A 56,600-nucleotide genomic window follows, 5' to 3' on the forward strand; every position below is an offset into this window, starting at 1 on the left:
TAATCGATCGAGGACTTAACTAACTTCTTTATTCGATGTCTTGTTTACTCTTATTTAGTTTTTAAGGTATAAATTAAAAAAAACCTTGCATTTTTAATTGGAAATGCATATAATAAAACTTGTCCTTGTTTTTTTAAGGATTGTCTGGTAGCAATAGCGAAGAGGTCACACCTGTTCCCATCCCGAACACAGAAGTTAAGCTCTTCAGCGCCGATGGTAGTTGGGACTTTGTCCCTGCAAGAGTAGGACGCCGCCAGGCGCACTTAAAAAGAGTTAAAATACAGTATTTGTATTTTAACTCTTTTTGTATACTCCATAATTTATTTTAGACTACTACCCACTCCAACGAATGATTATCTTTCTTTCGATACTTGACTTGCTATTTTGATGGATATTGTAAAGCAGTTTCTTGAATCAGAAATAATGAATTTAGAAATCTACAAAATAATCCATGGTTTTATCACATTAGATAATTTTCGTTACGGTGAGTATGAGGCGAATTAATTTGTTATTAGAAAAATAAACAATAATCATATTCAAATTGAAGACGGGGCGGCCACTGATAATACAGGCGTTTCCCGTGTAGAAATCTATAGTAGTCGCAAGCTCCAATAAATTTTAGAAATGTATAAAGATACGTTATAAAACCTTCTATCAACCATTCCATTTTCGACATAAAACAGCTCAATTATTTCTGTACAAATTAAAATTCGATAAAATTTTGGTATGCTCTATCAAAAAGTCGCTTTTTCTGTAGTTACATAAACCAGAAAAATTTCTTTCATTATTATTAATTGTTTTCATATAGTTAGCAGAGATTTAGAATCTATGTGGTAAGGAATAACTTCAAAAGGGCATATTAATTTTGCTTGATAACTGGTGGTACTAACATAGGAATGCGATCTTGATAGGATTCATTTTTATATGGAAGTAGAATAGAAATAGATAATAATTCACTAAAGGGGGATATTCATTGTATTCATGGGCAGATCAACTGTTAGGGGAAGACTTTTTATTAATTATTACAAGGTTGCTTGTTGCATTAGTATTATCTGGTTTAATTGGTTTTGAACGGGAAGTCAATAATCATTCCGCTGGATTCCGCACGCATATTCTTGTAGGTGTAGGTGCTTGTTTAATGATGATTTTATCCCTGTTTGGGTTCAGTACATTTAACGAAGTAAACGATAATATCCGATTTGATCCTGCACGTATACCCTCTTATGTCATCAGTGGGATTGGATTCCTTGGAGCAGGGACAATTATTGTTTATGGAGGAACGGTTCGTGGACTGACAACAGCAGCTTCTATCTGGGCTGTGGCAGGAATTGGTCTTGTGGTTGGCTCAGGAATGTATAGTGTCGCTATTTTCACAACGCTTATCATATTAATCAGTTTGATTTTCTTGAATCATATCGAAAGAATTTTTCCAAGGTCAAGGACTACTACGTTTATTGAGTTAGTTGTTGATGAAAAGATTCAAATTAACCAAGTGGTCGAGATTATCGAAAATCACCATTTTCCTATTAGAAATGTTGAAATTATAAGACAAGAAAGTAGTTTAAGGAAAGTCTATATAAAAACGAGTCGAAAAGATAAGCTGAGTTTAATTACGATTTTTGAAGAAATTTCACAGCTCCAGGGTGTAAAAAATATCTCAGAATTAAATAAATAACATTTTTTCAAAAACCTTACACAGATAATTTGTGTAAGGTTTTTGGTTTCGTTTTTGTTAAATTTGTCTAAGATATAAATATAAGTTGTTTGCATCTCCTTTATTTTGGCGTATAATAAGATTATAGTCAAAGATAGTCAAAGTCAAAAGAATAACATGCTGGGATAATTCATACAGAAAGGTGTAGGGCAGATGAGCAATATTTCGGATGTAATTGAACAGTATCTGAAAAAGGTTCTACAGGCGAAGGGTCAGAATGCGATTGAAATTAAGCGAAGTGAAATTGCGGATCAGTTTCAGTGTGTTCCCTCGCAAATAAATTATGTGATTAATACGCGTTTTACTGTAGAAAAAGGGTATATAGTAGAAAGTAAGCGTGGTGGTGGGGGCTATATTCGTATCATGCGGATAAAGTATCAGGATAAGTCTGAACTTATTGATGAAATTATCCAAATGATTGATGGTGCTGTTTCCCAGCGTTCATCCATTAATGTTTTGGAACGATTATTGGAAGAAGATATTATCACGAAGCGTGAGGCAAAGATTATGCTTAGTGCAATTGATCGTACGACGTTAGCTTTTAAACTTCCATTACGAGATGAATTACGTGCTCGTATACTTTCAAAAATGCTTTTAACGTTAAAATATTCAAGTAAGTAAAGTAGTATTTTACAAATGTTTTTTGTAAAGGGGGAATAGACATTGGAATGCCAGGAATGTCATGAACGACCAGCTACGCTCCATGTAAAGCAAGTAATTAATGACCAAGAAACAAAAGTAAGCATATGTGAGACATGTGCGAAGAAAAAGGGATATATCACATATCCAGAGGAAGGTTATTCCCTTCATGATTTACTAACTGGTTTATTTAATTTTGATAATTTCAATATGACGAACATGAGCGAAAATCAGTTAAACCAAGTAAAAGAGCTGCAATGCTCGAAATGTGGAATGACGTTTTCGAAGTTTAAGCAAGTTGGTAAGTTTGGCTGTGCCCATTGCTATGAATCTTTTGCTTCTAAGTTAGAGCCAATTTTCCGTAGGGTACATTCTGGTAATACGAAGCATTTTGGTAAAATCCCAAAACGTGCTGGTAGTGGCTTACAATTAAAGAAACAACTGAAAAACTACCGAGAAGAGTTACAACAATTAATCGAAACAGAAGCATTTGAAGAGGCTGCAAAGGTCCGAGATAAAATAAGGGCATTGGAAAAAGGAGATAAGGAGCCAGAAGCAGGTGATGAGTCTTGAGCTTAGAGCATTTTATTAAAGATGCACTCAGTCCGTGGATGTACGAACAGGGGCCAGATAACGATATTGTGATGAGTAGCAGAATTCGGTTAGCACGAAACTTTGCAACTGTTACGTATCCGATCCTTGCAGAACACGAGAAATTAGATGATATTCGTAGTTTTTTTAAGAAAGAATATGAACATCAAACGTTTCAAAGCTACAAAGATTTAGAATTTGTCTCAATTAAAGATTTGACGCCTGTAGAAAAGAGTGTGCTTGTCGAAAAGCATTTAGTTAGTCCTCATTTGGTAAAGCGTGATGAACATGCTGCTGTTATGATTTCACAAAATGAACAGGTTTCAGTTATGATAAACGAAGAGGATCACATTCGAATTCAGCTCTATTTTCCAGGGTTACAGTTAAAAAAGGCGCTGGAGGAAGCGTTCCATTTTGATGATTGGATTGAAGAGAAGGTAAATTATGCGTACGATGAAACGAAAGGATATTTAACAAGCTGTCCGACAAATGTAGGAACAGGAATGCGAGCGTCTGTTATGATGCATCTTCCAGCCTTATCGATGACGAAGCAAATTAATCGGATGATTCCTGCCATCAGTCAGCTAGGACTTGTTGTTAGAGGGATCTATGGAGAGGGCAGTGAAGCGCTTGGAAACATTTTTCAAATATCCAATCAAATTACGCTTGGAAAGTCCGAAAAAGATATTGTAGCGGACTTAGAAAGTGTTGTGAATCAGTTAATCGATCATGAACGAGTCGCACGCGGGTTTATCATGAAACGATCAGGCATAGAGCTTGAGGATCGTATCTTCCGTTCCTATGGTGTGCTGCAGTATAGTAGAATTATTGAATCAAAAGAAGCAGCAAAATGTATTTCTGACGTGCGATTGGGCATAGACTTAGGTATTATAGAAAATACATCAGGAAATATCTTAAATGAATTAATGGTTCTTACACAGCCGGGTTTTCTTCAACAATATGCGAATAGAACTTTGAATGCAAGCGAACGCGATGTATTGCGTGCATCACTCATACGCGAACGATTAAAATTGGAAAACTAGGAGGGAAATCCAGATGATGTTTGGACGATTTACAGAAAGAGCTCAGAAAGTATTAGCATTATCACAAGAAGAAGCGGTACGACTTGGCCATAAGAATATTGGTACAGAACATATTTTATTAGGTCTTGTCCGCGAAGGAGAAGGAATTGCGGCAAAAGCATTGCAGTCGCTAGGTTTAGAAGTACCAAAAATCCAAGAAGAAGTAGAAAAACTTATTGGTGTTGATAAGCAGCCAATGCAATCGATTCATTATACACCACGTGCAAAGAAGGTCGTAGAGTTATCGCAAGATGAGGCGAGAAAATTAGGGCACTCCTACGTAGGTACAGAGCATATTTTACTTGGTCTTATCCGTGAAGGTGAAGGTGTTGCTGCACGTGTATTGAATAATCTTGGTGTCAGCTTAAATAAAGCGAGACAACAGGTACTACAACTACTAGGAAGTAATGAATCACAAGCAGGTAGGCAGGGACGATCTGGGCAACAATCAAGTGCAAGTACGCCGACGTTAGACTCGTTAGCACGCGACTTAACGGTTAGTGCAAAAGAGGGTAAAATCGACCCTGTAATTGGGCGCGCGAAGGAAATTGAACGGGTTATTCAGGTGTTGAGCCGCCGTACGAAAAATAATCCGGTATTAATTGGTGAACCAGGTGTTGGTAAAACAGCTGTAGCAGAAGGTTTAGCACAGCAAATTATAGATAATGAAGTACCTGAAACACTTCGTGATAAGCGAGTGATGACATTAGATATGGGTACAGTTGTTGCAGGTACCAAATATCGTGGTGAATTTGAGGATCGCTTGAAAAAGGTGATGGAAGAGATCCGTCAGGCAGGAAATATTATTCTATTTATCGATGAACTTCATACATTAATTGGCGCTGGTGGAGCAGAGGGTGCAATTGATGCATCGAATATTTTAAAACCTTCCCTTGCTCGTGGTGAATTACAGTGTATTGGTGCAACAACACTTGATGAATATCGTAAATACATTGAAAAAGACGCTGCGTTGGAGCGTAGATTCCAGCCAATTCAAGTCGATGAACCGACATTGGAAGAAACGATTCAGATTTTACATGGTCTACGCGATCGTTATGAAGCGCATCATCGTGTAACGATAACGGACGAAGCGATTGAAGCAGCTGCAACGCTTTCTGATCGTTATATTACCGATCGCTTCCTTCCAGATAAGGCGATTGATTTAATTGACGAAGCAGGCTCTAAAGTACGCCTAAGCTCTTACACGGTTCCACCGAACTTGAAGGAGCTTGAGCAGAAGCTTGAAGATGTACGAAAAGAAAAAGACGCTGCTGTACAAAGCCAGGAATTTGAAAAGGCTGCATCTTTACGTGATTCCGAACAACGTTATCGTGAAGAACTAGAAAAAACGAAAAATGAATGGAAAGAAAAGCAAGGACAGACTGACTCAGAGGTTACTGTTGAAGATATTGCAAGTGTTGTATCTATCTGGACAGGGGTACCTGTATCGAAGCTAACAAAGGATGAGAGTGAGCGTCTATTAAACATGGAGGACATCTTGCATAATCGTGTGATTGGCCAAGGTGAGGCAGTAAATGCGATCTCTAAGGCAATTCGAAGAGCACGTGCTGGCTTAAAAGATCCGAAGCGGCCAATCGGCTCCTTTATTTTCCTAGGGCCTACAGGTGTTGGTAAAACAGAGCTTGCTCGAGCTTTAGCGGAAGTAATGTTTGCTGATGAAGATGCGATGATTCGGATTGATATGTCCGAATACATGGAAAGACATGCGACATCTCGTCTAGTTGGCTCTCCTCCAGGATATGTTGGCTATGAGGAAGGCGGTCAGCTGACAGAGAAGGTTCGTCGTAAACCATATTCTGTCGTGCTTTTAGATGAGGTTGAAAAAGCACATCCAGAAGTATTTAATATTCTGTTACAGGTGCTTGAGGATGGGCGTCTAACGGATTCCAAAGGAAGACTTGTTGACTTCCGTAATACGGTAATTATTATGACCTCCAACGTTGGTGCAAGTGAGCTCAAACGAAATAAATACGTTGGCTTTAATATCGGTGATGAAGGAAAAGAATATAGCGATATGAAGTCAAAAGTGATGGAAGAACTGAAAAAGGCATTTCGTCCGGAATTTTTAAACCGAATTGATGAAACGATAGTCTTCCATTCGTTAGAAAGAAAGCATATGAAGGATATTGTGACACTTATGCTTGAACAATTGCAACGTCGTTTGAAGGATCAAGATATTCATTTATCGTTGACCGATAAGGCAGTAGATAAAATTGCCAATGAAGGGTTCGATCCGGAATATGGTGCCCGTCCATTGCGTAGGTCCATTCAGAAGAATATTGAGGACCTTCTATCCGAAGAGTTGCTGAAAGAAACAATTGCTAAAGGGCAACAAGTAAAAATCGGTTTGAATAATAAAGGAGACTTCATCGTTCTCTCGTAAATAGTAGGAATGTAAAAAGCTAGAAGAGCAGTATCTTCTAGCTTTTCCTTCCATTTGAGAGATTGTTCAAAAAAACCTCATTACTATCCTTTGAATACCCACTTTTATTGAGAAATCGTACTAAACGACCCAGTTGTGGCATAAATAAGGAAATATGTTTCATAAATTGATAGGAAGCTGTAACCTATTTGCTCAAAAAATGTTTTACAATAGTAAGAGAAGGGGATAGTGATTTGGCTAAGCGAAAAACAAAGTATGTTTGTCAGGATTGCGGATATGAATCTGCTAAATGGATGGGCAAATGTCCAGGCTGTAATAATTGGAATACGATGGTGGAAGAAGTTGAAGCGAAAACAGTTAGAGGAAGACAAGTAAGTGGAACACAAGTCGTCAGTAAGCCAGAAAGGATTACTTCGATTGAATCGCAGAAAGAACCGCGTATTACCACGAAGATGAAGGAATTCAATCGTGTGCTCGGTGGAGGTATTGTTCTCGGATCACTTGTCTTAATTGGTGGTGACCCAGGGATTGGTAAATCTACCCTGTTATTACAAATCTCCTCGCAGCTTGCAGGAAAGCAATTGCCAGTCCTCTACGTTTCTGGTGAGGAATCGATTCGCCAAACAAAGCTACGTGCTGATCGATTAGGGGTAAAAGAAGATCTGCTCTACGTTCTTTCTGAAACTAATTTGTTTGATATTGAAAAGCAAATTGAAGAAATACGCCCTTCGTTTGTCGTAATTGACTCCATCCAAACCATTTTTAAGGAAGACGTAACGAGCGCTCCTGGTAGTGTTTCACAAGTACGAGAATGTACCGTTGATTTAATGAAGGTCGCAAAATCAAATGGCATTCCGATATTTATAGTTGGCCATGTGACGAAAGAAGGGGCGATAGCTGGTCCAAGGCTACTTGAACATATGGTTGACGCTGTCTTGTATTTTGAAGGGGAAAGACATCATACGTATCGAATTTTACGAGGTGTGAAGAATCGTTTTGGAAGTACAAATGAAATGGGTATTTTTGAAATGAAAGAAGAAGGACTTCGAGAAGTGATGAACCCTTCGGAGATTTTCCTGGAAGAGCGTTCCCAAGGATCAGCGGGCTCTACTGTTGTTGCATCGATGGAAGGGACAAGACCTGTACTCGTTGAGATTCAAGCATTGATTTCTCCAACTAGCTTTGGTAACCCACGCCGCATGGCCACAGGGATTGATCATAATCGTGTGCCGTTATTAATGGCAGTTCTCGAAAAAAGGGTTGGCCTTATGCTGCAAAACCAAGATGCCTATATTAAGGTAGCTGGTGGTGTGAAGCTTGACGAACCTGCAATCGACCTAGCGCTTGCTGTAAGTATTGCCTCAAGCTTTCGAGATAAGCCGACGAATCCAGATGATATATTTATTGGCGAAGTTGGACTTACTGGTGAAATCAGACGTGTTTCACGTATTGAGCAACGTGTTCAAGAAGCGGCTAAGCTTGGCTTTAAGCGAGTGATTTGTCCGCAAAATAATTTGGATGGCTGGACGTACCCAAAGGGAATTAAAGTCCATGGTGTTCGTACCGTTCAAGAAGCATTAGATATAGCGATGGCCCAGTAAATTGTTAAGCCCCTTTCATATAATTTTTTCGGTTATGTTATCATTTGCAAAAATACTATGTTTTTTTCATTCTTTGTGAGGGTTAAATTATAAATTTATCGGTAATACTTAACATTAGGAGGTGACGATGTTGCTAAAAAAAATAGTGCATTTATTTTTTATTGTTCTAGGCGGTACCACTGGTTATCTTTATGTACCAGAAATTATTCGGTTGTTGAACATTACAGATTTGGATTGGGCAAGATCCCCATATTTAGGCATGATCATCGGTGCAATTATATTCTTTATTCTTTCTTATTGGCTGGCAGATTATATTGTTGACTTTTTGAGGTGGGTGGAAGACGCACTTATTAAGCTCCCAGCAGTTGATTTATTCTTTGGTAGTATTGGTTTAATTGTCGGATTGGTTATTGCTTACTTTGTTAACATGCCCTTACAAGATATTAACATTGAGGTCGTTTCACAGGTGTTGCCACTCTTTATTATGATCGTTCTTGGTTACCTTGGTTTCCAGGTGGGATTCAGACGGAGAGATGAATTTGTTAATCTGATGAAAACAAATAAAAAAGACAAACGCCGTCCTGTTGAAGGTGACGAAGTAGATGTTATCCTACCAAAAGCAAAAATACTGGATACAAGTGTTATTATTGATGGTAGAATTGCAGATATTTGTCAAACGAACTTTTTAGAAGGAACGGTTATAATTCCACAATTTGTTCTTGGGGAGCTGCAGCATATTGCCGATTCCTCGGATACACTTAAACGAAATAGAGGTCGCCGTGGACTAGATGTATTGAATCGCATCCAAAAGGAATTACCAGTGAAAGTCGAGATTTATGAAGGTGACTTTGAAGAAATTCCAGAGGTTGATAGTAAGCTAATAAAGCTTGCTAAGGTAATTAATGGTATTGTTGTAACGAATGACTTTAACTTAAATAAAGTCTGTGATTTACAAGGTGTTAACGTACTAAATATTAACGACCTTGCCAATGCTGTGAAGCCGGTTGTACTCCCGGGTGAAGAGCTAATTGTGCAAGTAATTAAAGACGGTAAAGAGCATAATCAAGGGGTAGCTTATCTTGATGATGGTACAATGATTGTTGTAGAAGAAGGCCGAGACTATATCGGAAAAACGATTGAAGTAATTATTACAAGTGTCCTGCAAACATCTGCTGGTCGGATGATTTTTGCAAAACCAAAATTACTTGAAAAAGCATTGTAAAAAGGGTATAACTGATTAAGGTGAAGTAAAGTGATAACATGAATGATATGTTATCACTTTTTCATATAGAAGTAATTTAAAACTATATCGGTATTAATAATTAACGAGAGGGGCAACACCATGAGTAAGGAAGTTCGTGTGCGTTATGCGCCAAGTCCGACAGGCCATCTGCATATTGGAAATGCACGTACAGCTTTATTTAACTATTTATATGCAAAACATTTTGATGGGAAGTTTATTATTCGTACAGAAGATACGGATGAAAAGCGAAATGTAGAAGGCGGAGAAGAAAGTCAGCTGAAGTTCTTGAAATGGCTCGGTTTAGAATGGGACGAAGGTGCTGATATTGGCGGTGACTACGGTCCATATCGTCAAACAGAACGTTTAGACATTTATGATAAATATGTCAATGAATTACTAGAAAGAAACCTTGCCTATAAATGCTATATGTCAGAGGAAGAGCTTGAGACAGAGCGTGAGGAGCAACGTGCGAATGGACAAGTTCCTAAGTATTCAGGAGCCCATCGTGATTTAACAGAAGAACAGATTGCAGCTTTCGAGGCTGAAGGGCGTAAGCCGAGTATCCGTGTTCGTGTTCCGGAGAATAAAACGTACACATTCCATGATATTGTTCGCGACGAAATAACGTTTGAATCGAGTGATTTTGGTGACTGGGTTATTGTGAAGAAAAATGGTATCCCAACCTATAATTTTGCCGTTGCAATTGATGATCATTTGATGGATATCACCCATGTTTTACGTGGTGAAGAGCATATTTCCAACACGCCGAAGCAAATGATGATTTATGAAGCATTTGGCTGGGAAGCACCACAATATGGCCATATGACTCTTATTTTAAATGAGGATCGTAAAAAACTAAGTAAGCGTGATGAGCATATCCTTCAGTTTATTGAACAGTATCGAAATCTTGGATATTTACCTGAAGCTATGTTTAACTTTATTAGCTTATTAGGCTGGTCTCCAGTTGGAGAGGAAGAAATATTCTCCCAAGAAAAGTTAATTGAAATTTTTGATCCAGAACGTCTTTCTACATCTGCGGCAATTTTTGACCAACAAAAATTAAAGTGGATGAACAATGAATATATTAAAGCGGCTGAATTAGAAACAGTGATCGATTTAGCGATGCCACATTTAATTGAATCTGGGAAATTACCAGAGGATATGGATGCAGAAAAAAGAACATGGGCAGAAAATGTAATTAGCTTGTATCGCGAGCAATTACGCTATGGGGCGGAGATTGTTGAACTGACCGAGCTATTCTTTAACGATGATATTTCGTATGAGGATGAGGCAATGGAAGTCTTAAAAGGTGAGCAAGTACCAGAGGTCCTTCAAGTATTTACAGATAAGCTGATTCATTTGGACGAATTTACAAAGGATACGATAAAAGCTCAGTTTAAAGCAACGCAGAAAGAAACCGGTCACCGTGGAAAGAAATTATTTATGCCGATCCGGATTGCGACAACTGGACAAATGCACGGACCAGAGCTACCATTTGCAATTGAGCTTTTAGGGAAATCGGTTATTATTGCAAGGCTCGATAAAGTGTTGAAGGAATTAGGAGCTTAATGGTTCACATTTCGCCATTTGTATAATATAGTATTACTAAATACGTGAACGTTGATAAGGGAAAGTAAGAGGCGAACTGCTTATTCAGAGAGAATCACCTAAGGCTGTGAGTGATTTTGAGCATCGTTTCTGAAGTGCCCCTTGGAGTCTGTTATGGAAAGTTATAGTACATGACAGCGGAACTCTCCCGTTAAGAGAGCACAAGTTGGAAGGGGATAATCCTTCAAACAGAGTGGAACCGCGCATGTTTTGCGTCTCTGTGTATGAACTACACAGGGGCGCTTTTTATTTTGCTATAAAGGGGGGACGCATATGGGAATTCTCAAAACAATGAAGGAAGATATGGATGTGGTTTTTGAACAGGATCCTGCTGCACGTACGTATATCGAAGTGATGCTAACGTATTCCGGTCTTCATGCGGTATGGGCACACCGGATTGCACATGGCTTTTTCAAAAGAAGGCTTTTCTTTATTGCACGTGTTATTTCTCAGACTAGCCGCTTCTTTACTGGCATTGAAATTCACCCAGGGGCAAAGATTGGTCGACGTCTCTTCATCGACCATGGGATGGGTGTAGTAATTGGGGAGACATGTGAGATTGGGGATAATGTTACGATTTTTCAAGGCGTGACACTTGGCGGTACTGGTAAAGAAAGAGGGAAACGCCATCCAACAGTGAAAGATAATGCACTCATTTCTACAGGCGCAAAAGTGCTAGGCGCAATAACTATTGGTGAAAGTTCGAAGGTTGGAGGCGGATCAGTTGTTTTAAAGGATGTCCCTGATCATTCAACGGTTGTTGGGGTTCCTGGCAGAGTTGTTATACAGAATGGGGAAAGAGTAAGAAGGGACCTTGATCATCATAAGATTCCTGATCCTGTGGCTGATCGTTGTGAACATATGCAGGTACAGATCGATGAACTGAAGGCTGAGATTGCAAAATTGAAACAGGGGAGTGTAAAGCAGCATGTCGATTAAGTTATATAATACATTATCGCGCAAGAAGGAAGATTTCACACCATTAGAAGAAGGGAAGGTCCGTATGTATGTATGCGGACCGACTGTATATAACTATATTCATATCGGTAATGCACGTCCGGCAATTGTTTTTGATACAGTACGAAGATACTTTGAATACAAAGGCTATCAGGTTGACTATGTATTAAATTTTACCGATGTCGATGATAAAATAATTAAAACAGCAAATGAATTAGGAGAAGAAGTTCCTGAGATAGCAAATAAATTTATCGAAGCATATTTAGAGGATGTTGGAGCATTAGGTGTGAAAGAGGCAACACATAATCCACGTGTTATGGAAACGATGGAGGATATCATTAATTTTATCGATGTGCTCGTTCAGAAGGGATATGCCTATGCAGCAGAAGGAGACGTCTATTTTAAACCGAGAGCGTTTGAAGGATATGGGAAATTATCCCACCAGTCAATTGATGAGCTTCGCTCTGGTGCCCGAATCCAAGTTGGAGAGAAAAAGAATGATCCGCTTGATTTTGCATTATGGAAAGAGGCAAAGTCTGGAGAAATTGCTTGGGATTCACCATGGGGTAAAGGCCGACCAGGCTGGCATATTGAGTGCTCGGCAATGGCTAAAAAATATCTTGGGGACACAATTGACATTCATGCTGGAGGGCAAGATTTAACATTCCCACATCATGAAAATGAAATTGCTCAGTCTGAGGCAATGACAGGTCATACATTCGCGAATTATTGGATGCATAATGGGTATATAAATATTGACAATGAAAAAATGTCGAAATCACTCGGAAATTTTGTTTTAACAAGAGATTTAATTGCGAAACATAATCCTGAAGTACTACGTTTCTTCATGCTAAGTGTGCATTATCGTAATCCGATTAATTTTACAGAGGAACTTCTGGAAAGTGCTAAAAATAGCTATGAGCGAATTAAAACGGCGTACGAAAACTTAGAGCATCGCAAACCGACGAGTATGAACCTTGTTGATAATACAGAGGAATGGTTAACGAAAATAGCGGAAATGAAACATCGCTTTGAATTGGAAATGGATGATGATTTCAATACAGCGAATGCGATTTCTGTCCTGTTTGATTTAGCAAAAGAAGCAAATGTTTATCTTCAATCCAACCAAACATCAACAGAGGTAATTGATGCATTCCAGGAAGTGCTCAAGACGTTACTAAATGTACTTGGAATTACCCTTGACACAGCTGATGAATTGTTAGATGAAGCGATTGAAGCGTTAATTGAGGAACGGAATGACGCAAGAAAAAACCGTGATTTCGCTCGAGCAGATGAGATAAGAGATCTGTTAAAAGACAAAAATATCATACTGGAAGACACACCTCAAGGGGTTCGCTGGAAAAGAGGCTAATCATGAAGTTGGATCCGAAACAATTGAAAAGCTTAGCACTCGCGTATATGGGGGATGCTATATATGAAACCCATGTTCGAGAGCATTTGCTTCAAAAAGGAACCGTAAAGCCGAACCAGCTACATCAAGAAGCGATTACTTTTGTTTCTGGAAAATCCCAAGCGGCTGTCATTCTTAACTGGACAGCCAAAGAGGGTTTTTTAAACGAGGAAGAACGAGCGGTTGTAGGGCGAGGGCGAAATGCTAAGTCTGGTTCTATCCCGAAAAACACAAGTGTACAAACCTATCGTTATAGTACGGCATTTGAGGCATTAATCGGCTATCACTATTTATCTGGAAATGAAGCACGTCTTAAGGAACTGTTAGAAACGGCAATAGATTTTGTAGAAGAGGGGAGTGGATAACATGGATCAGGAATTAATTATTGGTAAAAACCCAGTGATGGAAGCGTTGAAATCCGGTCGTTCTGTCAATAAAGTGGTTATTTCGGAGCAACTGAATCCGAATGTGCAAAAGAAATTACAACAGATGGCGAGAGAGGCTGGGACGATTGTACAAAAAGTGCCGAAATCAAAGCTTGATCAGCTCGATTCCGGAAATCATCAAGGTGTGATTGCGTATGTTGCGTCCTATCAATATGCATCAATTGAGGATTTATTCCAGCGAGCAGAAGAACGAAACGAAGATCCGTTCTTCATCATTTTGGATGAATTGGAGGATCCGCATAATTTAGGATCCATTTTGCGGACAGCAGATGCGACGGGAGCGCATGGCGTCATTATTCCGAAGCGGCGCTCGGTAGGTCTAACTGCAACCGTGGCGAAAACAGCTGCAGGAGCGATGGAACATATTCCTGTTGCTCGAGTGACGAATATCGCAAATACGATTGATGAATTAAAAGAAAGACAGGTATGGGTAGTCGGTACAGAGGCAGAAGCAACAGAGGATTATCGTAAATTGGACGGGGCGTTACCAATCGCACTCGTAATTGGTAATGAAGGGAAGGGCATTAGCCGACTTGTTCGTAAAAAGTGTGACTGGACCGTAAGCTTACCAATGAAGGGGGAAGTATCTTCCTTGAATGCTTCCGTTGCTTGCAGTTTACTTCTTTATGAGGTATATCGTAAAAGGCATTCATTAGGTGATGAATAAATGGTCGTTCTAATTGTAGATGGCTATAACATTATTGGAGCATGGGAAGAGCTACAGCAGCTAAAAGAGAAAGAGATCGGACAAGCCCGTGACCGGCTGATCGAGCGGATGGCCGAATACCAGGCATATTCTGGATATCGTGTCATCATCGTATTCGATGCGTATTTTGTTAAAGGTATTTCAAGTAAGCTAGAGCAATACAAAGTAGAGGTTATTTATACAAAGGAAAAAGAAACAGCGGATGAATGTATCGAAAAGCTTGTGAAGGCAGTAAAGAACGTACAGACACAAGTATATGTAGCAACATCTGATTATGCAGAACAACGTACGATTTTCGGACAAGGGGCACTCAGAAAGTCGGCTCGTGAGCTATTTATTGAAATGCAGGACATCGAACGGGAAATTGAGGTTAGTATTGAACTGCATAAAAAAATACAACCACAGTCAAAGATTAATTTGGACAAGGAAACCCTTCAGAAGTTTGAAAAGATGAGAAGGGGAGAAATATAGCACAAAAGTTTGACTTTTGTGCTATTTCGACATATTTCGCATGTAACCGCTTCTAGTACATGTTGACGGTTTTGAAACGAGTACTGTATACTATGTGCTAAAGTGACAACAAGATAGTCAGGGGGCAATCTTAATGAGTGTCGAGCAATTAGTAAAAGACAAACGAAGTATTAGTAAGCTTGAAGATGACGATTTGCTTCAACTTGTTCGTCAAGGCGACAGTCGGGCACTGGACTTATTAATACACAGGTACATTAATTTTGTCCGAGCAAAAGCACGAACGTATTTCTTAATTGGCGCAGATAAAGAGGATATCATTCAAGAAGGAATGATTGGATTATATAAAGCGATTCGCGATTATAATGGGGACAAGCTATCTTCATTCAAAGCGTTTGCTGAACTCTGCGTGACGCGTCAGATTATCACTGCCATTAAAACAGCGACAAGACAGAAGCACATTCCACTTAACTCCTATGTTTCCCTCGATAAGCCAATCTATGATGAAGAATCGGATCGTACATTATTGGATGTAATTGCAGGGTCTAAGGAAATTGACCCCCAAGAGCTGCTAATTAACCAAGAAAACTTCGGAGATATGGAAACGAAATTATCGGAATTATTAAGCGAGTTGGAAAAACAAGTGCTTCATTTGTATTTGGATGGAAGATCCTATCAAGAAATATCGATTGAATTGAAGCGACATGTGAAATCGATTGATAATGCTTTGCAACGCGTAAAGCGGAAGCTCGAACAGCTGATGGATGCGTCTGAAACAACTTAACAATACGATGGAATGAACTACGGTTTAGACACGGCGAGTTGAATAATTGCAGTCATCCAAGTAATTCTTTGATTAAAACCGTTTTATCTAGTTAGCCAGTAGATTGTCGAAACGTTGACACGTTATGGCAAAACGTGCTAAATTAGAGGAAAAGGAAAATACCCTAATTGTGGGGTGAAATAGATGAGTAGTAAAATCACGTTAGCGTGTGCAATTTGTTCAAGCAGAAATTATTCAACGAATAAAAATGTATCCACAAAGACTACGAGGTTAGAAGTACGCAAATATTGCAAAACATGTGGGCAACATACATTGCATCGTGAAACGAAGTGAGTGCGCATTTTAGGCGGAGTTTTTGGGGGGTACAAGCATGTTCAAATTCTTTAAAGATGTATCTAGAGAAATGAAAAAAGTTAGTTGGCCTAAAGGTAAAGAGCTAACCAATTATACCATTATCGTTATTTCGACGGTCGTATTTGTAGCACTATTCTTTTTTATTGTTGATTTAGGCATTTCTCAAGTTTTAAACTTATTTTGAATAAATATATTTAATTATGCTATAATGAAAAATAATATTCCCTTTTAAAAGCCCGGTCAAATCGGGTTTTTTAAATTGGATAAAATGGTAGACGATTCGTGATTTGGATAATAAATCAAGCTGCTATAAAGGGAGGGAGTCCTGTTTAAATGGAAAAGAATTGGTATGTAGTTCATACGTATTCCGGATATGAGAATAAAGTAAAAATGAATCTGGAGAAACGTGTAGAAACAATGGGAATGGAAGATAAAATATTCCGTGTAATCGTTCCAGAGGATGAAGAAACGGAAATTAAAAACGGTAAAAAGAAAGTCATGAAAAAGAAATCATTCCCTGGTTATGTATTAACTGAAATGATTATGACAGATGATTCCTGGTATGTTGTAAGAAACACGCCTGGAGTGACCGGTTTTGTTGGGTCTAGTGGTCACGGTGCGAAACCAACACCATTACTACCAGATGAAATTGATGTTGTTCTAAAGCGCATGGGTGTATCAGAACCGACTGTACAGGTTGATTTTGAAATCAAAGAAAATGTACGAGTTGCCGATGGTCCATTCACTGATTTCACAGGATCAATTGAACACATTGATATGGATAAGCAAAAAGTGAAAGTTCATGTGAATATGTTTGGTAGAGAAACCCCTGTTGAATTAGATTTTTCGCAGGTTGAAAAGCTGTCTTAATAAAAATAGACAACAAAACCTTGCATTATTTAGCATTTCATGCTAAAATTTTTTTGTTATTCATGCCCTGGATAGGGCATTGATAAATGGAGTGGGAGGGTATTCCAATACAATCATAGGACCCTATTACCACATCACGGACTTTAAGGAGGTGTGTCTCGTGGCTAAAAAAGTAATCAAGTTAGTGAAATTGCAAATCCCAGCTGGTAAAGCAAACCCAGCACCGCCAGTAGGACCGGCACTAGGTCAAGCAGGTGTTAACATCATGGGATTCTGTAAAGAGTTCAATGCTCGTACACAAGATCAAGCGGGTTTAATTATTCCTGTTGAAATTACGGTATTTGAAGACCGTTCATTTACATTTATTACAAAGACTCCACCAGCAGCTGTTCTTTTGAAAAAGGCAGCAGGTCTTGATTCTGGTTCTGGTGAGCCTAACAAGAATAAGGTCGCTACATTGAAACGCGATCAAGTAAAAGAAATTGCGGAATCTAAAATGCCTGATTTAAACGCAGCTGATGTTGAAGCGGCTATGCGTATGGTTGAAGGTACTGCACGAAGCATGGGAATTGTTATCGAAGATTAATTTTATACGGTATAGGTTGCGGTTGGCTAACCATTCGCAACCTTTTTCGTGAATGTGATGGGCCTTTTTAGGAACGTTGCATGCTTTATAAAAGCTGTGCGCTTTTATAAGTGGGAGGTATTACCGTTATAACCACAATAGAGGAGGAAATAAAATGGCAAAAACAGGTAAGAAATATCAAGAAGCTGCAAAGCTTGTAGATCGTTCGAATTTGTATGAAATTAAAGAAGCTGTTGCATTAGCGAAACAAACTGCTAAAGCAAACTTTGACGAAACAGTTGAAGCTGCATTCCGTCTTGGAGTAGATCCGAAGAAAGCAGATCAACAAATCCGTGGAGCAATGGTATTGCCACACGGAACTGGTAAAACACAACGCGTGCTTGTGTTCGCTAAAGGTGAAAAAGCAAAAGAAGCAGAAGCTGCAGGAGCAGATTATGTAGGAGAGGCAGAATTCATCGAGAAAATCAACAAAGGTTGGTTTGAATTTGATGTTATCGTAGCGACTCCTGACATGATGGCTGAAGTAGGTAAGCTTGGACGTGTGTTAGGACCAAAAGGTTTAATGCCAAACCCTAAAACTGGAACAGTTACATTCGAAGTAGAAAAAGCTGTTAAAGATATTAAAGCTGGTAAAGTAGAATACCGTGTAGATAAATCTGCTAACATCCATGTTCCAATTGGAAAAATCTCATTTGAAGATGAGAAATTGGTTGAAAACTTCGTAGCACTTACAGAACAACTTGTGAAAGTGAAACCACAAGCTGCTAAAGGTACGTACATGAAGAATGTTTCAATCGCTTCTACAATGGGACCTGGAATTAAAGTTGACGTATCTGATTTCCGTTAATTAGGTATTGACTTTATCCGGGCGTTCCGTTATACTAAATTGCGTCATAATAAATGAATAGGTTATACCGTAGACAGTAGGTGCGATTCTTTCGCTTAATATCCTGCCGAGGTTGTTTATAAACAGATGCGTTAATCCATTTGTTATATTAAGCTCCCATGTCTATGTGGGAGCTTTTCTTATATGCCCTGCGGTGTAATGATATAGAAATGATAATAGGAGGTGGAACAATGTCTGCAGTAATTGAACAAAAGAAACAACTAGTTGAAGAAATCACTGAAAAATTCCGTGCTAGCCAAACTTCAGTAGTGGTTGACTACCGCGGTCTTGACGTAGCGGAAGTAACAGCATTACGTAAAGAGCTACGCGATGCGGGAATTGATTTCAAAGTTTACAAAAACACAATGACTCGTCGTGCTGTCGAGGCGGCTGAACTTACAGACTTGAGCGAGGTGTTGGTAGGGCCAACAGCTATCGCTTTCAGTAACGATGATGTAGTAGCCCCTGCAAGAATTCTAAATAACTTCATGAAAGAACATGAGGCGTTAGAAATCAAAGGTGGCGTAATCGAAGGGAAAGTAGCTACACTTGAACAAATTCAAGAGCTTGCTGAACTTCCGAACTACGAAGGTATGGTATCTATGCTGCTTAGCGTGCTTCAAGCACCTATTCGTAACTTTGCTTACGTTACAAAAGCAGTTGCAGAACAAAAAGAAGAACAAGGCGCATAATAATCGCCTGACGTTATTACTAAATTAAACTAAAATATTAGGAGGAAAATATATCATGACTAAAGAAGAAATGATTGGCGCAATCAAAGAAATGTCTGTTTTAGAATTAAACGATCTTGTTAAAGCTATTGAAGAAGAATTTGGAGTAACTGCTGCTGCACCTGTAGCTGTAGCTGGTGCTGCTGGTGGAGCTGCTGTTGAAGAGCAAACTGAATTTGATGTAGTACTTACAGGTGCTGGAGCATCAAAAATCAAAGTTGTTAAAGCTGTTCGTGAAATCACTGGTCTTGGACTTAAAGATGCAAAAGACTTGGTTGATAACGCACCAAAAGCAATTAAAGAAGGCGTAGCTAAAGAAGAAGCTGAAGAAGTAAAAGCTAAACTTGAAGAAGCTGGCGCTGACGTAGAAGTTAAATAATTAAGTTGATAGAAAATGATAGAGCTCGTCGAATTTCGGCGGGCTCTTTATCGCGAATTGTTGTTGAACGAATATGTAGTTGTGAAATCAAATGAGCGATTCATGCTGATTGTATAAAAAAGAAGTATTTAATCCAATTGCAGGTTAAATGACTGCTTTCGGCATTTCTCCTTCTGTATATATCAATGATTAAGATACAAGGGAGTATCTCCGATTGAATAAAGTTTTATAAATTCTGAAGGCAACTTGCTTTCGGACATCTTCTAAATTTAAAATATGACTAAGAAGTAGGTGCCCAATTGTCTGAGCATTACTTTTCAAATAAACCTCAATCTAAAACTTTACCAAAAACATGGACATATCAATTAAGAGGAAAAGAATATACGTTTACTAGTGATGTTGGCGTGTTTTCAAAGAATGAAGTCGATTTCGGTTCGAGGCTTTTAATTGAACAATTTCAAGAGCCTGCTGTACCTGGTGATCTACTAGATCTTGGTTGTGGATATGGACCAATCGGAATTGCGCTTGCGGGTGATTTTGCCAATCGTCAAATTGTGATGGTCGATGTAAATGAGCGAGCGCTTGCGCTTGCTGAGAAAAACGCAACCGTTAATAATCAAACAAATACAGAAGTCGTTCAAAGTGACCGTTTGTCTGGTTTGCCTGGACGAAAATTCGCAGCAATACTAACGAACCCGCCGATTCGAGCAGGGAAGCAAGTGGTTCATCAAATGTTTGAGGAAGCAAAAGCTGCTTTACTTTCCAGTGGTCAATTGTGGGTAGTTATTCAGAAGAAGCAGGGAGCGCCTTCGGCAATGGATAAAATCGAGGCCTTGTTTGGAAATGTAGATGTTGTTGCCAAAAGTAAAGGATACTATATATTGCGAGCGTTAAATGATTGACCGCGAAAAATTAATGTGATAAGATTGGAAGATGGTAACATGGGGATTCTTTTGTCAAGGGGATCTTTATGAAATATGGGACGTATATTTGATTGCTGAACGGCAACACTGGTAGAATCGGAAAAAATGTAAGGTTTTATAATAAAGCCTTTTTTCTAGTTTACCAAAATAAATGCCATGTGTACAACTAGTATTTGTTGTATTGCTTTCAAAAGCTGCCCGAGCGTATGATAACGAAACACACCAAAGGTGCGACGGTAAGTATGTTCCATGAACTTGAATGCTTTGAAAATCGTTCAACATATTGTTGGGCGAAAAATTCAACTTGGTAGATAGGAAAGTGTTAAGCTTACCTATTTGCATAAGTGTAACGAAGGTATTCATCTAAAGGATTAGTGAATACTTGAGTTTTATAATGTTAGGTTCGAAAAACAAAACTGGGAATCAATTTTTCTCGTATTGTTTTTTCTAAATATGATTCTCTTTTTGTCATAAAGGGCAAAAAGACACGATTTAAGGGGTGAAGCAGTTGACAGGTCAACTAGTTCAGTATGGACGGCACCGCCAGCGTAGGAGCTATGCACGTATCAGTGAAGTTTTAGAATTACCGAATTTAATCGAAATTCAAACCGCTTCATATGAATGGTTCCTCGAAGAAGGCTTAAGAGAGATGTTCCAGGATATTTCTCCGATTGAAGATTTTACAGGAAACCTTTCACTGGAGTTTGTAGATTACAGCTTAGGTGAACCGAAGTATCCTGTAGATGAATCAAAGGAAAGAGATGTTACGTACAATGCTCCGCTTCGCGTAAAGGTTCGTTTAATTAATAATGAAACCGGTGAAGTGAAAGAACAGGAAGTATTTATGGGAGATTTCCCACTTATGACGGATACAGGTACATTTATTATTAATGGGGCTGAACGGGTTATCGTTTCACAGCTCGTACGTTCACCTAGTGTCTACTTCAATGAAAAAATCGACAAGAATGGTAAGCGTGGTATTGCTGCTACGGTTATTCCAAACCGTGGTGCATGGCTTGAATTCGAAACAGATGCAAAAGACATTGCATATGTCCGTATTGATCGTACGCGTAAATTGCCAATTACGGTATTGTTGCGAGCTTTGGGCTTTGGCACAGATCAAGAAATTGTCGATTTATTAGGCGAGAATGAATACTTACGAAATACACTTGAAAAAGATAATACAGAGACCACAGAAAAGGCATTATTGGAAATCTATGAGCGCTTACGTCCGGGTGAACCACCTACAGTAGAGAACGCGAAAAGCTTACTAGTTTCCCGTTTCTTTGATCCGAAGCGTTATGACCTTGCACACGTTGGTCGTTATAAAATGAATAAAAAGCTTCACATTAAAAATCGTTTGTTCAATCAAATTTTGGCTGAGGCAGTTGTTGACCCTGAAACAGGGGAGGTTTTAGCTGAAAAAGGTGAACGGCTTGAACGTAAACTACTAGATAAAATTCTCCCTTATTTAGAAAGGGAAGAAGAACGTTTTGGTGAGCGGATCCTTGAACCAAACGAAGGCATTTTGGAAGATGAAATCAATATCCAATCCGTAAAAATTATGGATCCAACTGATCCGAGTGGTGAGCGAGAATTAACTGTAATTGGAAATGGTGGCGTAACAAAAGAAATTAAAAATATCACTCCAGCTGATATTTTAGCTTCTATTAGCTATTTCTTTAATTTGCTTTACAAAGTTGGAGATACAGATGATATCGACCATCTTGGAAACCGCCGACTACGTTCAGTTGGTGAGTTATTGCAAAACCAATTCCGTATCGGTCTATCCCGGATGGAGCGTGTTGTTCGCGAGCGGATGTCAATTCAGGACACGTCAAGCGTAACGCCGCAACAGTTAATCAATATTCGTCCGGTAATTGCTTCAATTAAAGAGTTTTTCGGAAGCTCTCAGCTTTCACAATTTATGGATCAGACGAACCCATTAGGGGAATTGACGCATAAACGTCGTCTATCCGCACTAGGACCAGGTGGTTTGACTCGTGAGCGTGCGGGGTTTGAAGTGCGTGACGTTCATTACTCCCACTATGGTCGTATGTGTCCGATTGAAACGCCGGAGGGTCCGAACATCGGACTAATTAACTCGTTATCAAGCTATGCAAAGGTAAATAAATTTGGCTTTATTGAATCACCATACCGCCGTGTCGATCCGGAAACAGGTGAAGTAACGATGCAAATTGACTACCTGACAGCAGATGAACAAGATAACTATATTGTGGCGCAAGCAAACGCAAAACTTGATGAGGATAATAAATTTGTCGATACTGAAGTGATTGCTCGTTTCCGTGAAGATAATATCATTGTTTCGCGTGATAAAGTCGATTACATGGATGTATCGCCAAAACAGGTAGTTTCTGCTGCGACAGCTTGTATTCCTTTCTTAGAAAACGATGACTCTAACCGTGCGCTGATGGGAGCGAACATGCAACGTCAGGCGGTTCCTTTAATGAAGCCTGAAGCCCCGATTGTTGGTACTGGTATGGAGTATGTGAATGGGAAAGACTCAGGAGCTGCGGTGATAAGTCGTGGTGAGGGTGTTGTTGAACGCGTAGAAGCGAAAGAAATTGTTGTTCGTCATATTTCTGAAGTAGACGGCAAAGAAATTCAAGGTGACGTTGTTCGTTACAAACTGCAAAAATATAAACGTTCAAACCAAGGAACTTGCTATAATCAGCGTCCAATTGTTAGCGAGGGAGATCGCGTAACAACAGGTGAAGTACTTGCTGATGGTCCTTCAATGGAAGATGGAGAGCTTGCTTTAGGTCGTAACGTTCTTGTTGGATTTATGACATGGGAAGGTTACAACTACGAGGATGCAATCATCATGAGTGAAAGACTCGTGAAAGACGATGTATATACATCGATCCATATTGAAGAATTCGAGTCAGAAGCTCGTGATACAAAGCTTGGACCTGAAGAAATAACAAGAGATATCCCGAACGTTGGAGAAGACGCACTGAAGAACCTGGATGAGTATGGAATTATTCGTGTTGGTGCAGAAGTAACTGATGGAGATATTCTGGTTGGAAAAGTAACTCCTAAAGGGGTTACGGAATTATCCGCAGAGGAAAGGTTATTACATGCTATCTTCGGTGAGAAGGCTCGTGAGGTACGTGACACGTCCTTACGCGTTCCACATGGTGGAGGCGGTATTGTACTGGATGTTAAAATCTTCAACCGTGAAGATGGAGACGAACTGCCACCAGGTGTTAACCAATTAGTTCGTGCGTATATTGTACAAAAACGTAAAATTCATGAAGGGGATAAAATGGCTGGTCGTCACGGTAACAAAGGGGTTATCTCCAAAATTTTACCGGAAGAAGATATGCCGTTTTTACCAGATGGTACACCAATCGACATTATGCTTAACCCACTTGGGGTTCCGTCACGTATGAACATCGGACAAGTGTTTGAGTTGCATTTAGGAATGGCTGCTAGACAGCTTGGTATCCATGTTGCAAGTCCGGTATTTGATGGAGCGACAGAAGATGACGTTTGGGAAACACTTGAAGAAGCTGGTATGCCAAGAGATGCGAAAACAATTCTTTATGATGGTCGAACTGGAGAGGCGTTTGATAACCGTGTGTCTGTAGGGGTCATGTATATGATCAAACTTGCGCACATGGTTGATGATAAGCTTCATGCGCGTTCAACTGGACCATACTCATTGGTAACGCAGCAACCACTTGGTGGTAAAGCACAATTCGGTGGACAGCGTTTTGGTGAGATGGAGGTTTGGGCATTAGAGGCTTACGGTGCGGCGTATACACTGCAGGAAATCCTTACTGTGAAATCGGATGATACAGTAGGACGTGTGAAAACATACGAAGCAATTGTGAAAGGCGATAATGTTCCAGAGCCAGGAGTACCAGAATCCTTCAAGGTTCTAATCAAGGAATTACAAAGTCTTGGAATGGATGTTAAAATGCTTTCCAGTGACGAACAAGAAATCGATATGCGTGAGCTGGAAGAGGAAGAAGTTCAGGCAGCAACAAAGCTTAATATCGATGTAGAAGAGAATTAATAAAACAATACAGAATTGGTTCTGGGGTCTTTTCAAGATCCCAATGAACCATTCTGTTGTATATAATTATTTTTACATGAATCCAGAGGTAAAATTGCACATTAAAAAGGGAGGATTGCCCCTTGTTAGATGTAAATAATTTTGAGTATATGAAAATAGGTCTTGCTTCACCAGAAAAAATCCGTTCTTGGTCTTATGGTGAAGTGAAAAAACCAGAAACGATTAACTACCGTACGTTAAAACCGGAAAAAGATGGCTTGTTCTGTGAACGTATTTTCGGACCGCAGAAGGACTGGGAATGTCATTGCGGAAAGTACAAACGTGTGCGCTATAAAGGTGTAGTATGTGATCGTTGTGGAGTTGAAGTGACAAAGGCGAAAGTTCGTCGTGAACGCATGGGTCATATCGAACTTGCGGCACCTGTATCCCATATTTGGTATTTTAAAGGAATCCCAAGTCGAATGGGACTTGTGTTAGACATGTCTCCACGTGCGTTGGAAGAGGTTATTTATTTCGCTGCGTATATCGTTACAGATCCGGGCGGTACTCCTTTGGAGAAAAAGCAGTTATTATCGGAAAAAGAATACCGTGCTTATTACGATAAGTATGGCAATACGTTTAAAGCGCAAATGGGCGCAGAAGCGATTCGTAAGCTCCTTCAGGATATTGACCTTGAAAAAGAAGTAGATGCTTTGAGAGAAGAACTAAAATCGGCACAAGGTCAACGAAGAACACGAGCAATCAAACGTTTAGAAGTGATGGAAGCATTCCGTCATTCTGGTAATGATACGAGCTGGATGGTATTAGATGTTCTTCCAGTTATACCACCAGAAATTCGCCCGATGGTACAGTTGGATGGTGGACGTTTTGCCACTTCCGACTTGAATGATCTGTATCGTCGTGTAATTAATCGTAACAATCGTTTGAAACGTTTATTAGATCTTGGAGCACCAAGTATTATCGTACAAAACGAAAAACGTATGCTTCAAGAAGCGGTTGATGCATTAATCGATAATGGTCGTCGTGGTCGTCCGGTTACAGGACCAGGAAACCGTCCATTGAAATCACTATCTCACATGCTAAAAGGGAAGCAAGGTCGCTTCCGTCAAAACTTACTAGGAAAACGTGTGGATTATTCAGGACGTTCCGTAATCGTTGTAGGACCGAACTTAAAAATGTATCAGTGTGGATTACCTAGAGAGATGGCATTAGAGCTTTTCAAACCATTTATTATGAAAGAACTCGTAGAACGAGGGCTTGCGCATAATATTAAGTCTGCAAAGCGTAAAATTGAACGTGTACATCCGGATGTATGGGATGTATTAGAAGATGTGATCAAAGAGCATCCGGTTCTGCTTAACCGTGCACCAACATTGCATAGACTAGGTATTCAAGCGTTTGAACCGACATTGGTAGATGGACGCGCAATACGTTTGCATCCATTGGTATGTACAGCTTATAACGCTGACTTCGATGGTGACCAAATGGCTGTTCACGTTCCATTATCAGCAGAGGCACAAGCAGAAGCTCGTATTTTAATGCTTGCTGCTCAGAATATCTTGAACCCGAAAGATGGAAAACCAGTTGTAACACCTTCACAGGATATGGTATTGGGGAACTACTACCTAACGTTGGAGCGTGAAGATGCAGTCGGTGAAGGAAGTATCTTTAAAGACGCGAACGAAGCATTTATTGCCTATCAAAACGGCTATGTTCATTTGCATACACGCGTTGGTGTAGATGCCTCCAGTCTTCACAACAAGACATTTACCGAGGAGCAAAACAACCAAATAATGCTGACGACAGTTGGTAAGTTGATATTCAATGAAATCTTGCCAGAATCTTTCCCGTATATTAATGAGCCGACCAAAATGAATCTAGAGGTAAGAACTCCGGAACATTATTTTGTAGAGCGCGGCGCTAATATTAAAGAAGAAATTAAAAAACGTGAAGAAGTTAAACCGTTTAAAAAAGGCTTCCTAGGCGATATTATCGCAGAAGTATTTAAACGTTATAAAATTACGGAAACATCAAAAATGCTTGACCGGATGAAAGATCTTGGATTTAGCTATTCGACAAAAGCTGGTATGACTGTTGGTATTTCGGATATCGTTGTATTAGCTGAAAAAGAGGAAATCCTGGACGAAGCACAAATAAAAGTAGATAAAGTCTTGAAGCAATTCCGTCGTGGTTTAATTACCGAGGAAGAGCGTTACGATCGAGTGATTTCGATTTGGTCTAAAGCTAAAGATGTTATTCAAGACAAATTGATGGGCTCATTAAGCAATCGAAATCCAATCTTTATGATGAGTGATTCAGGAGCGAGGGGTAACGCATCTAACTTTACACAGCTTGCTGGAATGCGTGGACTCATGGCCGACCCAGGTGGACGAATCATTGAGATCCCGATTAAATCAAGTTTCCGCGAAGGTTTAACAGTACTTGAGTACTTTATTTCAACACACGGTGCGCGTAAAGGACTTGCGGATACGGCACTGAAAACTGCCGATTCTGGTTACCTAACAAGACGTCTTGTTGATGTAGCGCAGGATGTAATTATCCGTGAAGCAGACTGTGGAACAGATCGTGGCTTAACTGTAGCCGCGTTAGTTGATGGATCTGAAGTCATTGAACCGTTGATCGACCGTTTAATCGGCCGAACTGCTTTCATGAATGTAAAACATCCAGAAACTGGAGAGTTTATCGTTGGGAAGAACGAATTAATTACAGAAGACCAAGCGAAAGCAATTGTAGAAGCCAATATTGAAGAGGTAACGATTCGAACTGCCTTTACATGTAATACGAAACACGGCGTATGTCAGAAATGTTATGGCCGTAACCTAGCAACAGGTGCTGATGTAGAAGTAGGAGAAGCTGTAGGTATTATTGCAGCTCAATCGATTGGTGAGCCTGGTACACAGCTTACAATGCGTACATTCCACACTGGTGGTGTTGCAGGAGACGATATTACACAAGGTTTACCGCGTATTCAGGAGTTGTTCGAAGCGCGTAATCCAAAAGGGCAAGCAGTTATTACCGAAATTGATGGTACTGTTCAAGAGTTTAAAGAAGTCAAAGATAAGCAAGAGGTAGTTATCCAAGGTTCTGTTGAACAGCGTTCTTATGCAGTTCCGTACAATGCTCGTATGAAGGTTGCTATTGGAGATGCAGTTGTGGCCGGGCAAGAGCTGACAGAAGGTTCTGTTGACCCTAAAGAGCTACTTCGCATAAAAGGTGTAGACGGCGTTCAAGATTACTTGCTTCGCGAAGTTCAACGCGTTTACCGTATGCAAGGGGTAGAAATTGGGGATAAACACGTAGAAGTAATGGTTCGTCAAATGCTTCGTAAAGTTCGTGTGAACTCTGCAGGTGATACAGACGTATTACCAGGATCATTGCTAGAGCTGCACCAGTTCAAGGAAGCGAACCATACGGTGCTTAACGATGGCAGGGAACCTGCAACAGGTCGACCGGTATTACTAGGTATCACAAAAGCATCTCTTGAAACAGATTCATTCCTTTCCGCGGCATCGTTCCAAGAAACAACTCGAGTTCTTACCGATGCAGCAATTAAAGGAAAACGAGATGAGCTACTCGGTCTGAAAGAAAATGTTATTATCGGGAAACTTGTTCCTGCAGGTACTGGAATGCAACAATACCGTAGCATTAAATCAGAAATGGATCGACCAGAGCAGGAAGAAGTTGAAGAAGAAACAGAAACAGTTCAATAATGGTATCTGTTTTGTAATGAACGTGATGATTCTTTGAATTCTACTCCGTTCGTGAGTAGAGGTTAGGAAGAAGCTAAACAAGTAAAAAAATCGGGAACACCAAAAAATATAGCCATTTATATGTTGACATTAAAAAACGAGAATGGTACTATATTCAAGGTGCTCCCGTTATACTTGTTACTTTGGAGGATAGCAAAATGTCTTATGAAAAAGTGACGAAAGCTCAATCACGTATAATCGTTGGAAAAAAGCAGACACTGAAAGCCATGAAGAATGGTGAAGTAAGTGAAGTGTACATTGCTGAAGATGCTGACAAGCAATTAACACAAGAAGTAGTCAGTTTGGCAATTGAACAAGATATACCATATCAGCATGTGGATTCCATGAAGAAGCTTGGTGTCGCTTGTGGCATTAAAGTGGGCGCAGCAGCTGTGGCGTTAAGGAAATAACTATTTTAGCGAACAAAAAAGCTAAAATCTTATTTTTTACCCAAATATGAACCACCTGGATGTGTGGTATTACAATCGGTGTTCAGTAAGATCTGATTGCTGATTTTAATTAAATAATTAAATAAGGAAGGGAGGACATAAATAATGCCTACTATTAACCAGCTAGTTCGTAAAGGACGCGTTAGCAAAGTAAAGAAATCTGATTCACCAGCACTTAACAAAGGGTACAATAGCTTCAAGAAGAGACTTACTGATCAAAGTTCTCCACAAAAACGTGGTGTTTGTACACGTGTTGGTACGTTAACTCCAAAGAAACCGAACTCTGCACTTCGTAAATATGCACGTGTTCGTTTGTCAAACAACATGGAAGTAACTGCATATATCCCAGGTATCGGACACAACCTACAAGAGCATAGTGTTGTACTAATCCGTGGTGGTCGTGTAAAAGATTTACCAGGGGTACGTTACCACATCGTTCGTGGTGCACTTGACACTGCAGGAGTAGAAGGACGTATGCAAGGACGTTCTAAATACGGTACGAAAAGACCAAAAGAGAAAAAGTAAGTTTTAATCTAACATAGATAGGAAAGGAGGATACTAATATGCCTCGTAAAGGACCAGTGCCAAAACGTGATGTATTGCCAGATCCGCTTTATAATTCAAAATTAGTAACTCGTTTAATCAATCAAATTATGATTGATGGTAAACGTGGGAAAGCACAAAAAATCCTTTATAATGCGTTTGAACTTGTTGCTGAAAGAAGCGGCCAAAACGCAATGGAAGTTTTTGAGCAAGCTATGAAAAACGTAATGCCTGTACTTGAAGTTCGTGCCCGCCGTGTTGGTGGTTCTAACTACCAAGTACCAGTTGAGGTTCGCCCAGAGCGTCGCCAGGCATTAGGATTACGTTACATCGTTAACTATTCACGTCTACGTGGAGAGAAAACGATGGAAGATCGTCTTGCTAATGAAATCTTGGATGCTTCTAACAATACAGGAGCTGCTGTTAAGAGACGTGAAGAAATGCATAAAATGGCAGAAGCGAACAAAGCATTCGCTCACTACCGTTGGTAATACAATTCTAACAAAAGCTTTTAAGAGGAAGGAGAAGAATACATGGCTAGAGAGTTCTCCTTGGAAAAGACGCGTAATATTGGTATTATGGCGCACATTGATGCAGGTAAAACCACTACTACAGAGCGTATTCTTTTCTATACAGGACGTATTCACAAGATTGGTGAAACACACGAAGGTGCTTCGCAAATGGACTGGATGGAGCAAGAGCAAGAGCGTGGTATCACAATTACTTCTGCTGCAACAACTGCTGCTTGGAAAGAACACCGTATCAACATTATTGATACACCAGGACACGTAGACTTCACAGTTGAAGTTGAGCGTTCATTGCGTGTACTTGATGGAGCTGTTACAGTTCTTGATGCACAATCAGGTGTAGAACCACAAACAGAAACGGTATGGCGCCAAGCTACAACATACGGTGTACCACGTATCGTTTTCATTAACAAAATGGATAAAACAGGTGCAGACTTCTTGTATTCTACTGGTACTTTAAGAGAGCGCTTGGGTGCTAATGCACATCCAGTTCAGATGCCAATTGGCGCTGAAGATCAATTCACTGGTATTATCGATTTAATCACTATGGAAGCTTACTCTTACAAAGATGATTTAGGTACACTTTCTGAGTCAAGTGAGATTCCTGCTGAATTGTTAGAGCAAGCTAAAGAATTACGTGGAAACTTAATCGAAGCTGTTGCTGAAACAGACGAAGATCTGATGATGAAATACCTTGAAGGAGAAGAAATCTCTAAAGAGGAATTAAAAGTAGCTATTCGTCAAGCAACATTAAACGTTGAATTCTACCCAGTGTTCTGTGGTTCAGCATTTAAAAACAAAGGTGTTCAGTTAATGCTTGATGGTGTACTTGATTATCTTCCCGCTCCAACAGATGTGGCTGCGATCGAAGGTATTGTACCTGGAACAGAAGAAAAGGTAACTCGTCCATCATCTGATGACGCACCATTCTCTGCTTTAGCTTTTAAAGTTATGACAGATCCATTCGTTGGGAAGTTAACTTTCTTCCGCGTATACTCTGGAACGTTAAAATCCGGTTCATATGTAAAGAACTCTGTTAAGGATAAGCGTGAGCGTGTGGGACGTATTCTGCAAATGCATGCTAACTCCCGTGAAGAGATTTCTATTGCATATTCTGGTGAAATCGCTGCAGCAGTTGGGTTGAAGGATACTTCTACTGGGGATACTTTATGTGACGAAAAAGATCTAGTTATTTTGGAATCTATGGAGTTCCCAGAACCAGTTATCTCGGTTGCTATTGAACCAAAAACAAAAGCTGACCAAGATAAAATGGGTACTGCTCTAGGTAAATTAGCTGAAGAAGATCCAACATTTAAAACTGAAACAAATGTTGAAACTGGTCAAACAATTATATCTGGTATGGGTGAGCTTCACCTTGATATTATTGTAGATCGTATGAAACGTGAGTTTAAAGTAGAAGCAAACGTAGGCGCGCCACAAGTTGCATACCGCGAAACATTCCGTTCGGCTGCTGAGGTTGAAGGTAAATTTGTACGTCAGTCTGGTGGACGCGGACAGTTTGGTCACGTTTGGATTAAATTCGAGCCTAATGAAGAGGGCGCTGGATTTGAATTTGTAAACAAAGTTGTCGGTGGGGTTGTACCACGTGAATACATTCCTGCAGTTGAGCAAGGTGTAACAGAAGCCTTGGCCAATGGAGTGTTAGCTGGTTATCAATTAATCGACATTAAAGCGACATTATATGATGGAAGCTATCACGATGTTGACTCGAACGAGATGGCATTTAAAGTAGCTGCATCAATGGCATTGAAAGCGGCGAAAAACAAATGTAACCCTGTACTTCTTGAACCAATGATGCGTGTTGAAATCGTGATTCCAGAAGAATACATGGGAGACATCATGGGTGATGTTACATCACGTCGTGGACGTATTGAAGGTATGGAAGCTCGCGGTAACGCACAGCTTGTTAAAGGTTTCGTACCATTAGCAGAAATGTTTGGTTACGCAACTGCTTTACGTTCTAATACACAAGGTCGTGGAACATACACAATGACATTCGACCACTATGAAGAAGTGCCGAAAAGCGTTTCTGAGGAAATTATCGCGAAAAACGCAGGCAATTAATTGATTTTTTCCTTAATCTAACGTATAACAATTAATATAAAGGCTAAGGAATAACGGAAGTTGTTATTTCTTAGTTGAAAATATAATTAAAAAAACACTTTTATTTATTTAAAGGAGGAACTATAAATGGCTAAAGAAAAATTCGATCGCTCCAAAAGTCACGTTAACGTTGGGACTTTAGGACACGTTGACCATGGTAAAACTACATTAACAGCTGCAATCACAACTGTACTTGCAAAACACGGTGGTGGAGAAGCACGTGGCTATGACCAAATTGATGGTGCACCAGAAGAAAGAGAGCGTGGTATCACAATTTCAACTTCTCACGTAGAATATGAAACTGAAACTCGTCACTATGCACACGTTGACTGCCCAGGTCACGCTGACTATGTTAAAAACATGATCACTGGTGCTGCTCAAATGGACGGAGCTATCCTTGTAGTATCTGCTGCTGATGGTCCAATGCCACAAACTCGTGAGCACATCCTTCTATCTCGTAACGTTGGGGTACCTGCTTTCGTAGTATTCCTTAACAAAACAGATATGGTAGATGACGAAGAACTTCTTGAATTAGTAGAAATGGAAGTTCGTGATCTATTAACTGAGTACGATTTCCCTGGTGATGATGTACCAGTAATTAAAGGTTCTGCACTTAAAGCTCTAGAAGGCGATGCAGAATACGAAGAAAAAATTCTTGAATTAATGGCTGCAGTTGATGAGTATATCCCAACTCCAGAACGTGACAAAGAAAAACCTTTCATGATGCCAGTTGAGGATGTATTCTCAATCACTGGTCGTGGAACAGTTGCAACTGGTCGTGTTGAGCGTGGAGAAGTTAAAGTTGGAGATGAAGTTGAAATCATCGGTCTTGCTGAAGAGCCAGGTAAAACAACTGTAACAGGTGTTGAAATGTTCCGTAAGCTTCTTGACTATGCTGAAGCTGGTGACAACATTGGTGCGCTACTTCGTGGTGTATCTCGTGATGATATTAACCGTGGTCAAGTACTTGCTAAACCAGGTACAATTACACCACACACAAACTTCAAATCTGAAGTTTATGTATTATCAAAAGAAGAAGGTGGACGTCATACTCCATTCTTCTCAAACTATCGCCCACAGTTCTACTTCCGTACAACTGACGTAACTGGAGTTATCCAACTTCCAGAAGGCGTTGAAATGGTAATGCCTGGCGATAACATCGAAATGACAGTTGAACTAATTTCGCCAATCGCTATCGAAGAAGGAACTCGTTTCTCAATTCGTGAAGGTGGACGTACAGTAGGTTCAGGTGTTGTATCTACTATCCAAAAATAATTGGATTTTCTATAAAAACAGGTAACGTGACGACGTTGCCTGTTTTTTATATGTTCTAGAAATTGTCTTCATCTTGTCGTTGCACTAAAACGCTAAGGGTATAAACTGCGGCTTAATGTGGAATTATGCTTGAAGAGTATTTAGCTGTTCCAGAAGCACATTTGCCTTTCGTGGGTGACTTGAGAGCTTCCTACGCTAGAGTTGACTCACTGTCTATTACTAATATCGTTTATTGAATTAGAAAGGGTTTCTTCCGTGCTTTAACCAGTCCAGAGAAGCTGAAGCCGTACCGCGGAAACCATCCGCCCGAAGCGGTCCCGGACGGTGATAATTGCTCAGATTAAGCAATTAATCATTAGTTCGCAGTTCTTTCAAATAGCAATGTAGTAATAAATCTAAACCTTCCTATCTTCTTCTAAACCTAGTTATCAATTAGATCGAAAAAAGGTATGTGGTTATTATCACGAAAAACTTTCATGAATCACTTGCAATAACAGTATCACCTATGTATAATATAGAAATGCGTAAACGACTGTGAAAAAATAGTTGTTGCAATGACTAGACATTTTTAGTATACTATTAATGTTGGTCACAAGGCGATGATGTGAAAGGTTGTTGGCACACCCGGCCCCTTTGCCATGGCGGAGTGCTAAGAAATTTTCGCGGAGAATGTCTATAATAATATGGGCGAAAAAGGAGGGAAAATAATGGCAAAAGAGAAAATCAGAATTCGTTTAAAAGCATATGATCACCGTATTTTAGATCAATCTGCTGAAAAAATTGTAGATACTGCGAAACGTTCAGGTGCTAAAGTGTCTGGTCCGATTCCATTACCTACAGAGAAATCAATCTATACTGTACTTCGTGCGGTGCACAAGTATAAAGATTCTCGTGAACAATTCGAAATGCGTACACATAAGCGCTTGATCGATATTGTTGAGCCAACACCAAAAACAGTTGATGCATTAATGCGTCTTGACTTACCATCTGGTGTGGACATTGAAATCAAATTATAAAAACGTGTTTAATATAGGAGGTGTAACGGATGACGAAAGGAATCTTAGGTCGTAAAATCGGCATGACTCAGCTTTTTTCTGAAAACGGAGAATTAGTTCCAGTAACAGTAATACAGGCTGAGCCCAACGTAGTTTTGCAAAAGAGAACATTAGAAAATGATGGTTACGAAGCATTACAAATCGGTTTTGCTGATAAAAAGGAATCACGTACGAATAAAGCGGAAAAAGGTCATGCTGAAAAAGCAAGCACAGCCCCTAAGCGCTACGTTCGTGAAATCCGTAACGCAAATCTTGATGAGTACGAAGTAGGTCAAGAAATTAGCGTTGAAGTTTTCCAAGCTGGAGACAAGATTGATGTAACTGGAACTTCCAAAGGTAAAGGATTTCAAGGTTCAATCAAACGTCACGGACAAAGTCGTGGACCAATGGGTCACGGATCGCATTTCCACAGATCTTCAGGTTCTATGGGTGCGGCAGCTTATCCAGCACGTGTATTCAAAGGTAAAAAATTACCAGGACAAATGGGTTCTGAGCAAATCACAATCCAAAACCTAGAAGTAGTAAGTGTAGATACAGAACGTAATCTACTATTAATTAAAGGTAACGTACCTGGTGCAAAGAAATCATATGTGAAAATCACAAGTGCATTAAAAGGTAACTAATCACACAAACGAAGGGAGGATATGTCATGCCTAAAGTAGCACTTTTAAAACAAGATGGAAGTAATGCTGGAGAAATCGAATTAAACGATTCCGTATTCGGTATTGAGCCAAACACACATGTATTACACGAGGCGGTAGTGATGCAACGCGCATCTATGCGTCAAGGTACACATGCGGTTAAAAATCGTTCTGAAGTACGCGGCGGTGGTCGTAAACCATGGCGTCAAAAAGGAACTGGTCGTGCGCGTCAAGGATCCATTCGTTCACCACAATGGGTTGGCGGCGGTGTTGTTTTCGGACCAACTCCACGCAGCTATAGCTATAAATTACCAAAGAAAGTACGTCGTTTAGCACTTAAATCTGCATTGTCTTCTAAAGTAAAAGAAGATAACTTAGTTGTTTTGGATAGCATTGCTATTGATGCTCCAAAAACAAAAGAAGTTATTAAAATGCTAGATGCGCTAAGCGTGAATGCAAAAGCATTGATCGTGACTGCTGAAACAGACGAAACAGTAATTCGTTCTGCTAACAACCTTCAATCTGTAAAGGTATTGACTGTTGATGAAATCAATGTACTCGACTTGCTTGCGCATGACAAGCTGATCATTACAAAGGATGCAGCTGAAAAAGCAGGGGAGGTGCTTGCATAATGAAAGACGTACGCGATATAATTAAACGCCCTGTCATTACAGAGAATTCCGCTGATTTGATGGCAGAGAAAAAATATACGTTTGAAGTATCCCCGAAAGCAAACAAAACAGAAATCAAAGATGCAGTTGAAGTTATCTTTGGTGTCAAAGTAGAAAAAGTTAACACAATGAATGTTAAAGGTAAGTTCAAGCGGATGGGTCGTTACGGTGGGTATCGCTCAGATCGCAAGAAAGCTATCGTTCAGCTTACAGAAGACAGTAAAGAACTGGACTTCTTTGAAGCTTAATCTAAAAATATCGTGAAGGAGGGAAAAAGATGGCGATTAAAAAATTCAGACCAACCTCAAATGGTAGACGTAATATGTCTGTGCTAGACTTTGCAGAGATTACTACGGATACTCCAGAAAAATCCTTGTTAGCACCGCTAAGCAAACGTGGTGGTCGTAATAACCAAGGTAAGTTAACTGTTCGTCATCAAGGTGGCGGTCATAAGCGTCAATACCGTATTATCGATTTCAAACGCGATAAAGATGGTATACCAGGACGCGTTGCTACAATCGAATATGATCCAAACCGTACAGCTAATATTGCTCTTATCCATTACGCAGATGGAGAAAAGCGTTATATTTTAGCTCCAAAAGGACTTAAAGTAGGTCAAGTAATTGAATCAGGTGTAGATGCAGACATCAAAGTTGGTAATGCACTTCCACTTGCAAACATTCCAGTAGGTACAGTTATTCACAACATCGAATTGAAGCCAGGACGCGGTGGACAAATCGCTCGTTCAGCTGGAGCGGAAGCTCAAATTCTAGGACGTGAAGAAAAGTACACACTTGTACGTTTGGCTTCGGGTGAAGTTCGTTTAATTCTTACTACTTGCCGTGCATCTATTGGTCAAGTTGGAAACATTGAACATGAACTAGTTCGTGTTGGTAAAGCAGGTCGTTCACGTTGGAAAGGTATCCGCCCAACTGTTCGTGGATCTGTAATGAACCCTAACGATCACCCACACGGTGGTGGTGAAGGACGCGCACCAATCGGACGTAAGTCACCAATGTCACCATGGGGTAAACCGACACTTGGTTACAAAACGCGTAAACGTAACAAACCATCTGATAAGTATATTGTTCGTAAACGTAAAAAATAAACGTAAAGTAAGGACGGGAACTATTGCCCGTCTGCAACTCTGGAAGGAGGTTTATTCATGGGTCGTAGCTTGAAAAAAGGACCTTTTGCAGATGACCATCTATTGAAGAAGATTGATAGCCTAAACGAAGGTGACAAGAAGCAGGTTGTAAAAACTTGGTCACGTCGTTCTACAATTTTCCCTACATTTATCGGTCACACAATTGCTGTTTATGACGGACGTAAACATGTACCAGTTTATATTACAGAAGATATGGTCGGACATAAATTAGGTGAATTCGCGCCAACTCGTACGTATAGAGGACACGCTGCCGACGATAAGAAAACAAGACGTTAATAAGAGAGGAGGTACTAAGGCATGCAAGTTAAAGCCGTTGCGAAATCAGTTCGTATTGCTCCTCGTAAAGTTCGTCTAGTAATAGATCTAATTCGAGGAAAAAATGTTGGCGAAGCAATTGCGATTCTACGCCACACACAACGCGGTGCTTCACCAGTAGTAGAGAAGGTTCTAAAGTCTGCAGTAGCAAACGCAGAACACAACTATGAAATGGACACAGACAATCTAGTGATTTCTGAAGCATTCGTAAATGAAGGTGCTACATTGAAACGTTTCCGTCCACGTGCACAAGGACGCGCAAGTAAAATTAACAAACGCACAAGCCACATTACAGTTGTGGTAACTGAAAAGAAGGAGGGATAGTCAGTGGGTCAAAAAGTGAATCCAACAGGTCTTCGCGTAGGTATCATTAAAGACTGGGAGTCAAAGTGGTATGCTGGTAAAGACTATGCAGACTTACTACATGAAGATATTAAAATCAGAGAATATCTTGAAAACCGCTTAAGCACAGCTGCTGTTTCTTCTATCGAAATCGAACGTGCAGCTAACCGTGTAAACATTACAATTCATACTGGTAAACCAGGTATGGTTATTGGTAAAGGCGGTTCAGAAGTTGAAGCTCTACGTAAATCATTAAATAGCTTGACAGGTAAAAGAGTTCATATCAATATCGTTGAAATCAAGAAAGTTGATCTTAACGCTAAATTGGTTGCAGACAACATTGCTCGTCAATTAGAAAACCGTATTTCATTCCGTCGTGCTCAAAAGCAAGCAATTCAACGTGCAATGCGTGGAGGAGCAAAAGGAATTAAAACACAAGTTTCCGGCCGTCTTGGTGGAGCAGATATCGCTCGTGCGGAACATTATAACGAAGGAACAGTACCACTACACACTTTGCGTGCTGATATTGATTATGGTACAGCAGAAGCTGATACAACTTATGGTAAATTAGGTGTTAAAGTGTGGATCTATCGTGGAGAAGTCCTTCCAACAAAAAACAAGTAAAATAAGGGAGGGTACTCATTACTATGTTAATGCCTAAACGTGTTAAATATCGTAGACAACATCGTGGTAAAATGAGAGGCCAAGCAAAAGGCGGCACAACAGTTGCTTTTGGTGAGTTTGGTTTACAAGCGACAGAGGCTTCTTGGATTACAAGCCGTCAAATCGAGGCAGCTCGTATTGCAATGACTCGTTACATGAAACGTGGTGGTAAAGTTTGGATTAAGATTTTCCCAGACAAACCATATACTGCAAAACCGCTTGAAGTTCGAATGGGTTCCGGTAAAGGTGCTCCTGAAGGATGGGTAGCAGTAGTTAAACCAGGAAAAATTATGTTTGAAATCGCAGGTGTATCAGAAGAAGTTGCTCGTGAAGCATTAAGACTTGCTTCTCACAAACTGCCGATTAAAACTAAATTTGTAAAACGTGAAGAAATTGGTGGTGAAAGCAATGAAGGCTAATGAAATAAGAGATCTAACCACTGCCGAAATTGAACAAAAAGTTAAATCATTAAAAGAAGAACTATTTAATTTGCGTTTCCAACTTGCTACAGGTCAGTTGGAAAACACTGCACGTATCCGTGAGGTACGTAAAGCAATCGCACGTATGAAAACTGTAGTACGTCAACGTGAATTAAGCGTAAATAACTGATTCTACAGAGAGGAGGTTAGCCTCAATGACTGAGCGTAATAATCGTAAAGTTTACACAGGACGTGTTGTTTCCGATAAAATGGATAAAACAATCACTGTTCTAGTTGAAACATATAAGTTCCATAAATTATATGGAAAACGTGTTAAGTATTCAAAGAAATTCAAGGCACATGATGAAAACAACCTTGCAAAAACAGGGGACGTCGTTCGCATCATGGAAACTCGTCCGCTATCAGCTACGAAACGTTTTCGTCTAGTTGAAGTAACAGAAGAAGCCGTTATTATATAATTAAAGTTCGCTCGGAAGGTATCCGAAGGGAGGTCACAGTGTTATGATTCAACAAGAAACTCGTTTAAAAGTTGCAGATAACTCTGGTGCTCGTGAAGTATTAACCATCAAAGTATTGGGTGGATCAGGACGTAAAACTGCTAACATTGGTGATGTAATTGTTTGTTCCGTAAAACAAGCAACACCAGGCGGCGTTGTCAAAAAAGGCGAGGTTGTTAAAGCAGTAGTTGTACGTACTAAATCTGGTGCACGCCGTAAAGATGGATCTTATATCCGTTTTGATGAAAATGCTGCCGTAATTATCCGTGATGATAAAAGTCCAAGAGGAACTCGTATTTTTGGACCAGTTGCACGTGAATTACGTGATGCTAAATTCATGAAAATCGTATCTCTAGCTCCAGAAGTTCTATAATTGTTGTTCGTGTGAAGGAAAAAGACCACGAAGTTTGACGCACATAAGCTCTGTATTTTGGATGACAGTTACAATGTAACTCGTTAACTGTGATATACAGGAAACGTAATTTCTTCCAGAACAATAAAGCATATTGCCAAAATTTCGATGTGTCATTTTTACCAACAGTTCTGAACAACATCGATAAGTAAGAATTACCTTGTCAAGGAGGTGCGTTAAGCATGCATGTAAAAAAAGGTGATAAAGTTAAAGTATTATCCGGTAAAGACCGCGGTAAAACAGGTACTATTTTAGAAGCATTTCCGAAGAAAGAGCGTGTGCTTGTAGAGGGTGTTAACATGATTCAAAAACACGCGAAACCTTCTCAAGACAATCCGCAAGGCGGAATTCTTAACATAGAAGCTCCTATTCATGTTTCTAATGTAATGCCGATTGATCCAAAATCCGGTGAACCAACTCGTGTTGGACACGAAGTGCGAGACGGTAAGAAAGTCCGCATTGCGAAAAAATCCGGTGAAGCATTAGATAAATAATTTGTGCTGAAAGGAGGGCGCCACTATGAACGAATTAAAACAAAAATACCAAGATGAAATTTCACCATCTTTAATGAAGAAGTTTGAATATAAATCAGTTATGCAAGTACCAAAAATTGAAAAAATCGTGGTTAATATGGGTGTTGGTGATGCAGTTCAAAACTCAAAAGCATTAGACAGTGCTGTTGAAGAACTTTCATTATTATCAGGTCAAAAACCATTAATCACTCGTGCGAAAAAGTCTATCGCTGGATTCCGTCTACGTGAAGGAATGCCAATCGGGGCGAAAGTAACCCTTCGCGGTGAGCGCATGTACGAATTCCTTCAAAAGTTAATCGCGGTATCACTTCCACGTGTACGTGACTTCCGTGGTGTTTCTAAAAAAGCTTTTGATGGTCGTGGAAACTACACATTAGGTGTAAAAGAACAATTGATTTTCCCTGAAATCAATTACGATAAGGTAAGCAAAGTTCGTGGTATGGATATCGTTATTGTTACGACATCTAATACTGACGAAGAAGCTCGTGAACTATTAGCTCAGCTAGGCATGCCTTTCCAAAAATAAGCGTACAGCTAATACAAGGAGGGAAATTTGTGGCTAAAAAATCGATGATTGCGAAGCAAAAACGCCCGCAAAAATTCAAAGTACAAGAGTACACACGCTGTGAACGTTGTGGTCGTCCGCATTCTGTAATTCGTAAATTTAAACTTTGCCGTATTTGTTTCCGTGAACTTGCCTATAAAGGTCAAATTCCTGGTGTCAAAAAAGCAAGCTGGTAAACCCCGATTCGGGAAGGAGGTAATTAGTAATGGTTATGACAGATCCAATCGCAGATATGCTTACTCGTATTAGAAATGCAAACATGGTAAAACATGAAAAATTAGAGCTTCCTGCTTCTAAAATGAAAAAAGAGATCGCTGATATCCTGAAACGTGAAGGTTTTGTTAAAGATTATGAATTCGTTGAAGATAACAAGCAAGGTGTTCTACGTATTTTCTTGAAATACGGTGCAAATGAAGAACGAGTAATCACAGGTATCAAACGTATCAGTAAACCAGGATTGCGTGTATATGCTAAATCTACAGAAGTACCACGTGTACTTAACGGTTTAGGTATTGCTATCGTTTCAACATCTAAAGGTGTGCTATCTGACAAAGAAGCACGTTCACAAGCTGTTGGTGGCGAAGTTCTAGCATACGTCTGGTAATTATTATTTTTTAATGAGGAGGTGCATGGAATGTCTCGTATAGGACTTAAACCGATTGAAATTCCACAAGGTGTAGAAGTTAAACTTGACGGTGTAACAATTACCGTTAAAGGACCTAAAGGTGAATTAACAAGAGATCTACACCAAGATATGAAAATTAATATTGAAGAGAATATAATTACAGTTGAACGTCCAAGTGACCATAAAGATCATCGTGCATTACACGGAACTACTCGTAGCTTAATCGCTAACATGGTTGAAGGTGTGAGCAAAGGTTTCGAAAAATCACTTGAAATTATTGGTGTCGGATATCGTGCACAAAAACAAGGTAACAAACTTGTAATTAACGCTGGATATTCACATCCAATTGAAATCGATCCGATCGAAGGAATTGAAATTGATGTTCCTAAGAACACAGAACTAACTGTAAAAGGTATCGATAAAGAATTAGTTGGGGCAATTGCAGCTAACATTAGAGCAATTCGCTCACCGGAGCCTTACAAAGGAAAAGGTATTCGCTATGTTGGTGAATATGTACGCCGTAAAGAGGGTAAAACTGCTAAGTAAGCTTAGTAAGATTAGTTAGGCGAGAAAGGAGTGACCTAGATGATCACAAAACCTGCCAAAAATATTGTACGTAAGAAAAGACATGGTCGCGTTCGTAAAAACCTTTTCGGAACTGCCGAGCGTCCTCGTCTAAACGTATATCGTTCAAATAAAAATATTTATGCACAATTAATAGATGATATTACTGGTGTAACAGTTGCGAGTGCTTCAACAGCTGATAAAGAGCTTAACATTGGAGCTGGATCCAACGTTGACACTGCTAAGAAAGTCGGAGAAGCAATTGCAAAGCGTGCTCAGGATAAAGGTTACAAATCAGTCGTTTTTGACCGTGGAGGATACCTATATCATGGACGTGTGAAAGCATTAGCTGACGCTGCTAGAGAAGCAGGGCTTGAATTTTAATTGATAAGGAGGGGACCATTGGAATGAGAATTAACATTGATCCGAACAAATTAGATCTTGAAGAACGCGTTGTGACGGTCAACCGTGTTGCTAAAGTTGTTAAAGGTGGACGTCGTTTCCGCTTTGCAGCACTTGTCGTAGTTGGTGACAAGAATGGCCATGTAGGCTTTGGTACTGGTAAAGCACAAGAAGTACCTGAAGCTATCAAAAAGGCTGTTGATGATGCAAAGAAAAACTTAATTAGAGTACCAATCGTTGGAACAACTATTCCTCATGAAATTCATGGACGATTTGGTTCTGGTAACGTACTAATGAAACCAGCTACAGAAGGTACTGGAGTTATCTCTGGTGGACCGGTTCGTGCTGTCTTAGAATTAGCTGGTGTCGGTGATATCTTAACGAAATCACTTGGTTCAAACACACCAATTAATATGATTCGTGCAACATTAAATGGCTTAACAAACTTAAAAACAGCTGAGGACGTAGCGAAATTACGTGGAAAGTCTGTAGAAGAACTGTTAGGATAAGGAGGGAATCACTATGTCTAAAAAATTAGAAATCACCCTCACACGCAGTGTTATTGGTGGAACTGCTGTACAAAGAAATACTGTTCAAGCATTAGGATTGAAGAAAATTCGTCAAACCGTTTTACTTGAAGATACTCCAGCCGTACGTGGTATGGTTAATCGAGTGTCCCACTTGTTGGCAGTTAAAGAAATTTAATTTTACATTAGCGTAAGAGGAGGTGCTCGCATGAAACTTCATGAATTGAAGGCGACAGAAGGAACTCGCAAAGAGAGAAACCGTGTTGGTCGTGGAACTGCTTCTGGTAACGGAAAAACATCAGGTCGTGGACACAAAGGTCAAAAAGCTCGTTCAGGCGGCGGTGTACGTCCAGGATTTGAAGGTGGACAAATGCCTTTATTCCAACGTTTACCGAAACGTGGATTCACAAACATCAACCGTAAAGATTACTCAATCGTAAACTTAGATACATTAAATCGTTTTGAAGAAGGCACTGAAATCACACCAGAGCTATTACTTGAAGAAGGTGTCGTAAGCAAGCTTAATGCAGGTATTAAAATACTAGGCAATGGCGCTATCGAAAAGAAACTGACAGTAAAAGCTCACAAGTTCTCAGCTTCAGCTAAAGAAGCAATCGAGGCAGCGGGCGGTCAAACTGAGGTGATCTAATGTTTCGTACAATCTCCAATTTTATGCGCGTAGCTGATATTAGACGGAAAATAATTTTCACATTATTAATGTTGATTGTCTTCCGTCTAGGCACTTTTATACCTGTTCCATTTACGGATAGAGCAGCTATTGATTTTATGAACCAACAAAATGTATTTGGGTTTCTAAACACCTTTGGTGGTGGAGCCCTTCAAAATTTCTCCATTTTTGCAATGGGAATTATGCCATACATTACAGCATCCATCATCATGCAATTATTGCAAATGGATGTTGTGCCTAAATTCACCGAGTGGAAAAAGCAAGGTGAAATGGGACGTAAAAAGATCGCACAGGTTACTCGCTATGGAACGATTGTGCTTGCATTTATTCAAGCAATTGCGATGTCAGTTGGATTTAATGCGATGGCTGGTGGTTTACTAATTGTAGACCCTAACTTTACGAAGTTCTTTGTCATTGCTATCACACTGACAGGTGGAACAGCATTCTTAATGTGGGTTGGGGAACAAATTACTGCAAATGGTGTCGGTAACGGGATTTCGATCCTAATCTTTGCCGGAATTGTAGCAGCAGTACCTAATGGTGTGGGTCAACTATTCAGTCAGTATTTCGTTAATCCTGGCGATGAGCTGTTTATCAATATCATTATTGTGCTAATAATCGCTCTGGTTGTAGTTGCAGTTACCGTTGGAGTTATATTTGTGAACCAAGCATTACGAAAAATACCGATCCAATATGCAAAAAAACTTGTTAATCGTTCTCCTGTTGGAGGGCAATCAACGCATTTGCCGATTAAAGTAAATGCTTCAGGAGTTATTCCTGTTATCTTTGCAATTGCATTTATGATGGCTCCAACAACGATTGCTGGTTTCTTTGAAGGAAATCAAGTAGCATCGACCATTATGTATCTATTTGATTACACGCAGCCAGTTGGTATGGTAGTATACGTAGCATTAATTATTGCTTTCACTTATTTCTATACCTTTGTTCAAGTAAACCCTGAACAGATGGCTGAAAACCTACAAAAACAAGGTGGGTATATCCCAGGAATTCGTCCTGGACAAAATACAGAGACATATCTAACACGTGTTTTGTATCGCTTAACATTTGTTGGAGCTATTTTCTTAGCAGCTGTTTCTGTGCTACCTATTCTATTAGGTAGTCTTGCAAATCTGCCTACCGCAGTACAAATCGGTGGCACAAGCTTACTAATCGTTGTAGGGGTTGCATTACAGACAATGAAGCAATTAGAAAGCCAGCTAGTGAAGCGTCACTACAAAGGATTTATTAAGTAATTTCCTGCTGCCAATGAGAGCGAGGGGAAAATGTTGAATTTAATTTTAATGGGATTACCTGGTGCCGGTAAAGGTACACAGGCAGAGAAAATAAAAGAGAAATATAACATCCCTCATATTTCAACTGGGGATATGTTCCGTTTAGCTATCAAAGAAGGTACCGACCTTGGTTTGAAAGCTAAAGGATTTATGGATCAAGGCGAACTTGTTCCAGATGAAGTAACCATTGGAATTGTAAAAGAACGTTTAAGTAAAGCAGATTGTGAAAATGGTTTTCTATTGGATGGATTTCCAAGAACGATTGCACAAGCAGAAGCTTTACAAGAACTTCTAACAGAGTTAGACCGAACAATTAACTACGTATTACATGTAGATGTACCAGAAGAAAAATTGGTAGAGCGTTTAACAGGACGGAGAATTTGTCCTACTTGCGGAACAACTTACCACGTTGTATACAACCCACCGAAAGTGGACGGCGTATGTGACAAAGATGGTTCTACGTTAATTCAACGGGAAGACGATCAACCGGAGACAGTTAAGAAACGTTTATCCGTTAATATAAAGCAAACGAAACCGTTACTTGATTTTTATCAAGATAAAGGATATCTTGTGAACGTAGATGGAGATCGCGATATCAATGAAGTCTTCCGAGATATTCAAGCAATTCTTGAAAAATAAGTCATTTATGTAACTTTTGACACAGATTAGATGCAATTCTTTTCATGAAAAGTTATAATATATGGCGTAAGTAAAAGGGAATATACATGTATTACTTTATATAAACTGGCACAGGATGATAAATAGTTACGCTATTTTCTGTGAAATTTTTAAACTATAGCCTAAGTGATGGTGATCGCTGTTGTGCGAAGAGATTCGGGTTCAGCTACTCGGTCAGATGGTTCGTATTAAGCAAGGACGCGAAGCAGGCCAATACGCAATAATCATTGGAGTTATAGATGATCAGTTTGTCCTGTTAGCTGATGGGGAGAAGCGTAAAACGAATAGACCAAAGAAGAAGAATCTGCATCACGTTGAGATGGTGGATTATATTTCCCCTGAAGTCCAAAACAGCCTTCTAGAAACTGGTCGCGTCACAAATGGGAAATTGCGATTTGCCATAACTACATTTAAGGTTCAGGTTGTGACTGATTTAAAGAAGGGAGATCTACACGATGGCGAAAGATGATGTAATTGAAGTAGAAGGTACTGTAACGGAAACATTGCCAAATGCAATGTTTAATGTTGAGCTTGAGAATGGCCATACGGTCTTAGCGCATGTATCTGGTAAAATCCGTATGCACTTCATCCGTATCTTACCAGGTGATAAGGTAACGGTTGAACTTTCTCCGTATGATTTAACCAGAGGACGAATTACGTACCGTTATAAATAAACGAGCTCCGATATAAAAGGAGGTAAAGATGATGAAAGTAAGAGCATCTGTAAAACCAATTTGCGAAAAGTGCAAAATCATCAAACGCAAAGGCAAAGTAATGGTGATTTGCGAAAATCCGAAGCATAAACAAAAACAAGGCTAAAAACAGGAGGTGCTAATGTTCTATGGCACGTATTGCAGGTATTGATATTCCACGTGATAAACGTGTAGTAATTTCATTAACGTACATTTATGGAATTGGGAAAATTACCGCACAGAAAGTCCTCAAAGAAGCAGGCGTTTCTGAAGACACTCGTGTACGTGATTTAACTGAAGACGAGTTAGGAAGAATCCGTCAAGCGATTGATGCATACACAACAGAAGGAGACCTTCGTCGTGAAGTTTCTCTTAACATCAAACGTCTAATCGAAATCGGCTCTTATAGAGGTTTACGTCACCGTCGTGGTTTACCAGTTCGTGGACAGAAAACGAAAAACAACTCACGCACACGTAAAGGCCCACGTAAGACAATGGCTAACAAGAAAAAGTAATGTAAGGAGGTAAGCTAATCAATGGCACGTAATACTAATACACGTAAACGTCGTGTGAAAAAGAATATTGAATCAGGTATAGCACATATCCGTTCTACATTTAACAATACGATCGTTACGATTACAGATACAAAAGGCAATGCTGTAGGCTGGAGCTCTTCTGGTGCACTAGGCTTTAAAGGTTCTAAAAAGTCAACACCATTCGCAGCTCAAATGGCTGCTGAAACTGCAGCTAAATCAGCGATTGATAACGGCATGAAAACGTTGGAAGTAACAGTAAAAGGACCAGGCGCTGGACGTGAAGCAGCTATTCGTTCACTTCAAGCAGCAGGTCTAGAAGTTACAGCAATCGTGGATGTAACTCCTGTTCCTCACAATGGTTGCCGCCCACCAAAACGTCGTCGTGTTTAATTATACCGTATAGAATTTGTCACCCTGTCTATAATGGGTTATGATAGCTTAAATAAAAAGCAATAATCTAACAGCATCCGAGACAGAATCGTACGAAAGAAATACAGGTAGCGCAGAAACGCCAACTGCCTTAATTGAGGAATTTCGGTTAGACACAGAGTCTAGCCGGGGTTTCGACGTTTTAAAGGAGGGTTTTATTGAATGATCGAAATTGAAAAGCCGAAGATTGAAACGCTTGAAATTAGCGAGGATGCTACATTTGGAAAATTTGTAGTAGAGCCGCTTGAACGTGGATATGGTGCCACTCTTGGAAACTCCTTGCGTCGTATCTTACTATCCTCACTTCCAGGTGCTGCTGTTACATCTGTTCAAATCGATGGAGCACTGCATGAGTTTTCAACGATTGATGGTGTTGTTGAGGATGTAACAACAATAATTTTGAATCTAAAAAAACTCGCTCTAAAAATCTATTCTGATGAGATGAAAACATTAGAAATTGATGTTCAAGGTGAGGGCAAAGTTACTGCTGCTGATCTAACCTATGATAGTGATGTAGAAGTAATGAACCCTGATTTGCATATTGCTACACTAAATAGCAAAGGCAGTCTTCATATGAAGCTAACTGCTGAGCGTGGACGTGGCTATCGCCAAGCTGATGATAATAAAAATGATGAGCAACCAATCGGCGTTATTCCGATTGATTCCATTTTTACACCAGTTTCACGTGTTACGTATCAAGTTGAAAACACACGTGTCGGCCAAGTGGCAAACTATGATAAATTAACATTGGATGTTTCGACTGATGGCAGCATTCGTCCTGAAGAAGCAGTTTCTTTAGGCGCTAAAATTATTTCAGAACACCTTAATATTTTTGTAGGTTTAACAGATGAAGCGCAAAATGCCGAAATTATGGTGGAAAAAGAAGAAGATCAAAAAGAGAAAGTCATGGAAATGACAATCGAAGAACTTGATCTATCTGTTAGATCTTACAATTGCCTAAAACGTGCTGGTATCAATACTGTTCAGGAGCTTGCTAACAAGTCTGAAGAGGACATGATGAAAGTACGTAACTTAGGGCGTAAATCTTTAGAAGAAGTAAAAGTTAAATTAGCGGACCTAGGTTTAGGTTTACGCAATGATGACTGATTTATACAGTCACCTTTAGAGTTTCAGAAAAGGGAGGGATAGTCCGTGGCTAGAAAGTTAGGACGTAGAACAGACAATCGTATGGCGCTACTTCGTAACCTTGCATCTGATTTAATTATTCATGAGCGGATTGAAACAACAGAAGCAAAAGCGAAAGAGCTTAAATCGGTAGTAGATAAAATGATTACACTTGGAAAACGCGGTGATCTTCACGCACGTCGTCAAGCTGCAGCGTTCTTATACAACAAAGAAGCAGATGAAGAAAACAGTGTTCTTCAAAAACTTTTTGATGATGTTGCTGCTCGTTATGAAGACAGACAAGGTGGATACACACGTGTTCTTAAACTGGGTGAACGCCAAGGTGATGGCGCTAAAATGGCAATCATTGAATTGGTTTAATCAGGCAAAATGCGGCAAGGGCAGGACTCAATCTCTCTCGAGGTTAATCCAAGCCCTTTTTTTGTAGATTGAAAGGCGGAGGCGACCGTTTAGGGGCGTATAGGCTGGACTGGACCGCAGGAGATAAAGGAAACACGGTGAACGTAGTGATCCGATGTTGACTTATCGTACGAAGGTCTCAGGAAGCCTATTAGCCCCTGGTCGCTGGAGCTAGATCAAAAGAAAAGTAAAGCGGGCTCGCCCAGCAACGGAGGATATAAGCAAGGGACCGTAGAGCGAACGGTTTTAGCGCTCGGAGTGTCAATTGCTTATACCCCGTAGTTGCTAGCCCACGTGATACTAGACAAGAAAGTCGGAGCGGTAGCTAGATCCAGTAAGAAAAAGCAGGCGCGCCGGAGATAGAGGGTGTCTTTGTTCTTATATACTGGGACAAACCTATTGTCTCAACTTATATAAAATGACTCAAGAAATACATAAATTAGTACTAGTACATAAACCCGGGCTGTAGCTGAGTGGATAAGGAGGCATCATGATGAGAAAAAAAATAATTGAGTTTAGAAATGTATCGTTTAGGTATGGAGATGAGGGGCCCTGGGTATTAAAGAACTGCTCATTTGAAATCTATGACAATGAGTGGGTAGCAATTATTGGACATAATGGTTCAGGGAAATCGACGATTGCTAAATTGTTAAACGGTTTGCTGTTTCCTCAAGAAGGGGAAATAATCATTAATGGTGAGGTCGTGAATGAGGAGTCCATTTGGAATATCCGTAAGGACGTAGGAATGGTTTTTCAGAACCCGGATAACCAATTTGTTGGAGCGACCGTACAGGATGATGTTGCCTTTGGAATGGAAAACCGTGGTGTCCCTCGCGAAGAAATGCAAAAGAGGATCGTAGAAACATTAGCTGCTGTGGGAATGCAGGACTATCGTCTAACTGAACCACATCGTCTCTCTGGTGGTCAGAAACAGCGTGTAGCGATTGCAAGCGTACTAGCCATCGCGCCGAAGGTTCTTATTCTCGATGAAGCAACCGCAATGCTTGATCCGAGTGGCCGCCAGGAAATCATGCAGACTGTAGCAAGTATCCAAGGCCGAGAAGAATTGTCATTAATAACGATTACACACGACTTGCAGGAGGTTGCTCAAGCGGATCGTGTTATTGTAATGAATAGTGGTGAGATTTGGAAGGAGCAGGTACCGAGAGAAATATTTTCACAAAAGGAATCACTACGAGAAATTGGACTGGATGTTCCGTTCGTCGCTATTCTAGCAGATGAATTGAAACGAGCAGGAGTAGCAATTTCCATCGAACCGCTAAATCATGAAGAGTTGTTGGAGGACCTATGGACATTACATTCGAGAACGTAACCTATATCTATCAACAAAACACACCCTTTGCACATAAAGCGATTAATGACCTATCCTTTCAAATTAAATCAGGGTCATTTGTTGCTATCATTGGTCACACTGGTTCTGGGAAATCAACATTAATTCAGCACCTCAATGGGCTTGCAATTCCTACAGAAGGTAAGGTATCCATTGGAGGTTATCACTTAACAAAAGAAGAGAAGCCAAAGGATATGAAGGAATTGCGCAGTAAGGTTGGAGTTGTATTCCAATATCCCGAGCACCAATTGTTTGAAGAAACCGTTGCGAAAGATATTGCCTTTGGCCCACAAAATTTTGGTGTATCAGAAGCAGAGATCAAAACGCGAATTAAAGAAATTACCCCAGCAGTTGGGCTTGATGAAACACTTCTAGAACGATCTCCTTTCGACCTCAGTGGCGGCCAGATGCGTCGAGTTGCGATTGCTGGAGTACTCGCCGTGAAGCCGGATGTTCTCGTGCTTGACGAACCAACAGCAGGACTCGACCCAAGAGGCCAAAAAGAAATTATGGATATGTTTTATAAACTGCATCAAGAGCAAGAATTAACAACAATACTTGTGACGCACAGTATGGAGGATGCACTAAAATATGCTGACCATGTTCTGATTTTAAATAAAGGGACAAAGTATATGGAAGGCTCCCCTGAAGAAGTTTTCAGCCAAAAGGAAGCACTGCAGCGTGTACAGCTTGATGTCCCGGAAATGGTTCAATTTTTGAATGAATTCCAAGAAAAGTTTGGAACGGCGATTACATTTAAAAAGCAATCGATAAAAGAACTTGCAGAAGCGATTCAGCAGCAAATAAAGGGAGCTGAATCAACATGAATAATTCACTGATTATTGGACAATATGTGCCAGGAGATTCTATCGTACACAAGCTCGACCCGAGAACAAAGATAACGATTATTTTCTTCTTCGTATTTATCGTGTTTTTTGCAAATAACGTTGCTGGGTACGGCTTATTAACCGTTTTTGCACTAACGTGTATGTTCACGTCGAAAGTGCCTATACGGTTCATTATAAAAGGACTAACCCCAGTCTGGTTTTTAATTGTATTTACGTTTATCTTGCACTTATTTGTTACGAAGGAAGGAACAGTCATTCTCGATTTCTGGGTTTTTGAATTTTATTCAGGTGGCGTGATTCAAGGGTTTGCGATTTCAATTCGGTTCTTCTTGCTTATCCTTGTTACATCGTTACTGACGCTAACAACGACACCAATTGAAATCACCGATGCTATTGAGGACATGCTGCACCCGCTGAAACGATTTAAGTTTCCTGTTCATGAATTAGCATTAATGATGTCTATTTCCTTACGATTTATTCCGACGTTGATGCAAGAGACAGATAAGATTTCCAAGGCACAGGCATCTCGTGGCGTTGATTTCCGCACAGGGCCGATTAAGGAGCGCATCAAGGCGATTGTTCCACTTCTTGTCCCGCTCTTTGTTAGTGCATTTAAGCGAGCAGAAGAGTTAGCAATGGCTATGGAAGCTCGGGGTTACCAAGGTGGCGAAGGAAGAAGCAAGCTTCGGGAATTAAAGATTGAGAAACGTGATGTTTTTGTTCTTATTTTATTTATTCTAGTAGTGGCAGGTTTAGTCCTAGCACGTATCTATGGGTAAGAGAAAGGCTGGATGACGATGCCAAGGTTAAAATGTAAGATTAAATACGATGGCTCTGGGTTTTCGGGGTTTCAGAGACAACCTCAAAATCGTACCGTACAGGGCGCTCTTGAGGGCGTTTTGAAAAAGATGCATAAAGGGTCGGAAATCCATCTGCAAGCTTCAGGACGTACGGATACGGGCGTACATGCTATTGGACAGGTGATTCACTTTGATTCACCGTATACTATTCCAGATGAGAACTGGAAACGAGCGCTTAATACGCTGCTTCCTGATGACATTTACGTTGATGAAGTAACAGAGGTTTCTGAAGACTTCCATGCAAGGTATAGTGCAAAAGAGAAAGAGTACCATTACTTCGTTTGGAATGCAAAAGAACCAAATGTATTTAGACGAAATTATTCCTACAATTTCCCGTATGCATTAGATATAGAAAAAATGCAGGAAGGCTGTACCTACTTAGTCGGCACGCATGATTTTACAACATTTTCGTCAGCGAAATCAACGACAAAGGGTAGTAAAATACGTACACTTTACCAGGTTACATGTCAAAAAAACGGTGATGAGATCGAGTTTATTTTCAAAGGGAGCGGTTTTCTGTATAACATGGTACGCATTATGGTTAGTGTGCTATTAGATATCGGACAGGGAAAGCGAGATCCTAGCGATATTATTGACTTACTAGAGAAAAAAGACCGCCAGCTAGCAGGTAAAACAATCTCCCCACAAGGGCTGTATTTGTGGAATGTAACGTATGACAAATAGTCTGATCGATCTACTTCTTTTTTTAAAAAAGGTCACGAGTTAACTTGACAAATCTGTGTGATTTGGTATATTATAATCTATGGCATTTTATTTCTAAACCATGATTAGCCCCGGAATCTAATTATGTTAAGAATATAAAAATCGAATTAAAATTAAATCAAATAAAATGATTAAATATATGGAGGGAACTTATCATGCGCACAACTTTCATGGCGAATGAATCTAATATTGAACGCAAATGGCTCGTTGTGGATGCGGAAGGCCAACGTCTTGGTCGTCTGTCAAGTGAAGTTGCTGCAATCCTTCGCGGAAAGCATAAACCAACTTACACACCACATGCAGATACTGGTGACAATGTTATCATTATTAATGCGGAAAAAATCGAATTAACTGGAAACAAAATCAATGACAAAATGTACTACCGTCACTCAAACCACCCAGGTGGATTAAAAGAGCGTAATGCAGACGAAATGCGTACAAAATATCCTGAGCAAATGCTAGAGCTTGCTATTAAAGGGATGTTACCAAAAGGGCCACTAGGTCGTAAAATGGCTAAAAAATTGCACGTATTCAAAGGTGCACAGCATAATCATCAAGCACAAAAACCAGAAGTTTATGAGCTTCGTGGGTAATTAAAAGGGAGGTAAAACAATTGGCACAAGTACAATACTATGGAACAGGTCGTCGTAAAAAATCAACTGCCCGTGTACGTTTAGTACCAGGTACAGGTAATGTTACAATCAATGGTCGTGAAGCAAAAGACTATTTCCCATATGAAACACAACTTCTAATTCTTAACCAGCCATTAGCTGCAACAGAAACAGAAGGAACATATGACGTTTTAGTAAACGTTCATGGTGGAGGATTCACTGGTCAAGCTGGTGCTATCCGTCATGGTATCGCTCGCGCACTATTAGAAGCAAACCCAGAATATCGCGCTTCTCTAAAACGCGAAGGTTACCTAACTCGTGACGCTCGTATGAAAGAACGTAAGAAATACGGTCTTAAAGGCGCACGTCGTGCACCTCAGTTCTCAAAACGTTAATAAACCTTATATACCAAGGTTTTGCCCTCTTTGCTCTTATAAAGCAGAGAGGGCTTTTTCATGTCTAAATTTGGGGTTGACTACCCCGAGTTAAAATGTCATGTATTTCTGGAACATCTCTGCTGTTTTCTCCTTCGTTTCATCGGTCACATGAGTGTAAATATCCATCGTGGTTTGAATATTGCTGTGGCCGAGTTGAGATTGGACATCTTTGATAGAAGCTGCAAACAACAAACTGGCATGTTTATGCTGGAAGGCGTGAATATTTATTAATGGCAGCTCCGGTTTTTTCTGATAAATCCGCTCCGGCTTTTCATTTAAGTAAGCCAGTCGACAATAATCCATTTCATGTTTTAACTGATTATAAACCGTAAAGATGGACTGCTTATCATCAGATTGAAAAGGATCGGCAGAGTTTCATCGTCCGCGCACTGTCCCTGTCATTTGAAAAAATTACTTGTAAATTAAGAAAAAAACCAATTACCTAGTTGACATATAGGAATTGACTGATTAAAATATAAGATAATTAAATACGGCATAACAAAATGTGATGGTTAATCCAACCATCGAAGATTTGCATAACCTAAAACATCAAAATCACGCAAAAGTTAATAAATGAATGTCCGATTGGAAAACCAAAGGGTACAGAAGATGATTTCTTTCTGTGCCCTTTTTTATATGTAGAAATCTAATCAGATTGAGTGGAAAGGATGGATAGATTATGACTGATATTGTAATTGTATCTGGTAGCCTATCTCATGAATCAAGATCTGACAAAGTGCTTCATTATTTGGGTTCTCTAGAGAAGGAAGAAGCTTTGTCCGTACAATATATTTCTGTTAAAGAAATTTCTCCTGAGGTACTTCTTCGAGCAAAGTTTGAGGATATAGAAGTAAAGAGAGTGACGACATCATTAGAGGGGTTATTGTAGGGCCCCACGTACAAAGGAGCTTATTCAGGAGTTTTGAAAGCACTTCTTGACGTCTTGCCACAGGATATCTTAAAGCATACGCCAGTTCTTCCAATAGTGACGGGCGGGAGCTCTTCCCATCTTTTGGCACTAGAATATGCATTGAAGCCCGTATTGGCATCACTAAAGGCACATAATTTAAAAGGCTTATATCTACAGGATAATCAAATAGATAAGCATAATGTAATCCCTATTATAGACGATGATTTATTACACCGTTCTAAGAAACAGCTTCATTATTTTATCGAATTGGTTAATAATCATTCGTTAGCTGTATACCAAGCAACAAACTAAATGTTTTTTAAAAATGAGTTGAAGATTGAAAGGGGGTAATTCACATTGGGGGAAATTTTTCGTAAAGGAATTAAGGAGAGAAGAAAGAAATTAACAGATTTATTAATAAAGTGGAACGTATATGAAAATGAGGAAAGTCTAAAGGACCTCTCCTTAACGGAATTAGAAAGAGAATATAAGATTTTTATATTAGAAAGTCATCCGCATGATAGTATTGGTTCCATTCAGTGGAAAAATCATCATTAAGAAACGTTTTCGGTCTTAGGATTATTTCAAAAGGGGAGAAGTAACATGGTAAACATTGCAAAATGTAGGTCAATCTATATTGTAGGTTTATTAGTTAGCATCTTTACTTTAGCTGGATGTCAACAAGATGCGAGTACCACACAAGCAAATGGTGAGTATGAAACATTGACGATTCGATATCAAGGGAATGCTGGAAGAGTGCTTTTCCCCGAGCTAGCTGAGGACTTAGGTTATTTAGATCCAATCAAATTAGAGTGGGTGAATAATACGATAAGTGGACCACAAAGCATACAAACAGCGGCAACTGGTGATACAGACTTTGGTTGGGCCTTTAACGGGGCAATTGTCCAATTAAAGGCAAATGGTGCTCCTATCACATCTGTAATTGGTTATTACGGTAGCGATGAGGAAGAATTTTATGGATATTATGTTTTGGAAGACAGTCCAATTAAGGAAGCAAAAGATTTTATCGGTAAAACAGTAGGGATGAATACGCTAGGTGGGCATGCTGAATTTATTCTAAAGGAATACTTGAAACAAAATGGGCTTACAGATGAGGAAATCGAACAAGTAACGATGGTTGTTGTGCCACCAGTTAATACAGAACAATCTTTAAGAGAGAAACAAATTGATGTTGCGACGTTAAATGGTATGTCGCGGGATCTAGCTGTAGAAAACGGAGGAATTCGTCCAATCTTCCAGGACTATGAGTTATTTGGTTCATTTACAGCGGGAAGTTTGATGATGACAGAGAGGTTTATCCAAGAGAATCCGAATACCGTAAGAAAATTCGTAGAGGGAACAGCGAAAGCGATTGAATGGGCAAGGGATACACCGCGTGAAGAAGTCATTGCAAGATTTGAAAAGATTATTGAGGAAAGAGACAGACAGGAAGATACAGAAGCCATCCAATATTGGAAAAGCGCTGGTGTTTCTGAAATTGGAGGACATATGAAGCCAGATAATTTCCAACTATGGATTGATTGGTTAGTGAAAAATGGAGAGCTAGAAGAAGGTGAAGTGAAGGGTGAAGATTTATTTAATAATGAATTTAATCCGTATAAAGATGAGGTTGAAGATTAAATAGGGGAGGAGAAGGCATGTCCGAAAAAATAAAATTTGAACAGGTAAGTAAGACGTTTAAGGTAAGAGACCCCCAGAAGAAGAATGCAATAAGAGAATTTACCGCTGTTAAGGATTTGGAATTCACCGTAAAAGATGGAGAATTCCTAGTGATAGTAGGACCTTCAGGATGTGGAAAGTCCACTTTATTAGATATGCTTGGAGGACTAATAAAACCAACTACAGGGAGGATTTTATTAAATGGGACACCCATTCATGGACCTGGATTAGAGCGGGGGATTGTATTTCAGCAATATGCGTTGTTCCCCTGGAAAACAGCTCTAGCAAATATTGAATTTGGTCTAGAAGCGAAGGGTGTTTCAAAAAAAGAAAAACAGGAGAAAGCACGAGAATATTTGGCACTAGTTGGACTGTCGGAATTTGCTTATCGGTATCCTCATGAACTATCTGGAGGTATGAAACAACGAGTAGCGATAGCCCGAAGTCTTGCATACGATCCGGAAGTATTATTGATGGATGAACCATTTGCCGCACTTGATGCCCAAACGCGAGAGTCGCTCCAAGAAGAATTGCTGCAAATATGGGAGAAGACAAAAAAGACGATTGTTTTTATCACACACGGAATAGATGAGGCAGTTTTTTTAGGGCAACGAGTAGCGGTAATGACATCCCGTCCAGGCACATTAAAGGAAATGATTGATATTTCGTTTGATTCAAGAACAGGGGAAGAGGATTTGCGATCTACTCCTGAATTTACCGGTGCACGTCATGAGGTTTGGACACTACTACGCGAAGAAGTTAATAAAACGCATTATAAAGAAAA

General features: G+C 39.8%; 70 protein-coding genes, 1 rRNA gene, 1 pseudogene and 2 other annotated features (1 of these 74 running past the window's edge). Of the genes and pseudogenes, 71 read left to right on the top strand and 1 reads right to left on the bottom strand.

The genetic code is table 11. From position 1 onward, the window contains the following. Nucleotides 1-143 precede the first annotated feature (143 nt). The 66 genes from rrf (at nt 144) to rpsI (ending at nt 53,184) form a co-directional block, all read left to right on the top strand. Nucleotides 144-259 (top strand): 5S ribosomal RNA (rrf, locus tag F1560_RS08445). Nucleotides 260-973: 714 nt separating this feature from the next. Further along, complete coding sequence (locus F1560_RS08450; RefSeq protein ID WP_245347809.1) at nt 974-1,675, top strand: MgtC/SapB family protein; 702 nt, start codon at nt 974-976, stop codon at nt 1,673-1,675. A 192-nt stretch (nt 1,676-1,867) separates the two neighbouring features. Next, entirely contained in the window at nt 1,868-2,335 is a 468-nt protein-coding gene (locus tag F1560_RS08455) for a CtsR family transcriptional regulator (protein ID WP_149474203.1), read from the top strand. A 42-nt stretch (nt 2,336-2,377) separates the two neighbouring features. Further along, nucleotides 2,378-2,926 (top strand): protein-arginine kinase activator protein McsA, encoded by a 549-nt coding sequence (mcsA, locus tag F1560_RS08460; RefSeq protein ID WP_149474204.1) that lies wholly within the window; start codon nt 2,378-2,380, stop codon nt 2,924-2,926. After that, complete coding sequence (gene mcsB, locus F1560_RS08465; RefSeq protein ID WP_149474205.1) at nt 2,923-3,987, top strand: protein-arginine kinase McsB; 1,065 nt, start codon at nt 2,923-2,925, stop codon at nt 3,985-3,987. The genes mcsA and mcsB overlap by 4 nt, the downstream gene beginning before the upstream one ends. 13 nt (nt 3,988-4,000) lie before the next feature. Then, on the top strand, nt 4,001-6,430 hold the full coding sequence (clpC, locus tag F1560_RS08470) for an ATP-dependent protease ATP-binding subunit ClpC (protein ID WP_149474206.1): 2,430 nt from the start codon (nt 4,001-4,003) through the stop codon (nt 6,428-6,430). 233 nt (nt 6,431-6,663) lie between these two features. After that, the gene (radA, locus tag F1560_RS08475) at nt 6,664-8,031 is read left to right on the top strand and encodes a DNA repair protein RadA (protein ID WP_149474207.1); all 1,368 of its coding nucleotides are present in this window, start codon (nt 6,664-6,666) and stop codon (nt 8,029-8,031) included. 130 nt (nt 8,032-8,161) lie between these two features. Continuing rightward, nucleotides 8,162-9,253: a PIN/TRAM domain-containing protein gene (locus tag F1560_RS08480; protein WP_149474208.1), complete on the top strand. Its 1,092-nt coding sequence runs from the start codon at nt 8,162-8,164 to the stop codon at nt 9,251-9,253. A 120-nt stretch (nt 9,254-9,373) separates the two neighbouring features. Continuing rightward, nucleotides 9,374-10,843, top strand: coding sequence for a glutamate--tRNA ligase (gltX, locus tag F1560_RS08485; RefSeq protein ID WP_149474209.1), 1,470 nt, complete (start codon nt 9,374-9,376; stop codon nt 10,841-10,843). Nucleotides 10,844-10,885: 42 nt separating this feature from the next. Further along, nucleotides 10,886-11,105 (top strand) — a binding site (T-box leader). Between the two features lie 50 nt (nt 11,106-11,155). Beyond that, nucleotides 11,156-11,821 carry a serine O-acetyltransferase gene (cysE, locus tag F1560_RS08490; RefSeq protein ID WP_187773671.1) on the top strand — a complete coding sequence of 222 codons (666 nt, stop codon included), beginning with the start codon at nt 11,156-11,158 and terminating at the stop codon, nt 11,819-11,821. Then, the gene (cysS, locus tag F1560_RS08495) at nt 11,811-13,211 is read left to right on the top strand and encodes a cysteine--tRNA ligase (protein ID WP_149474210.1); all 1,401 of its coding nucleotides are present in this window, start codon (nt 11,811-11,813) and stop codon (nt 13,209-13,211) included. Before cysE ends, cysS begins: the two co-directional genes overlap by 11 nt. 2 nt (nt 13,212-13,213) lie before the next feature. Further along, nucleotides 13,214-13,615, top strand: coding sequence for a Mini-ribonuclease 3 (locus F1560_RS08500; protein ID WP_149474211.1), 402 nt, complete (start codon nt 13,214-13,216; stop codon nt 13,613-13,615). Between the two features lies 1 nt (nt 13,616). Further along, the gene (gene rlmB / locus F1560_RS08505; protein ID WP_149474212.1) at nt 13,617-14,363 is read left to right on the top strand and encodes a 23S rRNA (guanosine(2251)-2'-O)-methyltransferase RlmB; all 747 of its coding nucleotides are present in this window, start codon (nt 13,617-13,619) and stop codon (nt 14,361-14,363) included. Beyond that, entirely contained in the window at nt 14,364-14,873 is a 510-nt protein-coding gene (locus tag F1560_RS08510; protein ID WP_149474213.1) for an NYN domain-containing protein, read from the top strand. A 133-nt stretch (nt 14,874-15,006) separates the two neighbouring features. Further along, nucleotides 15,007-15,654 (top strand): RNA polymerase sporulation sigma factor SigH, encoded by a 648-nt coding sequence (gene sigH / locus F1560_RS08515; protein ID WP_149474214.1) that lies wholly within the window; start codon nt 15,007-15,009, stop codon nt 15,652-15,654. Between the two features lie 183 nt (nt 15,655-15,837). Further along, entirely contained in the window at nt 15,838-15,987 is a 150-nt protein-coding gene (gene rpmG, locus F1560_RS08520; RefSeq protein ID WP_149474215.1) for a 50S ribosomal protein L33, read from the top strand. A gap of 37 nt (nt 15,988-16,024) precedes the next feature. Next, a complete protein-coding gene (gene secE, locus F1560_RS08525) occupies nt 16,025-16,192 on the top strand; it encodes a preprotein translocase subunit SecE (RefSeq protein ID WP_149474216.1) in 168 nt (55 codons plus the stop codon). A gap of 149 nt (nt 16,193-16,341) precedes the next feature. Then, nucleotides 16,342-16,878: a transcription termination/antitermination protein NusG gene (nusG, locus tag F1560_RS08530; protein WP_149474217.1), complete on the top strand. Its 537-nt coding sequence runs from the start codon at nt 16,342-16,344 to the stop codon at nt 16,876-16,878. Nucleotides 16,879-17,038: 160 nt separating this feature from the next. Further along, entirely contained in the window at nt 17,039-17,464 is a 426-nt protein-coding gene (gene rplK, locus F1560_RS08535; protein ID WP_149474218.1) for a 50S ribosomal protein L11, read from the top strand. Between the two features lie 154 nt (nt 17,465-17,618). Continuing rightward, complete coding sequence (rplA, locus tag F1560_RS08540) at nt 17,619-18,311, top strand: 50S ribosomal protein L1 (protein ID WP_149474219.1); 693 nt, start codon at nt 17,619-17,621, stop codon at nt 18,309-18,311. A gap of 49 nt (nt 18,312-18,360) precedes the next feature. Next, nucleotides 18,361-18,500, top strand: a sequence feature (ribosomal protein L10 leader region). Between the two features lie 41 nt (nt 18,501-18,541). Continuing rightward, on the top strand, nt 18,542-19,042 hold the full coding sequence (rplJ, locus tag F1560_RS08545) for a 50S ribosomal protein L10 (protein ID WP_149474220.1): 501 nt from the start codon (nt 18,542-18,544) through the stop codon (nt 19,040-19,042). Nucleotides 19,043-19,097: 55 nt separating this feature from the next. Further along, the gene (rplL, locus tag F1560_RS08550; RefSeq protein WP_149474221.1) at nt 19,098-19,460 is read left to right on the top strand and encodes a 50S ribosomal protein L7/L12; all 363 of its coding nucleotides are present in this window, start codon (nt 19,098-19,100) and stop codon (nt 19,458-19,460) included. A gap of 299 nt (nt 19,461-19,759) precedes the next feature. Next, on the top strand, nt 19,760-20,362 hold the full coding sequence (locus F1560_RS08555) for a class I SAM-dependent methyltransferase (RefSeq protein WP_149474222.1): 603 nt from the start codon (nt 19,760-19,762) through the stop codon (nt 20,360-20,362). A 529-nt stretch (nt 20,363-20,891) separates the two neighbouring features. After that, on the top strand, nt 20,892-24,428 hold the full coding sequence (gene rpoB, locus F1560_RS08560) for a DNA-directed RNA polymerase subunit beta (RefSeq protein ID WP_149474223.1): 3,537 nt from the start codon (nt 20,892-20,894) through the stop codon (nt 24,426-24,428). Between the two features lie 122 nt (nt 24,429-24,550). Continuing rightward, the gene (gene rpoC, locus F1560_RS08565) at nt 24,551-28,159 is read left to right on the top strand and encodes a DNA-directed RNA polymerase subunit beta' (protein WP_149474224.1); all 3,609 of its coding nucleotides are present in this window, start codon (nt 24,551-24,553) and stop codon (nt 28,157-28,159) included. Nucleotides 28,160-28,356: 197 nt separating this feature from the next. Next, the gene (locus F1560_RS08570; protein WP_149474225.1) at nt 28,357-28,608 is read left to right on the top strand and encodes a 50S ribosomal protein L7ae-like protein; all 252 of its coding nucleotides are present in this window, start codon (nt 28,357-28,359) and stop codon (nt 28,606-28,608) included. Nucleotides 28,609-28,752: 144 nt separating this feature from the next. Next, the gene (gene rpsL / locus F1560_RS08575) at nt 28,753-29,172 is read left to right on the top strand and encodes a 30S ribosomal protein S12 (protein WP_095313564.1); all 420 of its coding nucleotides are present in this window, start codon (nt 28,753-28,755) and stop codon (nt 29,170-29,172) included. A gap of 38 nt (nt 29,173-29,210) precedes the next feature. Continuing rightward, complete coding sequence (gene rpsG / locus F1560_RS08580) at nt 29,211-29,681, top strand: 30S ribosomal protein S7 (protein ID WP_149474226.1); 471 nt, start codon at nt 29,211-29,213, stop codon at nt 29,679-29,681. A gap of 42 nt (nt 29,682-29,723) precedes the next feature. Beyond that, nucleotides 29,724-31,802 (top strand): elongation factor G, encoded by a 2,079-nt coding sequence (gene fusA / locus F1560_RS08585; RefSeq protein WP_149474227.1) that lies wholly within the window; start codon nt 29,724-29,726, stop codon nt 31,800-31,802. Nucleotides 31,803-31,928: 126 nt separating this feature from the next. Beyond that, on the top strand, nt 31,929-33,116 hold the full coding sequence (gene tuf / locus F1560_RS08590; RefSeq protein WP_149474228.1) for an elongation factor Tu: 1,188 nt from the start codon (nt 31,929-31,931) through the stop codon (nt 33,114-33,116). Between the two features lie 707 nt (nt 33,117-33,823). Continuing rightward, nucleotides 33,824-34,132: a 30S ribosomal protein S10 gene (rpsJ, locus tag F1560_RS08595; RefSeq protein WP_095313553.1), complete on the top strand. Its 309-nt coding sequence runs from the start codon at nt 33,824-33,826 to the stop codon at nt 34,130-34,132. A gap of 29 nt (nt 34,133-34,161) precedes the next feature. Then, nucleotides 34,162-34,794, top strand: a complete 633-nt coding sequence (gene rplC, locus F1560_RS08600) for a 50S ribosomal protein L3 (protein ID WP_149474229.1) — start codon at nt 34,162-34,164, stop codon at nt 34,792-34,794. A gap of 26 nt (nt 34,795-34,820) precedes the next feature. Then, the gene (gene rplD, locus F1560_RS08605; protein ID WP_149474230.1) at nt 34,821-35,444 is read left to right on the top strand and encodes a 50S ribosomal protein L4; all 624 of its coding nucleotides are present in this window, start codon (nt 34,821-34,823) and stop codon (nt 35,442-35,444) included. Then, nucleotides 35,444-35,731, top strand: a complete 288-nt coding sequence (gene rplW / locus F1560_RS08610) for a 50S ribosomal protein L23 (RefSeq protein ID WP_149474231.1) — start codon at nt 35,444-35,446, stop codon at nt 35,729-35,731. Before rplD ends, rplW begins: the two co-directional genes overlap by 1 nt. Before the next feature lie 29 nt (nt 35,732-35,760). Then, nucleotides 35,761-36,591 carry a 50S ribosomal protein L2 gene (gene rplB, locus F1560_RS08615; RefSeq protein ID WP_149474232.1) on the top strand — a complete coding sequence of 277 codons (831 nt, stop codon included), beginning with the start codon at nt 35,761-35,763 and terminating at the stop codon, nt 36,589-36,591. Between the two features lie 57 nt (nt 36,592-36,648). Next, nucleotides 36,649-36,927: a 30S ribosomal protein S19 gene (rpsS, locus tag F1560_RS08620; RefSeq protein ID WP_149474233.1), complete on the top strand. Its 279-nt coding sequence runs from the start codon at nt 36,649-36,651 to the stop codon at nt 36,925-36,927. Nucleotides 36,928-36,948: 21 nt separating this feature from the next. Next, nucleotides 36,949-37,290, top strand: coding sequence for a 50S ribosomal protein L22 (gene rplV / locus F1560_RS08625; RefSeq protein ID WP_149474234.1), 342 nt, complete (start codon nt 36,949-36,951; stop codon nt 37,288-37,290). 3 nt (nt 37,291-37,293) lie between these two features. Beyond that, nucleotides 37,294-37,932 (top strand): 30S ribosomal protein S3, encoded by a 639-nt coding sequence (rpsC, locus tag F1560_RS08630; protein WP_095313542.1) that lies wholly within the window; start codon nt 37,294-37,296, stop codon nt 37,930-37,932. A gap of 23 nt (nt 37,933-37,955) precedes the next feature. Then, nucleotides 37,956-38,390 (top strand): 50S ribosomal protein L16, encoded by a 435-nt coding sequence (gene rplP, locus F1560_RS08635; RefSeq protein ID WP_026680240.1) that lies wholly within the window; start codon nt 37,956-37,958, stop codon nt 38,388-38,390. Beyond that, nucleotides 38,380-38,580, top strand: a complete 201-nt coding sequence (gene rpmC, locus F1560_RS08640; protein ID WP_087975050.1) for a 50S ribosomal protein L29 — start codon at nt 38,380-38,382, stop codon at nt 38,578-38,580. Before rplP ends, rpmC begins: the two co-directional genes overlap by 11 nt. Before the next feature lie 25 nt (nt 38,581-38,605). Beyond that, nucleotides 38,606-38,869, top strand: a complete 264-nt coding sequence (gene rpsQ / locus F1560_RS08645) for a 30S ribosomal protein S17 (RefSeq protein ID WP_095313540.1) — start codon at nt 38,606-38,608, stop codon at nt 38,867-38,869. Between the two features lie 43 nt (nt 38,870-38,912). Next, nucleotides 38,913-39,281, top strand: a complete 369-nt coding sequence (rplN, locus tag F1560_RS08650) for a 50S ribosomal protein L14 (RefSeq protein ID WP_149474235.1) — start codon at nt 38,913-38,915, stop codon at nt 39,279-39,281. 221 nt (nt 39,282-39,502) lie between these two features. Continuing rightward, the gene (gene rplX, locus F1560_RS08655) at nt 39,503-39,814 is read left to right on the top strand and encodes a 50S ribosomal protein L24 (protein ID WP_095313537.1); all 312 of its coding nucleotides are present in this window, start codon (nt 39,503-39,505) and stop codon (nt 39,812-39,814) included. A 25-nt stretch (nt 39,815-39,839) separates the two neighbouring features. Then, nucleotides 39,840-40,379 (top strand): 50S ribosomal protein L5, encoded by a 540-nt coding sequence (gene rplE, locus F1560_RS08660; protein ID WP_149474236.1) that lies wholly within the window; start codon nt 39,840-39,842, stop codon nt 40,377-40,379. A 29-nt stretch (nt 40,380-40,408) separates the two neighbouring features. Further along, nucleotides 40,409-40,594, top strand: a complete 186-nt coding sequence (gene rpsN, locus F1560_RS08665; protein ID WP_011064535.1) for a 30S ribosomal protein S14 — start codon at nt 40,409-40,411, stop codon at nt 40,592-40,594. Between the two features lie 29 nt (nt 40,595-40,623). Then, a complete protein-coding gene (gene rpsH, locus F1560_RS08670) occupies nt 40,624-41,022 on the top strand; it encodes a 30S ribosomal protein S8 (protein ID WP_149474237.1) in 399 nt (132 codons plus the stop codon). Between the two features lie 30 nt (nt 41,023-41,052). Then, a complete protein-coding gene (rplF, locus tag F1560_RS08675) occupies nt 41,053-41,589 on the top strand; it encodes a 50S ribosomal protein L6 (RefSeq protein WP_149474238.1) in 537 nt (178 codons plus the stop codon). 39 nt (nt 41,590-41,628) lie between these two features. Further along, nucleotides 41,629-41,991 carry a 50S ribosomal protein L18 gene (gene rplR, locus F1560_RS08680; protein ID WP_149474239.1) on the top strand — a complete coding sequence of 121 codons (363 nt, stop codon included), beginning with the start codon at nt 41,629-41,631 and terminating at the stop codon, nt 41,989-41,991. A gap of 23 nt (nt 41,992-42,014) precedes the next feature. Continuing rightward, nucleotides 42,015-42,518 carry a 30S ribosomal protein S5 gene (gene rpsE, locus F1560_RS08685; protein ID WP_149474240.1) on the top strand — a complete coding sequence of 168 codons (504 nt, stop codon included), beginning with the start codon at nt 42,015-42,017 and terminating at the stop codon, nt 42,516-42,518. 13 nt (nt 42,519-42,531) lie between these two features. After that, nucleotides 42,532-42,714 (top strand): 50S ribosomal protein L30, encoded by a 183-nt coding sequence (gene rpmD, locus F1560_RS08690; protein ID WP_149474241.1) that lies wholly within the window; start codon nt 42,532-42,534, stop codon nt 42,712-42,714. Nucleotides 42,715-42,744: 30 nt separating this feature from the next. Beyond that, complete coding sequence (gene rplO, locus F1560_RS08695) at nt 42,745-43,185, top strand: 50S ribosomal protein L15 (protein WP_149474242.1); 441 nt, start codon at nt 42,745-42,747, stop codon at nt 43,183-43,185. Beyond that, nucleotides 43,185-44,477 (top strand): preprotein translocase subunit SecY, encoded by a 1,293-nt coding sequence (gene secY, locus F1560_RS08700; protein ID WP_149474243.1) that lies wholly within the window; start codon nt 43,185-43,187, stop codon nt 44,475-44,477. Before rplO ends, secY begins: the two co-directional genes overlap by 1 nt. Before the next feature lie 33 nt (nt 44,478-44,510). Further along, nucleotides 44,511-45,155 carry an adenylate kinase gene (locus tag F1560_RS08705; RefSeq protein WP_149474244.1) on the top strand — a complete coding sequence of 215 codons (645 nt, stop codon included), beginning with the start codon at nt 44,511-44,513 and terminating at the stop codon, nt 45,153-45,155. 217 nt (nt 45,156-45,372) lie between these two features. After that, on the top strand, nt 45,373-45,663 hold the full coding sequence (locus F1560_RS08710) for a KOW domain-containing RNA-binding protein (protein WP_149474323.1): 291 nt from the start codon (nt 45,373-45,375) through the stop codon (nt 45,661-45,663). Beyond that, nucleotides 45,650-45,868 (top strand): translation initiation factor IF-1, encoded by a 219-nt coding sequence (gene infA / locus F1560_RS08715; protein WP_010095735.1) that lies wholly within the window; start codon nt 45,650-45,652, stop codon nt 45,866-45,868. The genes F1560_RS08710 and infA overlap by 14 nt, the downstream gene beginning before the upstream one ends. 31 nt (nt 45,869-45,899) lie before the next feature. Continuing rightward, complete coding sequence (gene rpmJ / locus F1560_RS08720) at nt 45,900-46,013, top strand: 50S ribosomal protein L36 (RefSeq protein WP_029267374.1); 114 nt, start codon at nt 45,900-45,902, stop codon at nt 46,011-46,013. Nucleotides 46,014-46,035: 22 nt separating this feature from the next. After that, nucleotides 46,036-46,401 (top strand): 30S ribosomal protein S13, encoded by a 366-nt coding sequence (gene rpsM, locus F1560_RS08725; protein WP_149474245.1) that lies wholly within the window; start codon nt 46,036-46,038, stop codon nt 46,399-46,401. 21 nt (nt 46,402-46,422) lie between these two features. Beyond that, nucleotides 46,423-46,812, top strand: coding sequence for a 30S ribosomal protein S11 (rpsK, locus tag F1560_RS08730; RefSeq protein ID WP_149474246.1), 390 nt, complete (start codon nt 46,423-46,425; stop codon nt 46,810-46,812). A gap of 201 nt (nt 46,813-47,013) precedes the next feature. Next, nucleotides 47,014-47,958: a DNA-directed RNA polymerase subunit alpha gene (locus F1560_RS08735; protein ID WP_149474247.1), complete on the top strand. Its 945-nt coding sequence runs from the start codon at nt 47,014-47,016 to the stop codon at nt 47,956-47,958. Nucleotides 47,959-48,003: 45 nt separating this feature from the next. Further along, a complete protein-coding gene (rplQ, locus tag F1560_RS08740) occupies nt 48,004-48,357 on the top strand; it encodes a 50S ribosomal protein L17 (RefSeq protein WP_149474248.1) in 354 nt (117 codons plus the stop codon). A gap of 532 nt (nt 48,358-48,889) precedes the next feature. Beyond that, nucleotides 48,890-49,729, top strand: a complete 840-nt coding sequence (locus tag F1560_RS08745) for an energy-coupling factor ABC transporter ATP-binding protein (RefSeq protein WP_149474249.1) — start codon at nt 48,890-48,892, stop codon at nt 49,727-49,729. After that, a complete protein-coding gene (locus F1560_RS08750; RefSeq protein ID WP_149474250.1) occupies nt 49,705-50,574 on the top strand; it encodes an energy-coupling factor ABC transporter ATP-binding protein in 870 nt (289 codons plus the stop codon). The genes F1560_RS08745 and F1560_RS08750 overlap by 25 nt, the downstream gene beginning before the upstream one ends. Next, nucleotides 50,571-51,374, top strand: a complete 804-nt coding sequence (locus tag F1560_RS08755) for an energy-coupling factor transporter transmembrane component T family protein (RefSeq protein ID WP_149474251.1) — start codon at nt 50,571-50,573, stop codon at nt 51,372-51,374. Before F1560_RS08750 ends, F1560_RS08755 begins: the two co-directional genes overlap by 4 nt. A gap of 18 nt (nt 51,375-51,392) precedes the next feature. Beyond that, a complete protein-coding gene (gene truA / locus F1560_RS08760) occupies nt 51,393-52,139 on the top strand; it encodes a tRNA pseudouridine(38-40) synthase TruA (protein ID WP_149474252.1) in 747 nt (248 codons plus the stop codon). A gap of 194 nt (nt 52,140-52,333) precedes the next feature. Continuing rightward, nucleotides 52,334-52,771 (top strand): 50S ribosomal protein L13, encoded by a 438-nt coding sequence (gene rplM / locus F1560_RS08765; RefSeq protein ID WP_149474253.1) that lies wholly within the window; start codon nt 52,334-52,336, stop codon nt 52,769-52,771. A 20-nt stretch (nt 52,772-52,791) separates the two neighbouring features. Beyond that, nucleotides 52,792-53,184 carry a 30S ribosomal protein S9 gene (gene rpsI, locus F1560_RS08770; RefSeq protein ID WP_149474254.1) on the top strand — a complete coding sequence of 131 codons (393 nt, stop codon included), beginning with the start codon at nt 52,792-52,794 and terminating at the stop codon, nt 53,182-53,184. A 90-nt stretch (nt 53,185-53,274) separates the two neighbouring features. Here rpsI and F1560_RS08775 read toward each other — a convergent pair whose 3' ends face one another. Beyond that, a complete protein-coding gene (locus F1560_RS08775) occupies nt 53,275-53,529 on the bottom strand; it encodes a tyrosine-type recombinase/integrase (protein WP_245347810.1) in 255 nt (84 codons plus the stop codon). Nucleotides 53,530-53,905: 376 nt separating this feature from the next. On the opposite strand from F1560_RS08775, the gene F1560_RS22660 reads away from it, so the two are divergent. The 5 genes and pseudogenes from F1560_RS22660 to F1560_RS08795 all read left to right on the top strand — a co-directional run. Next, a complete protein-coding gene (locus tag F1560_RS22660) occupies nt 53,906-54,115 on the top strand; it encodes a hypothetical protein (protein ID WP_338112813.1) in 210 nt (69 codons plus the stop codon). A gap of 15 nt (nt 54,116-54,130) precedes the next feature. Next, nucleotides 54,131-54,448: pseudogene (locus tag F1560_RS22665) on the top strand (NAD(P)H-dependent oxidoreductase); the annotation flags it as partial. A gap of 45 nt (nt 54,449-54,493) precedes the next feature. After that, nucleotides 54,494-54,694 (top strand): Fur-regulated basic protein FbpA, encoded by a 201-nt coding sequence (fbpA, locus tag F1560_RS08785; protein WP_149474255.1) that lies wholly within the window; start codon nt 54,494-54,496, stop codon nt 54,692-54,694. Nucleotides 54,695-54,739: 45 nt separating this feature from the next. Further along, the gene (locus tag F1560_RS08790) at nt 54,740-55,777 is read left to right on the top strand and encodes an ABC transporter substrate-binding protein (protein WP_149474256.1); all 1,038 of its coding nucleotides are present in this window, start codon (nt 54,740-54,742) and stop codon (nt 55,775-55,777) included. Between the two features lie 17 nt (nt 55,778-55,794). After that, nucleotides 55,795-56,600: the 5' portion of an ABC transporter ATP-binding protein gene (locus F1560_RS08795; RefSeq protein WP_149474257.1), read on the top strand. It continues 13 nt past the right edge of the window; 806 of the gene's 819 nt are visible here — the first part of the coding sequence; its start codon is at nt 55,795-55,797; its stop codon lies beyond the right edge, outside the window.

The organism is Oceanobacillus polygoni (genome assembly GCF_008304605.1).
Classification (GTDB): domain Bacteria; phylum Bacillota; class Bacilli; order Bacillales; family Amphibacillaceae; genus Oceanobacillus; species Oceanobacillus polygoni.

Excerpts from the sequence above, each read along its gene's own strand:
- rplD (WP_149474230.1), top strand. The coding sequence starts at position 34,821 with ATGCCTAAAGTAGCACTTTTAAAACAAGATGGAAGTAATGCTGGAGAA.
- rpsJ (WP_095313553.1), top strand. The coding sequence starts at position 33,824 with ATGGCAAAAGAGAAAATCAGAATTCGTTTAAAAGCATATGATCACCGT.
- rpsH (WP_149474237.1), top strand. The coding sequence starts at position 40,624 with ATGGTTATGACAGATCCAATCGCAGATATGCTTACTCGTATTAGAAAT.
- rplB (WP_149474232.1), top strand. The coding sequence starts at position 35,761 with ATGGCGATTAAAAAATTCAGACCAACCTCAAATGGTAGACGTAATATG.
- rplP (WP_026680240.1), top strand. The coding sequence starts at position 37,956 with ATGTTAATGCCTAAACGTGTTAAATATCGTAGACAACATCGTGGTAAA.
- secY (WP_149474243.1), top strand. The coding sequence starts at position 43,185 with ATGTTTCGTACAATCTCCAATTTTATGCGCGTAGCTGATATTAGACGG.
- F1560_RS08750 (WP_149474250.1), top strand. The coding sequence starts at position 49,705 with ATGGACATTACATTCGAGAACGTAACCTATATCTATCAACAAAACACA.
- rplL (WP_149474221.1), top strand. The coding sequence starts at position 19,098 with ATGACTAAAGAAGAAATGATTGGCGCAATCAAAGAAATGTCTGTTTTA.
- rplW (WP_149474231.1), top strand. The coding sequence starts at position 35,444 with ATGAAAGACGTACGCGATATAATTAAACGCCCTGTCATTACAGAGAAT.
- F1560_RS08570 (WP_149474225.1), top strand. The coding sequence starts at position 28,357 with ATGTCTTATGAAAAAGTGACGAAAGCTCAATCACGTATAATCGTTGGA.
- tuf (WP_149474228.1), top strand. The coding sequence starts at position 31,929 with ATGGCTAAAGAAAAATTCGATCGCTCCAAAAGTCACGTTAACGTTGGG.
- truA (WP_149474252.1), top strand. The coding sequence starts at position 51,393 with ATGCCAAGGTTAAAATGTAAGATTAAATACGATGGCTCTGGGTTTTCG.
- rlmB (WP_149474212.1), top strand. The coding sequence starts at position 13,617 with ATGGATCAGGAATTAATTATTGGTAAAAACCCAGTGATGGAAGCGTTG.
- rpmG (WP_149474215.1), top strand. The coding sequence starts at position 15,838 with ATGAGTAGTAAAATCACGTTAGCGTGTGCAATTTGTTCAAGCAGAAAT.
- rplA (WP_149474219.1), top strand. The coding sequence starts at position 17,619 with ATGGCAAAAACAGGTAAGAAATATCAAGAAGCTGCAAAGCTTGTAGAT.
- rplJ (WP_149474220.1), top strand. The coding sequence starts at position 18,542 with ATGTCTGCAGTAATTGAACAAAAGAAACAACTAGTTGAAGAAATCACT.
- rpmD (WP_149474241.1), top strand. The coding sequence starts at position 42,532 with ATGTCTAAAAAATTAGAAATCACCCTCACACGCAGTGTTATTGGTGGA.
- F1560_RS08455 (WP_149474203.1), top strand. The coding sequence starts at position 1,868 with ATGAGCAATATTTCGGATGTAATTGAACAGTATCTGAAAAAGGTTCTA.
- sigH (WP_149474214.1), top strand. The coding sequence starts at position 15,007 with ATGAGTGTCGAGCAATTAGTAAAAGACAAACGAAGTATTAGTAAGCTT.
- rpsL (WP_095313564.1), top strand. The coding sequence starts at position 28,753 with ATGCCTACTATTAACCAGCTAGTTCGTAAAGGACGCGTTAGCAAAGTA.
- rplX (WP_095313537.1), top strand. The coding sequence starts at position 39,503 with ATGCATGTAAAAAAAGGTGATAAAGTTAAAGTATTATCCGGTAAAGAC.
- rplV (WP_149474234.1), top strand. The coding sequence starts at position 36,949 with ATGCAAGTTAAAGCCGTTGCGAAATCAGTTCGTATTGCTCCTCGTAAA.
- F1560_RS08735 (WP_149474247.1), top strand. The coding sequence starts at position 47,014 with ATGATCGAAATTGAAAAGCCGAAGATTGAAACGCTTGAAATTAGCGAG.
- rpsG (WP_149474226.1), top strand. The coding sequence starts at position 29,211 with ATGCCTCGTAAAGGACCAGTGCCAAAACGTGATGTATTGCCAGATCCG.
- rplC (WP_149474229.1), top strand. The coding sequence starts at position 34,162 with ATGACGAAAGGAATCTTAGGTCGTAAAATCGGCATGACTCAGCTTTTT.
- F1560_RS08710 (WP_149474323.1), top strand. The coding sequence starts at position 45,373 with ATGGTTCGTATTAAGCAAGGACGCGAAGCAGGCCAATACGCAATAATC.
- cysE (WP_187773671.1), top strand. The coding sequence starts at position 11,156 with ATGGGAATTCTCAAAACAATGAAGGAAGATATGGATGTGGTTTTTGAA.
- F1560_RS08510 (WP_149474213.1), top strand. The coding sequence starts at position 14,364 with ATGGTCGTTCTAATTGTAGATGGCTATAACATTATTGGAGCATGGGAA.
- clpC (WP_149474206.1), top strand. The coding sequence starts at position 4,001 with ATGATGTTTGGACGATTTACAGAAAGAGCTCAGAAAGTATTAGCATTA.
- rpsM (WP_149474245.1), top strand. The coding sequence starts at position 46,036 with ATGGCACGTATTGCAGGTATTGATATTCCACGTGATAAACGTGTAGTA.
- F1560_RS08500 (WP_149474211.1), top strand. The coding sequence starts at position 13,214 with ATGAAGTTGGATCCGAAACAATTGAAAAGCTTAGCACTCGCGTATATG.
- nusG (WP_149474217.1), top strand. The coding sequence starts at position 16,342 with ATGGAAAAGAATTGGTATGTAGTTCATACGTATTCCGGATATGAGAAT.
- rpsQ (WP_095313540.1), top strand. The coding sequence starts at position 38,606 with ATGACTGAGCGTAATAATCGTAAAGTTTACACAGGACGTGTTGTTTCC.
- rplN (WP_149474235.1), top strand. The coding sequence starts at position 38,913 with ATGATTCAACAAGAAACTCGTTTAAAAGTTGCAGATAACTCTGGTGCT.
- F1560_RS08745 (WP_149474249.1), top strand. The coding sequence starts at position 48,890 with ATGAGAAAAAAAATAATTGAGTTTAGAAATGTATCGTTTAGGTATGGA.
- gltX (WP_149474209.1), top strand. The coding sequence starts at position 9,374 with ATGAGTAAGGAAGTTCGTGTGCGTTATGCGCCAAGTCCGACAGGCCAT.
- infA (WP_010095735.1), top strand. The coding sequence starts at position 45,650 with ATGGCGAAAGATGATGTAATTGAAGTAGAAGGTACTGTAACGGAAACA.
- rpsS (WP_149474233.1), top strand. The coding sequence starts at position 36,649 with ATGGGTCGTAGCTTGAAAAAAGGACCTTTTGCAGATGACCATCTATTG.
- rplM (WP_149474253.1), top strand. The coding sequence starts at position 52,334 with ATGCGCACAACTTTCATGGCGAATGAATCTAATATTGAACGCAAATGG.
- F1560_RS08755 (WP_149474251.1), top strand. The coding sequence starts at position 50,571 with ATGAATAATTCACTGATTATTGGACAATATGTGCCAGGAGATTCTATC.
- rpsK (WP_149474246.1), top strand. The coding sequence starts at position 46,423 with ATGGCACGTAATACTAATACACGTAAACGTCGTGTGAAAAAGAATATT.
- fusA (WP_149474227.1), top strand. The coding sequence starts at position 29,724 with ATGGCTAGAGAGTTCTCCTTGGAAAAGACGCGTAATATTGGTATTATG.
- rpmC (WP_087975050.1), top strand. The coding sequence starts at position 38,380 with ATGAAGGCTAATGAAATAAGAGATCTAACCACTGCCGAAATTGAACAA.
- rplF (WP_149474238.1), top strand. The coding sequence starts at position 41,053 with ATGTCTCGTATAGGACTTAAACCGATTGAAATTCCACAAGGTGTAGAA.
- rplE (WP_149474236.1), top strand. The coding sequence starts at position 39,840 with ATGAACGAATTAAAACAAAAATACCAAGATGAAATTTCACCATCTTTA.
- rpmJ (WP_029267374.1), top strand. The coding sequence starts at position 45,900 with ATGAAAGTAAGAGCATCTGTAAAACCAATTTGCGAAAAGTGCAAAATC.
- F1560_RS08790 (WP_149474256.1), top strand. The coding sequence starts at position 54,740 with ATGGTAAACATTGCAAAATGTAGGTCAATCTATATTGTAGGTTTATTA.
- rplR (WP_149474239.1), top strand. The coding sequence starts at position 41,629 with ATGATCACAAAACCTGCCAAAAATATTGTACGTAAGAAAAGACATGGT.
- secE (WP_149474216.1), top strand. The coding sequence starts at position 16,025 with ATGTTCAAATTCTTTAAAGATGTATCTAGAGAAATGAAAAAAGTTAGT.
- rpsE (WP_149474240.1), top strand. The coding sequence starts at position 42,015 with ATGAGAATTAACATTGATCCGAACAAATTAGATCTTGAAGAACGCGTT.
- cysS (WP_149474210.1), top strand. The coding sequence starts at position 11,811 with ATGTCGATTAAGTTATATAATACATTATCGCGCAAGAAGGAAGATTTC.
- rplO (WP_149474242.1), top strand. The coding sequence starts at position 42,745 with ATGAAACTTCATGAATTGAAGGCGACAGAAGGAACTCGCAAAGAGAGA.
- F1560_RS08775 (WP_245347810.1), bottom strand. The coding sequence starts at position 53,529 with ATGGATTATTGTCGACTGGCTTACTTAAATGAAAAGCCGGAGCGGATT.
- F1560_RS22660 (WP_338112813.1), top strand. The coding sequence starts at position 53,906 with ATGACTGATATTGTAATTGTATCTGGTAGCCTATCTCATGAATCAAGA.